This is a genomic window from Streptomyces sp. NPDC004752, from assembly GCF_053601275.1.
Map to the genome: position 1 here is coordinate 1 of NZ_JBSGBN010000059.1, position 56610 is coordinate 56610.

The window sequence follows — 56610 nt, forward strand, 5'->3', positions numbered from 1 at the left end:
GTGAAGGGCGAGGTCATCAAGACCGTTCCGGAGTCGAAGATCGTCGAGACCCTCATCGAGGAGGCCATGAAGCTCGCCGAGCAGATGGAGGCCGACGGCGGCGCAACCGGCGCCCCGACCGTCACGGGGACACCGGCAGTGACAGTGAGTTGAGCAAGCGCGAACCGAGAGGGGGCCGAGCGTGACGATTCTGGAGAGCGTCCGGGGACCACGCGACCTGAAGGGGCTGTCCGAGCCGGAACTTCGTGAACTGTCCGAGGAAATACGCGAGTTCCTGGTGACCGCGGTGGCCAGGACCGGCGGTCACCTGGGGCCCAACCTGGGCGTGGTGGAACTCACCGTCGCGCTGCACCGGGTCTTCGAGTCACCGGTCGACCGCATCCTGTGGGACACCGGCCACCAGAGTTATGTGCACAAACTATTGACGGGGCGTCAGGACTTCTCGAAGCTGCGCGGCAAGGGCGGCCTGTCCGGCTATCCCTCCCGAGAGGAGTCCGAGCACGACGTCATCGAGAACAGCCACGCCTCCACCGTGCTCGGCTGGGCCGACGGATTCGCCAAGGCCCGTCAGGTGCAGGGCGAGAAGGGCCATGTGGTCGCGGTCATCGGCGACGGCGCCCTCACCGGCGGCATGGCCTGGGAGGCGCTGAACAACATCGCCGCCGCGAAGGACCGCCCGCTGATCATCGTGGTCAACGACAACGAGCGGTCGTACGCCCCGACCATCGGCGGCCTCGCCAACCACCTGGCCACCCTGCGCACGACCGACTCCTACGAGAAGGTCCTCGCCTGGGGCAAGGACGTCCTGCTGCGTACCCCGGTGGTCGGCAGCACCCTCTACGAGTCGCTGCACGGCGCGAAGAAGGGTTTCAAGGACGCCTTCGCCCCGCAGGGCATGTTCGAGGACCTGGGCCTGAAGTACGTCGGCCCGATCGACGGCCACGACCTCAAGGCCGTCGAGTCCGCGCTGCGCCGGGCGAAACGCTTCCACGGGCCGGTCCTCGTGCACTGCCTCACCGAGAAGGGACGCGGCTACGAGCCCGCCCTGGCACACGAGGAGGACCACTTCCACACCGTCGGCGTGATGGACCCGCTCACCTGCGAGCCGCTCGCGCCCTCGGGCGGGCCGTCCTGGACGTCGGTGTTCGGCGACGAGATCGTCCGCATCGGTCAGGAGCGGGACGACGTCGTGGCGATCACGGCGGCCATGCTGCACCCGGTGGGCCTCGGCAAGTTCGCCGAGCGCTTCCCCGACCGGGTCTGGGACGTCGGCATCGCCGAGCAGCACGCGGCAGTGTCGGCGGCGGGCCTCGCGACCGGCGGGCTGCACCCGGTCGTCGCCGTCTACGCCACCTTCCTCAACCGTGCCTTCGACCAGCTCCTGATGGACGTCGCGCTGCACCGCTGCGGTGTGACCTTCGTCCTCGACCGGGCCGGCGTCACCGGCGTCGACGGGCCCTCCCACAACGGCATGTGGGACCTGTCGGTCCTCCAGGTCGTGCCCGGCCTCAGAATCGCCGCGCCGCGCGACGCCGACCAGTTGCGCGCCCAGTTGCGGGAGGCCGTCGCCGTCGACGACGCGCCCACCCTGGTCCGCTTCCCGAAGGAGGCGGTCGGGCCGCGGATCCCGGCACTCGACCGCGTCGGCGGCATGGACGTGCTGCACCGGGCCGAGCGGCCCGACGTCCTGCTGGTGGCCGTCGGCGTCATGGCCCCGGTGTGTCTGCAGGCAGCCGAGCTGCTCCAGGCCCGCGGCATCGGCTGCACGGTGGTCGACCCCCGCTGGGTCAAACCCGTCGACCCGGATCTGCCCGGGCTCGCCGCCGGCCACCGCCTGGTGGCCGTCGTGGAGGACAACAGCCGGGCCGCCGGGGTGGGCTCCGCCGTGGCGCTGGCCCTCGGCGACGCGGACGTCGACGTGCCGGTGCGCCGGTTCGGCATCCCGGAGCAGTTCCTCGCGCACGCCAAGCGCGGTGAGGTGCTGGCCGACATCGGTCTCACCCCCGTCGAGATCGCCGGACGGATCGGCGCGAGCCTCGCCGTCAGGGAGCACAACGACGGCACAGTCAAGGAGAATGCTGAATGACCAAGGAGTTCGACCTCGGCGCCCTCCTGGCCGAGCGCGGAGCCGAGCGCTACGAGCTGCACACCAAGCACCTGAACCACCAGCTCCCGCGCATGCTGCACACCATCGGCTTCGACAAGGTCTACGAGCGGGCCGAGGGCGCCTACTTCTGGGACGCGGACGGCAACGACTACCTGGACATGCTGGCCGGGTTCGGGGTGATGGGCCTGGGGCGCCACCACCCGGTCGTCCGCAAGGCGCTGCACGACGTCCTCGACGCCCAGCTCGCCGACCTGACCCGGTTCGACTGCCAGCCGCTGCCCGGACTGCTGGCCGAGAAGCTCCTCGCACACAGCCCGCACCTGGACCGGGTGTTCTTCGGCAACAGCGGCACCGAGGCGGTGGAGACCGCGCTGAAGTTCGCCCGGTTCGCCACCGGCAGGCCACGGATCCTCTACTGCGACCACGCCTTCCACGGCCTGACCACCGGCTCCCTGTCGGTCAACGGCGAAAAGGGCTTCCGGGACGGCTTCGCCCCACTGCTGCCCGATACGGCCGTACCCCTCGGCGATCTCGACGCGCTGGCCCGGGAGTTGGCGAAGGGCGACGTCGCCGCGCTGGTCGTCGAGCCGATCCAGGGCAAGGGCGTGCACGAGGCCCCGCCCGGCTATCTGCGCGCGGCGCAGGATCTGCTGCACCGGCACAAGGCCCTGCTCATCGCCGACGAGGTGCAGACGGGACTCGGCCGGACCGGGGACTTCTACGCGTACCAGCACGAGGACGGCGTGCAGCCGGACCTGGTGTGCGTGGCCAAGGCGCTGTCCGGCGGCTATGTGCCGGTCGGCGCCACCCTCGGCCGGGACTGGATCTTCAAGAAGGTCTACTCGTCCATGGACCGCGTGCTGGTCCACTCGGCCAGCTTCGGCTCCAACGCGCAGGCGATGGCCGCCGGGCTGGCCGTGCTGTCGGTGATGGAGAACGAGCGGATCGTCGCGGGCGCCCGGGCGACGGGCGAGCAGTTGCGGTCCCGGCTGGCCGCGCTCGTCGACAAGTACGAGCTGCTCGCCGACGTCCGCGGCCGGGGTCTGATGATCGGCATCGAGTTCGGCAGGCCCGACTCGCTGAAGCTGCGCAGTCGCTGGACCATGCTGCAGGCCGCGCGCAAGGGCCTGTTCGCGCAGATGGTGGTGGTGCCGCTGCTCCAGCGGCACCGGATCCTGACCCAGGTCTCCGGCGACCACCTGGAGGTGATCAAACTGATCCCGCCGCTGGTCATCGGCGAGGCCGAGGTGGACCGGTTCATGGACGCCTTCACCGCCGTGATGGACGACGCGCACAGCGGTGGCGGTCTGATGTGGGACTTCGGGAAGACGCTGATCAAGCAGGCGGTCGCCAACCGGTGACCGCCCTGGTCGGGAGTTTTTGCCTTTGAGGCAAGAAATTTGCCGCAGGGGCAAAGCTGCGGCTCAATGGAGCTATGAGCTCCTCCCAAGCCGAGCTGCCCGCCGTAGCGCCCCGGCTCCGCTCGCTGCGCCGCCGCGCCGGCCTCACGCTGGAGGCGGCGGCGCACTCCGCCGGGCTGTCACCCGCCCATCTCTCCCGGCTGGAGACCGGGCAGCGCCAGCCCTCCCTGCCGATGCTGCTCGCGCTGGCCCGCATCTACGATACGACCGTCTCGGAGCTGCTCGGTGAGACCGTCGCCGACCGGGACGCGATCGTGGGCGCCGCCACCATGGAGCCGACCCGCGCGGGCGGCTGGACCTACTGGCAGGCGGGGGCGTCCGGCCGCGGCATGCAGGCGCTGCGGGTCCGCGTGCCGTACGGCTCGCAGGGCGACATCGTGCGCGTGCACCCCGGCGAGGAGTGGCTGTACGTCCTCAAGGGGCGGCTCGGACTGCGCCTCGGGGACACCGCCCATGTCCTCGCGCCCGGCGACAGCGCGCACTTCGACTCGCTGACCCCGCACCGCCTCGCCGCCGAGGACCACGACGGGGTGGAGCTCCTGTTCGTCCACACCCTGCTGCAGAGTCCCACGGCCGCGCTGTGCCTGGGCCCCATCACTGGAGAGCTGCCATGACCGACATGGAGGAGAAGTTCCCCCGCGCCCTGTGGATCCGGCTGATCATCTACATCGCCGTCGGCCATATCGTGGCCGGTTTCATCTATCTGCTGTTCGAGGTGGGCGCCAAGGGGTGAGCGACGGCGGGGTGAGCGGTCTCGGGTGAGCGGCCGTCAGTCGAGCAGCCGCTCGCGCAGCCGCTCCCGGGTCCCCGGTGCCAGCCCCAACCCCTGTTCCAGATAGGCGTCGACACCGCCCCAGGTCTGCTCGATGGTCTCCTCGGCCGCCGTCAGATACTCGGCGCGCGCGTCGAAGAGCGGGCTGAGCAGTTCCATGACCTCGGGCGTGTACGCGGTGTCCGCGCTGCCGCTGCGGCGCACCCGGTAGCGGCGGTGCTTGGCGTTCGACTCCAGATAGTCGGTCAGGATCGCCTCGCGTTCCACGCCCAGGGCGAGCAGCGTCACGGCAATGGACAGGCCCGCGCGGTCCTTGCCCGCCGCGCAGTGCATCAGGGCTGGGACGCTGTCCTCGGCCAGCGCGTGCAGCACCCGGGAGTGCTCGGCGGTGCGCTCCGCGATGATCGAGCGGTACGAGACGACCATCCGGTTCGCGGCCTTGCCGTCGCCGAGGAGCTGCCGCAGTTGGCCGATGTCGCCGTCGCGGACCATCGTCCAGAACTCGGCGCCGTCCGCCGGGTCGGTCAGCGGCAGATTGACGTTGCGCACGCCGGGCAGTTCGACGTCCGGACCCTCCAGCTTCTGGTCGGCCGCGTTGCGGAAGTCGAAGATCGTGTGCAGGCCCAGGGAGGAGAGGAACGCGGCGTCGGTCTCGGTCGCGTGCGCCAGGTGGCCGCTGCGGAACAGCACCCCGCGGCGCACCCGCCGACCGTCCGCGGTCGGCAGTCCGCCCACGTCACGGAAGTTGCGCACACCGGCCAGTTCGGGTTCGGTCGACGGGACCTGCTGCGTCACGGAGGCTCCTCGCGGTCGGACCCCGCGACGCGGTTCGCCGGCGGGCATGTCGTCGACCCTACGACATGGTTTTCCCATGGCGACGAGTTGTCCACAGGCGTTGCCACCAAGGCCCGCCGCCCTTGACGATGCGGAGACGTGAGCGAGTCTGTGGGCAGTTGTGAGGAGCGCGGTGCAGTACCCGCGCGGGGACGAGGCCGTGGTTGCGTACCGGGCTCCGCGGTGGCCTGGATGTGACGGTTCTTCTACTGTGTCGCGTCCAGCCCTTCTGTCGGAGTTGCCCGCTTATGTGGTGAGGGGCGTGAGGAGCGTCATACCTGTGACGGTGCGTTGTCCGTCATGTTCACGTAATACGCCTTCTCCTCGCGGGAATTGAGCAGGCACACCACATCCAAATGCACGGACGGTGACCGGGAATTCCGGCAACGGATCAAGTAAAAAGCGCACCAAGTGAAGCGGCTCCTTGTCCGTTTGCATCCTGCTCCCTTACGTTCGCCACCCATCCGGACGGACCGCCGAATCCTGCCGCCGCCCGGATCCCGGACACCCACCCACCCGTGCCCGGCAGGAGCGGGGGACCCACCAGGCGCGACTGCCTGTCCCGGTCTCCGGGACGGCTAGGGGTGAAGCCGCGCTGCGCGCGGCCGGGCAACTCCAGCCCGAACCCGACAGCTCACCTCGTAGGCGCCGGAGAGGAATTCGCCATGCCCGCGAAGGGTAAGCACCGTCGTCCCAAGTCCCAGCGACTCACCCGCCGCATCGCCGCCGTCGGAACGGGTGGTGCCGCGCTGGCCCTGCCGTTCATCGGCGCCGCCGGGGCGCACGCCGCCACCCCCGAGACGGCGCCCGGCGCCGCCGCGCAGCAGCCCGTGCGGTCCGTGGCCGGCGTCGCCGAGAAGAAGACGGCCGCCGAGGACTCCGGCACCCGGACATACTCGGTGCGGCCGGGCGACTGGCTCGCCAAGATCGCCGAGGAGCAGCACATCGGCGGCGGTTGGCAGCGGATCTACCAGGACAACCGCGAGGCCATCGGCGGCAACCCGTCGCTGATCCACCCGGGCCTGAAGCTCACGCTCGGCGAGCGGGCCGTGGCGGGGAGCGGCTCCTCGTCCGTCGAGCCCTCGTCCGCGAAGTCGTCGTTCGCCGAGTCCCTACAGTCGCCATCGGTGCCGTCGCCGTCGCCGTCGTCGGACATGTCGACCGAGAGCGCTCCGGTCGCCCAGCACACCGACGCCGCCAACGCCGCCGACACGGCCGCCTCCACCGGCTACGGCCTGCCGGTCGACGGCGCCCGCATCGGGACCCCCTACCGCGCGGCAGGCAGCATGTGGTCCAGCGGCTACCACACCGGTGTCGACTTCGTCGTCCCGACCGGCACCGCGCTCAAGGCGGTCGGCGCGGGCACGGTCGTCTCCGCGGGCTGGGGCGGCGCCTACGGCAACCAGGTGGTCGTCAAGCTCGACGACGGCCACTACGCGCAGTACGCCCATCTGTCGCAGCTGTCCGTCTCGGCCGGCCAGACCGTGACCCCGGGCCAGCAGGTCGGCCTGTCCGGCGCGACCGGCAATGTGACGGGCCCGCACCTGCACTTCGAGATCCGCACCACGCCGAACTACGGCTCGGACGTGGACCCGCTCGCCTATCTCCGCTCGCACGGCGTCACCGTCTGACGACCACGGCGCCCCCCTGCACACCCGAAGGCCGGACCCCGATCCCCGGGCCCGGCCTTCGGCATACCCGCGGCGTATGCGTCCGGCGGGTCCGCCAGGGGGCTCGTCGGCGGGTCCGTCGGCGGGTCCGGTAACTCACCGGCCAACACCCGTGCTCTGTGGCCTATTCCCACATCGGGAAACTCTTCGAGAGTGTCCTATCTCACCGTTCGTCAATCCCTTCCTACGATCGCGTAGGTCACATCGGAAGGGGAATCATGGCCCGACGTGGCAGACGATTCGAAGAGTGACAACACAGCTGTGATCGGGTCGTACGTGGCGGTGGGGGACAGCTTCACCGAGGGCGTCGGCGACCCCGGCCCCGACGGGGCGTTCGTCGGCTGGGCCGACCGGTTCGCGGTCCTGCTCGCGGACCGCCGGCCCGAGGACGACTTCCGGTACACCAATCTCGCCGTGCGCGGGAGGCTGCTCGACCAGATCGTGGCCGAGCAGATCCCGCGGGCGGTCGAACTGGCGCCGGATCTCGTCTCCTTCTGCGCGGGCGGCAATGACATCCTCCGTCCCGGCACCGACCCGGACGAGGTGGCGGAGCGCTTCGAGCGGGCCGTGGCCAAGCTCACCTCGGCGGTCGGCACCGTGCTGGTGACGACCGGCTTCGACACCCGTGGTGTGCCCGTGCTCAAGCATCTGCGCGGCAGGATCGCCACCTACAACGGGCATGTCCGGGCCATCGCCGACCAGTACGGCTGCCCTGTGCTCGACCTGTGGTCCCTGAAGGCCGTGCAGGACCGCCGGGCCTGGGACGACGACCGGATCCACCTCTCGCCCGAGGGGCACACGCGCGTAGCGCTGCGGGCCGGTCAGGCCCTCGGCGTCGGGGTTCCGGCCGACCCGGAACAGCCCTGGCCGCCGCTCCCGTCCCGCGGCACCCTCGAAGTGCGCCGCGACGACGTCCACTGGGCCCGTGAGTACCTGGTCCCGTGGATCGGCCGCCGACTGCGCGGCGAGTCCTCGGGCGACCATGTGACGGCCAAGGGCGCGCTCTCCCCGGACGACATCAGGACGCGCATCGCATCCGTGGCCTGAACCGTCGGGGCGGGCCCACACCGAATCCCGCCCCGGCGCGCCGACCGCTCAGCGCAGCCGTGCCGTCAACGTCCCCCGGTCCAGGACCAGTTCGCGGGTGAGTGCCTCGTCAACGCCGGTGGTCCGGCGGCTGTCGACGTACGGCCGCACGGCCCGCGGCCGGCACACGAGGAAGCCGCCTCTCGAGGGCGCAGCGCAGGGCGTGTACTGGGGGAGGGGGCACCGGGGCCTTCTCGCGACGGTCACCGCATCATCACCTGCTGAGCCGTCGGTCAGCGTCAGTCAGTGCGAGTCGGTGTCGGCCGGTGTCGGCCCCGGACTGTCGGAGGGGCCGACCATAATGGAGGACTCCACCGACTCCACCAGGAGGTATCGTGTCCGGTTCGCGTTCCTTGAGCTCCGGGCTCCGCGCGTTGCAGCCCGCGGCCTTCGGCGCCGACCCGGGAGGTGACCGCCTGGCGCGCATCCGTAACTCGCCCCACTTCAAGGACGGCGTCTTCCAGAACCCCGGGGGCCCCGCCCGGACCCGGCCCTCCGGTTCGACGCTGGACTTCGCGAAGGCATTCTTCGACCGGGACCAGCGGCCCCGCCGTGCCCCGCGGGGCACGGTCCCGGTGCACGCCACGACCCTCGCCGACCTGTCCCGGCCGCCCGCCACCGGGCTCCGGCTGACCTGGATGGGCCACTCCAGCGTGCTCGCGGAGATCGACGGGCACCGGGTGCTCTTCGATCCGGTCTGGGGCGAGCGCTGCTCCCCGTTCGCGTTCGCCGGGCCGAAGCGGCTGCACCCCGTGCCGCTGCCGCTCGCCGCGCTCGGCCCCGTCGACGTCGTGGTCATCTCGCACGACCACTACGACCACCTGGACCTGCCCACGATCAAGGCGCTGGCCGGTACGGACACCCTGTTCGCGGTGCCCCTCGGCGTCGGCGCCCACCTTGAGCACTGGGGCGTGTCGGCCGACCGGCTGCGGGAGCTGGACTGGCACGAGTCGACGCGGGTCGGCGGACTCACCCTCACCGCCACCCCCGCCCGGCACTTCTGCGGTCGCGGCCTGCGCAACACCCAGCACACCCTCTGGGCGTCCTGGGCCGTCGCGGGCGACCGGCACCGGATCTACCACAGCGGCGACACGGGCTACTTCGAGGGCTTCAAGGACATAGGAGCCGAGCACGGCCCGTTCGACGCCACGATGATCCAGATCGGCGCCTACAGCGAGTTCTGGCCCGACATCCACATGACCCCCGAGGAGGGCGTGCGCGCTCACCTCGATCTCCAGGGCGGCCGGGCGCACGGAGCGCTGCTGCCCATCCACTGGGGCACCTTCAACCTGGCGACGCACGCCTGGGCCGAACCGGGGGAGTGGACGAAGGCCGCAGCCGATGCAGTCGGACAGCCAGTCGCCGTCCCGGTTCCGGGCCAGCCCTTCGAGCCCGCCGGGGACCTCCCCGCGCGTCCATGGTGGCGGGATGTGTCCCTGCCGTTGAACCGCAAGTGGCCCGTTCCGGAGATCACCCAGGAGGCGTCTCGTGACGACCTCGACCTCGTGGGCGAGAGCTGACCGTGGATGAGCTGTGGCGCGTGACGGAAGTCCTTGCAGCCATGTGGGAGGCCGAGCGCGAGCAGAGCCTACGAGCTGTCGACGGGCCGCCGCGTCGGCTGAGTCAGGAACGAGCGTCGGAGTTCCGCCCGTTGCCCTCCGCCGGCCGTAGGGGCGCGAGTGTGCGAGTGACCGTGAAAGGCGCGTAGCGCCGCGGCGGAGAGAATCGTGCCGCGTCAGGTCGGCCACTCTCCTGACGAAAGAGAACCACCAGTAGGTTCCTGGTCTGCTGGTGGTACAGCGCAAGCAGCTCGCTGACCTGCGAATATGGCAGCCGCGGGGACCTGCCGGGACTGCTGGCCCGGGAATGGTCCGGATCTTGACTGATGCAGACCTTGGGACTGCGGTTCTGTTGGATTGGCCGTAGCCGCCCGCTCCGAGCTGACGGCCCCACCTGGCACAGGTTGTAGAAGGTGTCCAGGCGGGGCCGAACCAGTCCGTAGCAGGCACACAGCTACGACCGTGCCTCGCCGCCTTCCCCGACCTTGGTGACCAGCTGATCGGCTCGCTCGGCGGGGGCAAGGACCGGCGCGGGCACGTCGTCGCCCTGATCATGCTCCAGCCCCTGTCCCACTGGGACGCCCCCGATGGTCTGCTGGGCAGCTACGGCCTGGTCATCGTGGACGAGTGCCACGCCGTGGGGGCGCCGGGCGCCGAAGCCGCGATTCGCAGCGCGAAAGCCGGACGCTGGATCGGCCTGTCCGCGCCCCCCTACCGGGTGGACCAGATGGACGCGGTGATCACGATGCAGTGCGGACCGGTCCGCCACGAGATCGAGGACGCCGGCATTTTCGCCAAGCACTTCGTCGTGCACCCCACCACTTCACCACCGACGAGCCGGGCAGGGACCCGGCCGCCGCAGTGATGAGCAGCTTACGGAACATTGTTTCCCCCGCTTGTTCTCGAATTGACGCCAGGAAACGGCGTCGAGCTGAAGCGTCAGTACCTCTTCCCGTCAGGGGAATTCACGCGCGCGGCGGTGTATCAGCGGCCGTTCATATGCATGACGCTTTCTGGATAGCGCGTCCCGGCGACTGCCGTTGCCGGCAGCGCCTCGTCCAGGCGCCGCATCGTCTGGGCGTCGAGTTCCAGCTGAGCAGCAGCCAGATTCTCGGTCAGCGTGACGCGCCGTTTCGTGCCGGGGATCGGCACGATGTCCTCGCCCTTGTGCAGCAGCCAGGCGAGGGAGACTTGGGCGGGCGTGGCCGACAGTTCGCGGGCGATCTCGCGTACCACGTCGGCGGCGGCCGTGTTGGTGTCGAAGTTGGTCCCCTGAAAGCGCGGGTCGTACTTACGGTAGTCGCTGTCCGGGTAGTCCTCCGCACGCATCGCTGATCCGGTCAGGAAACCCCGGCCCAGCGGGGAGTAGGCAACGAGCCCGATGCCGAGTTCACGGATCGTGGGAAGAATCTCCTGCTCCAAGTGGCGTTCCCACAGGGAGTATTCGGTTTGCAGCACGGCCACAGGGCAGACCTTGTGGGCTCGTGCGATGGTCCCGGCGCCGGCCTCGGAGAGCCCGAAGTGGGCCACCTTCCCCGCCGCGATGAGGTCACCGACGGTACCCGCGACCTCCTCGATGGGTACTTCCGGATCGACCCGGTGCTGGTAGAGCACATCGATGCGGTCCGTGCCGAGGCGAGACAGTGAGGCGTCCACGACGCGGCGGATGTGCTCGGGCCGGCTGTTCAATGCGCCGCGCCGGGTGCCTTCGTATTCCCAGCCGAACTTCGTCGCGATCACCGCTTCGTCCCGGCGTCCGCGCAGCGCCCGGCCGAGGAGTTCCTCATTCACGAACGGGCCGTATGACTCCGCGGTGTCGAAGAAATTGCAGCCCATCTCGAGGGCGCGATGAATCGTCGCGATGGACTCCTCGTCGTTGGGAGTCCCGTAGGTCTGACTCATCCCCATGCACCCCAGGCCGAGGGCGGAGACCTCAAGGGCCGTTCGGCCCGGACGACGGCGCGGAATCGGTAAGGCGCTCAACTCGGTGGTCCCTTCGTCGGATTCCTATGGATTTCTCTCTACGGACCGGACCCGGTCCGTGTTGTGCACTCTAGAATCCGACCGCAGGATCGGGAGAGACGATACGGAACGGTCTCCCTGGTTGTCGATGTTCCATCAGGGGGCATTGCATGGCAAATGCGGATGAAACCTCGAAACGGTGTACCGGCACTTCTCCAGCAAAGAGGTGCAAGTTGCTTTTCCAGGTCCAGCAGGCGGGTGTCATTCGCGACGACATCAGCGTGGCCGACCTCATGGCGCTGATCACCGGCCTCATCCTCGCCCGGCACCGCAACGACGGTGGCAGGGTCGAGCGCCAGCGGGTGCTCGGTGTTGTCTGGGATGGCCTGCGCGCCGGTTGTACCGGTGCGGTCACATGATCCCGGCGCTCTCCGCGAGCTGATGCAGATCGCGCCGAACCGTGACGCTGTCCTGAGAGATCGCCTGTCGGAGCAGATGCCGGGCGTAGACGTTGCACCGCATCTCCTCCCCGCAGTCGCGGTCCGCCTGCATCAGAGCGAGCACGGCACCCGACTGGTCATGCGCCTGCAAGTGTGTGCGGGCCAGGGTGAGGTAGAACCGCACCCTCCCCTCCCGGTGCAACGCGTCGACCTCCTCGACCTGTTCGGCCAGGCGCAGCGCGCGCGTCGTACGGCCGAGCACGGTCTCGACCCGGACCCGGTGAGCGGCGACGTCCACCGGTGTCACGGGCGTCGCGAGCCGTATGCCACTGCCGCGGATGCCCGCCGCCGGTTCCTCCGCCGTGTCCATGAGGCGCTCTGCCTCGTGATGGTCCTGCTGAAATGCGGCGGCCTCGGCGGCAGTGAGATAGAGCCAGGTACGCTCCGCATCCGCCTCGGCCGTGGTGACCTTTCCGTGCCTGCGCCAGACCGTCGGCCTCCGCCACGCACAGCTCACGAGCCTGGCCGGATGAGTGCAGCCGCAGCAGCACATCACCAAAGCCGCGCAAACAGGCCGCGGCGAGCAGTGCGTCCCCTGCTTGCCGGGCCTCGGCGAGTGCCCGGTCCGCGGCCAACAAGGCATGCGACAACTCCCCGGTGCTGTGCAGGAAAGCCGACGTCAATCGGTGCACCTGAGCACTCAAGGGCAGGGCCTGCCGTGCGGAATGCCAGGCAAGGCAGCCGTAGACCTGGGCCGGCAGTCCGGGCAGCCGTGCCCGTACCAGGGAGTAGCGCTGCGTGGAGTGGTGTCAAGAGGTCCAGGCACCGTTCACGTCGCCGCGCAGCCGACTGAGGTCACCGGGCCGAATCGCCGCGCCCGCGGCGGCCGCGGCCGCGGTCCGTTGGCCGAGCAGGGTCGGCAGGAGGCTCAAGCGGGCGGCGTGACCGGGGGCCACGCGCCGCCTCGGCGAACCCCTGCTCAGCAGGTTCGCCCGGCGGCTGGGTCCGGCGCGACGGGCTCGACTTCGCGGGCGATCGCTGACACCGGGCGTGGACGGCCCCGGCAGGACCGTACGGTGCGGACCTGCCGAGGCCGCGCGCGTCGCGCTCTCAGCGCCGTGTCGTCAGTACCGTGCTCAGGGCGACCGGCAGGACCGCCAGTGTTTCCAGGGCCGTGACCGGCTCCCCCAGCAGGGCGGCGCTCAGCGCGATGCTGAACAGCGGGGGCATGAACTGGGCGATGCTGGCCCGGCTCGGGCCGACCCGGCGGATCAGCAGCAGCCACAGTGTCATCCCGAGGATGGAGGCGCCGAGCGCCAGATAGAGCAGCAGGCCGATGAGCCGGCCGCTCAGATCGGCCGGCACCAACTGACCGGTGAACGCGGTGACCAGCAGCAGCGGGACGGCGCCGGTCAGGGACTGCCAGCCGGTCGCGAGGAGCAGGTCCGTGCCCGGCCGCACCAGATACGGCGTCAGGAACGTGCCCACGGCCAGGCAGCAGACCGCGCAGCCGCCGAGGACGATGCCGCCGACGCTGACCACACCCATGTTCAGCCGGTCCACGGCCGACATCACGATGCCGAGGACGCCCAGCACCAGTCCCGCCGCGTGGACCGGGCGCAGCCGGTCCCGGCCGCTCGCCACGCTCAGCGTCACGACCAGCAGGGGCGTGCCGGAGGACAGCACCGCCGCCATCCCGGCCGACAGATGGGGCAGGGCGAACCCCATGACGCCGAGGTAGCCGGTGGTGGTGAGCAGCCCGGCGAGGGTGAGGCGGCCGAGTTCGCCGCGGGCGGCCGGTAAATGACGTAGGCGCAGCGTGACCAGGATGGCACCGGCCAGGAGGCAGCGCATACCGACCACCCAGCCCGGCGCGGCGTCCCGCAGGGCCAGCTTGGTGGTGATGAAGGCGAGGGCCCAGAACAGGGCCCACAGCACGGCCAGGCCGACGGTCGTGAGGGAGCCGCCGACGGCCGGTGTCGGGGCGGCGAGGGCCGGTTCGCAGGGCGGGCGCGCTGAAGCCGCGGCCGAGGTGCCGGAGCCGGGGCGGTGGTGGGGGACATCGTTCCGGTCGTCCATCGTCATCGGTCAAGGGTATGACGGACCGGTGTGGCGCACCATGCGGGAAGCAGACGAGACTGGAGGCGTGGACTTCGATTTCGTCAGCGATCACCTCGCCCTCGACTTCGCCGGCACGCTGTCCTGGCGCACCACCGACCGGGTGGACCTCCTGACGGCACCGGCCGACCTGGAACGGTGGGTGCGCCACTCGGGCCTGTCGGACGCACCGCCGAAGGTCACCGCCGGGATGTTCCGCGCCGCGGTCGAACTGCGCGAGGCCGTCTACCGGGCCGCGGTGAGCGTGCCGGACGGGACCCGCGCCGACCCCGCCGACCTCGCCCTGATCCGGCGCACCGCGCAACAGCCCGGCGTGGTACCGCAGTTGTGGGCGATCGGCGAGGTCCGCCGCAGCGGTGACATGACGCAGGTCCTGGCGAGCCTGGCCGTCGCCGCGAGCGATCTGCTGGGCTCCGCCGAACGCCACCACATCCGGGTGTGCGCCCGCCCGACCTGCACCCGGCTCTTCCTCGACCGCTCCCGGGCCGCCAGCCGCCGCTGGTGCGACAAGCTCCGCTGCGGCAGCTCCGCCAACTCCGCCGCCTACCGACGCCGCCGGCAGGCCCGTCAGCCCTGAGCAGCCGGGCCCTCGGCGACAGCGGGCCCGGACACCCGCGCACCCCCGCCGGCCGGGCCGTGCACGGGCGGGATCAGGAGGGCGTGGTGGGCACGCCGGTAGAGCACGGCGGGGTCGGACGTGCCCGTCCGGGTCCAGGTCGCCACGCCCACCAGCACGGTGTGGTCGAAGAGTTCCACGCTCTCCCGCACCTCGCACACCACACCCGCCGTGCACCGGTCCAGCACCGGCGCTCCGTTGATCTGCCGGACGTCGACCCCGGCGAAGCGGGCGTCGGCGGGGGCGGTGGCGAACTGATGGGCCAGGGCACGGTCCGGCCAGGCCAGGACGTTGACGGCGAAGCAGCGCGCCGCCAGCACAGCGGTCAGCGTCCGGCTCCGAGAGCCGAGCGACACCAGCAGACTGGGCGGATCTAGGGACAGCGACAGCACCGCGGTCACCGTGCAGCCGACCGGGCCGTCCGGGCCACGGGCGGTGATCACCGTGAGCCCGGTGGGCAGATGGGAGATGGCGGCGCGATAGGTGGCGGCCGACACGGCCGGGTGACGGGGGCGGGGGGCCCTGGGCGAGGAGACCGGTGCATTCATGAGGCAGATCCAATGCTGGTGGAGACGATGGTCAGGACCGCGGATCCGCGACGATCTCCGCGACGGCCGTGCGGTCCAGCTTTCCGTTGGCGTTGAGCGGCAGCCGGTCCAGGACGGTGACGCTGCGCGGCACCATGTACCCGGGCAGACGGGTGCGCAGGTCGTTCAGCAGCGCGTCGGCGTCGGGGACGGCGCCGACGGCCGAGCAGGCCGCCCGCAGCACGGTGTCCCCGCCGGGCCGGGACAGGGCCACGACGACGGCGTCGGTGACCCCGGGCCGGGCGCGCAACGCCGCCTCGACCTCGCCGAGTTCGACCCGGTAGCCGTTGACCTTCACCTGCTGGTCGAGACGTCCGAGGTGGACCAGCCGCCCGTCCTCGTGGGTGACCCGGTCACCGGTGCGATACCAGTGCCCCTCGGTCGGGCCCGGGCCACCGGCCCCGTCCGTCGGCTCCGGGCCACCGGCTCCGCCGACGACACCGGCCGCCGGGTCCGGCGCCACGAACCGGCCGGTGTTCTCGGCCCGGTCCAGATAGCCCGCGAACCGCTGAGCCCCCCTGACCACCAGCTCGCCGGTCGCGGCCGCCCGCCCCAGCTCGTCCAGCACCAGATGCTCAAGGCCGGGGTGCAGCTCGCCGATGGGCACTGTGTCGTTGCTGGTCAGGGGCCACTGCTCGGGCCGCGCGGGCAGCACGTACGCGGCACAGCTGATGGTCAGTTCGGTGGGCCCGTACAGGTTGGCCAAGGTGCTCGCCGGAGCGGCCCCGGCCCACCACTTCGCCTGCTGCCGGGTCAGCGGCTCCCCGCAGAACAGGCTCCAGCGCAGCGTCGGCAGCCGACCCGGCCGCAGCTCCCGCATCCGATGCGCGAGGGAGACCACCGACGGCACCGAGAACCAGTGGGTCAGCTCCCGTTCGGCCGCCCAGCGCACCGGCGTCAGCAGGTCACGCCCGGACGGCACCACCAGCGCCGCCCCACTGCCCCAGGCGGTGAACATGTCGAACACCGACAGGTCGAAGGTGAGGTCGAAGGTCCCGGACAGCCGACTGCCCGGGCCGGTGTCGAACGCGCCGGTCACATGGCCGAGGTAGGCCGACACATTCCGATGCGAGACCGGCACCCCCTTGGGCACTCCGGTCGAACCGGACGTGAACAGGATGTACGCGGGATCGTCCGGCCCGCCGACCGGCTCCTTCGGCAGTGCGGCCACCGGACCGCCGCCCGGCGCCGGCACATACCGCGGCACCCCCGCGACACCGGCCCACCCGGGCGGCCCGACCACGACATCCAGCCCGGCCGATTCGGCGATCCGCCGGTTGCGCTCGGACGGCGCGGCCGGCGACAGCGGGACGACCGTGCTGCCGAGCCGTTGCAGCGCCAGATAGGAGGCGTAGGTGAGGACGTCCCGGCCGGTCGCGAGACCGGCCCGGCGCGGCACCTCCTTGAGGTCGACGAGGAGCCCGGCGGCGATGCCCTCGCACAGCCCGCGCAGGTCCTCGTATGTGAGGTGCTCCGCGCCCGCTTCGAGCGCGCGACGGTCGCCGAAGCGTGCCACGGAGTCGGCGAACCAGCTGTACAGGTGCTGACTGCTCGTCATCCTCGGTTCTCCCGCATGCTGTCCATGGCGCTCAGGCCGTCGGTCGGATCGTGGAAGGCGCAGCTCAACGGGACGGCAGACCAGTCCCGCAGGGAGACCCAGCGCAGGCTCCGCCACCGTCCGCCCCTGGCGTGCGGTGGCACCTCGATGGTCCAGGGCCGGCCGCGCAGGCCCGTCCCCGCCGCCTTCACGCACGCCTCCTGGGCCGTCCACACCCAGGCCAGTTCCCTGCGCCGCTCGTCCCGCGGCCAGCGTGCCGCCTCGGCGGCCCAGGGCCCCAGACAGCGGCGGAGCAGCCGGTCGTGGTCGCGGTCCGGCACCTGCTGGACGTCCACCCCGACCGGTCCGTCCAGCGCGACGGCCGCCGCGACCGCGTCCCCGTCGTGGGAGACGCTGACGGCCACACCGGGCGCGCCCGACAGCCGGGGCGGACGGCCGGGAGCGGCGACGACATCCGCGTCGGCGAGCGCGGGACGGACCCGCGCCAGCAGCTCGCGCAGCGCCGCCCGGCCCGCCAGCCGCTGGGCCGCCCGCCATGGAGGCAGCCCCGCGGCGGCGGCCAGATCACGGGGATCCGGCGCGGACCGCGACCATCGTCGGCGCGGCCCGCTGATCACCCAGACCCGCTCGGCCGGCTGTCCCCACATCACGGGTGTGTGCCCAGCCGGTCGAGGAATGTCTCGGCGCGGTCCGCGACCTGGGCGAGCATGAGGTCGGTGGCGCCGCCGCCGAGCCCGAGGACCGCCGCCTCGGCCCGGATCCGATGGGCACCGCCCTCCGCCATGCCGTCCGCGCCCTGAAGCTCGGCGCACCGGGAGAGGACCGCGTCCGCCTCCAGCCCGACGGCCGCCTTCAGCAACCCCGCCCAGGCGAGATCCCGGTCGGATGCGACCCGCACCGTCACGGTGTCCAGCAGCGCCCTCAGCTGTGTCACCCGGACCAGACAGGCCGCGAAGTCCCGGCGGATCACCGGGTTCTGCCACAGCGGCCGGCCGTCCGACTCGCGGTGGGCCAGCCGGTCCCGGGTGGCGCGCAGCACGCGCGAGGTCAGCGCGACCGCCCAGTACGCCCCGGCGATCCGCTCCGTCGCCATGTGCCGGGCGAAGTCGGCCAGGGCCCTGCCGGGGCGGCCGACCAGGTGATCCGCGGCCAGCCGTACCCCGTCGAACCGGAGGTGACCGGTGCCGGACCGGGCGAGCAGCGGGGTGTCGGCCGGGGTGACCGTCACCCCCGGGGTGTCGGCGGGCACCAGTACCCAGCTGAAGCCGGTGAAGTGCCGGCCGGGCCGCTGCCGGGCCAGCACCAGCAGATACCCGGCGCCGAGGGCGTTGGTGATCCAGCGTTTGCCGCCGTCCAGGGCGAGCCGGTCGCCGCGGACCGCCACCCGGGTGGTCAGTGCGGCGAGGTCGGAGCCGGGTGCACCCTCGTCCGTCGCCGCCAGCGCCACCCGGGCATCGCCCGCCAGCACGCGTTCGCGGGCGGTGGCGCACCGCTCGCCCGGCGCGTTCGCCAGCAGCGGCAGCGCGCTGGCCGCTTGGACGAGCACGCTGAGGGTGACGCCGTTGTCGCCGCGGGCGTCCAGCGCGGACATCAGGGCGCCGAGCCGGTCCAGATCCACCTGCGGACCGTTCGGGGGACCGTCCGGGGGGCTGGATGCGTACAGTGCGGCGATGATGCCGCCACGGCCGAGGGCCCGCCACACGTCGGCCGCGTCGGCATCGTCGGGCAGCGGTTCCAGGGCCCGCCGCAGCCGCCCGGCGAAGCCGGTTCCGGGGGCGTCCGGCCAGCCGGGTACGGGCGGGGTGTCCGCGTTCTTCGGGGTGTTGGGGTGGGCCGGGGTGTCGGGTACGGGCGGGGCGACCGCGTTCTTCGGGGTGCTGGAGTGGGCCGGCGCGTCGAGCGCGGGCGGCGGCGGGGCGTACCGGCCGTCAGACAAAGCGCACCTCGGGATCGAGCAGGGCCAGTTTCCCGTCGACCAGGTGCAACCGGTCGTTGCTGTAGTTCAGCGAGGCCGAGCGCAGGTCGCGCAGGGCCCGCTCCAGCCCGGTCGGCGAGCCCTTGAGATAGCCGTGGCGCATCCCGACGGCGTCGATCAGTTCGTCGACGGCGCGATGGCACTCCTCGGCGGCGGTGATCTTCAGCGCGTTGATCTGCAACTGGAGCGGCGGACGGCTGAGGTCGTCGGCCGTGGTGACCGTCGCCAGGGTGCGGGCCAGCAGCGCGTGCACCACGTCCAGACGCTGCCGGGCCCGGGACAGCCGGGTCAGCAGCAGTTCCGAGGAGGTCCGCTCCCGTTCCGCCGGGGCGCGCAGCATCGCCAGCACCCGGGAGAGCGCTCCGGCGGCCGTGCCCAGCCAGGCCGCGGACCAGCCCAGGTGCGCGGCCGGCCCGAAGGTACGGGTGACGATGGAACGAAAGTCGCCGTCCCGGCCGATGATCTGGGCGCGCGGGATCCGACCGCTCAGCCGAAGCGGTGGGCTGTGACTGGCACGCATCCCCATGGGCTGCCAGTCGCCGGCCGCCTCCACGGTCAGCTGGTCGCGGTCGGCGAACAGCAGGCTGACCGCGGTCGGCGACTCCGTGTCGGCCGCGCGGACGGTCATCAGGAAACCGTCGGCGTGCAGCCCGCCCGTGACGACCGGCGCGAAGCGCTCCACCATCAGCTGGTCGCCGTCCCCGCGCACCTCGGTCTCCGAGGTCAGCAGGTGTCCGCCGGTCGACGTCTCGGTGGTGACGGACGCCAGATAGCGGCCCTCGGCGACCCAGGGGAGCAGCCGCTCGCGCAGCTCCGGGTCGGCGTGCCGGGCGATCGCCCACACCTGCTGGCAGTGCATCGCGAAGATCATCGCCAGTGACATGTCGGTGCGCCCGAGCCGCAGCGTGACCCGCACCATGTCCTCAAGGCCGCCGTCCAGCCCGCCGTGACGTCCCTCGACGAGCAGCGCGAGCAGCCCGGTACGGCGCAGTTCCGCCAGCGCCTCGGTGGGGAAGACCGCCGTCTCGTCCGCATGGTCCGCATGGCGGGCGGCGACCGTGCACACCTGCTCCGCCAGCGACTCCACGGTCCGCGTCGGCTCCGTCGTGACCGGCGCGCTCACGCGGCACCCGTTCCCGGGGCGGCGGAGCCGGGCTGCCCGGTCAGGGCCGCGCTGACTTCCTTCCACAGATTGCCCGCGGTCGCGAACGTCGTGTCGTTCATCGCCTCGTCCGGCAGGGAAATGCCGTAGGCGTCCTCGATCGCGAACAGCAGATCGATCGCCTGCATCGAGTCGAGACCGAGGCCGCGCAGATCGGACTCCGCATCGAGGGCACCTTCGGTGTGGAACTTCAGGAACGGCAGCAGTACGGCGGTGAAGCGTTCGTCCATCGGAGAGGTCCTGCCTTTCGCTACATGGGAGTTGGCAACGGGGGACGGCACGGGTACGGGTCAGCGGTCGGCTACGGGTACCGGTACGGGTCAGTGGCCGGGTTCGGGGACCCGGGCGAGCGTCAGCCGGGAGACATCCACGGCGCGCCGGGGATCGTCGCTGTCGAACACGATCTCGGCGGGCAGCGGATGCCCCAGGAACGCGACGAGACTCGCGTACAGGCCGTAGGCGCCGGTGTTGGGCACCGCCACCAGGTCGCCCGGCCGTACGGCGGGCAGGGCGGCGCGCTGGGCCCAGGTGTCCAGAGGCGTGCACAGCGGTCCGGTGACCATGGCCTCGGTCATGGCGGGCGAACCGGGCCGGTCCGGGGACAGCAGGTGCGGGACGAGCGGGGGCAGCCGGCGCAGCCCCGACATGCCGCCGAGGTGATGGATGCCGGACTGGAGGACCACGACGTCCCTGCCGTGGGACCGCTTTGTGTCCAGTACCCGCGTGACGAGCGTGCCGGCGGTCCCGACCAGGAACCGCCCGGACTCGAAGCACACGTCGGGCGAGCCGGTACGCCACCCGGGTGTCGCCGAGTCCAGCAACTCCTCCAACGGGCCCCGCAGCCCGGTCAGGTCGGCCCGCCCGCCTGCCGCGGCGAACGGTGCGGGAAAGCCACCGCCCAGGTCCCAGACGTCGATGCGCACTCCGTGCCCGGCCAGCGCCTCGGACACCCGTCGGGCGGTGGCCAGCGAACGCGCGAACTGCGCCAGCAGGTCCTGGACGCTGCCCAGGTTGGTCCCCATGTACAGGTGCAGTCCGGTGATCCGGGCGTACGAGCGGTCCCCGAACTCCGCCGGCCGCGCCAGGACCGCGCCGGTGTCGACGCCGAAGGGGGAGGCCACTCCGGTCATCGCCAGTCCCTGGCCGGGCGCGGGCCGGTCGTCGTTGATCCGCAGCAGACACCGCACGGCCGTCCCGGTCCGGCCCGCGACCCGGTCCAACTGTGCCAGCGCGTACGCCGAGTCGACGGAGAAGTGTCGTACCCCGTGCTCCAGCGCGTGCCGCAGCTCCTCGTCGGACTTTCCGGGGCCGCTGTAGAGGAGGTCTCCGGCCGGCCAGCCCGCGGCGACGGCGGCGAGCAGTTCGCCGGTCGAGCACACCTCGGCCCGGGCACCGCACGCCCGCAGCTCACGCAGCAGCGCCGGATGCGGGTTGGCCTTGAGGGAGTAGTAGAGCCCGGTCCGCTCGGGCAGCGCCGCGGTCAGCGCCCCGTGCGCGGCCCGCACCTCCGCCAGGTCGTACACATAGGCGGGCACCGGCAGCCCCGTCAGGTTCGGAAGGCGCGGTCCGGCGTGGACCGACCGGTCAGTGACGGGCATCGTGTGCCTCCGTGGCCAGGGCGCCGAGCGCCTTGCGGTCGACCTTTCCGTTGCCGGTCAACGGCAGCTCCGCCGACACCAGACAGCGCGAAGGGATCTTGAACTCCTCGATCTGCTCCCGCATGCCCTCCAGGACCTGGCGTCCGTCGACGTCCCCGGTGACGAACAGGACGGCGGGGCGTTCCTCGTGCGGCGGCAGGACGGCCGCCGACCGCACGCCGGGCACCCGCCGGGCGGCGGCCTCCACCTCGGCGGCGCCCACCCGGAACCCGCCCGCCTTGTACAGGTCGTCGCGGCGTCCGCTGACATGGAGGTAGCCCTCCTCGTCCAGCCACCCGTAGTCCCCGGTGCGCAACTGCGGGAACAGCCCCTCTTCGCGGACGTACCGCTCGGCCGTCAGCGCGGGCCGCCGCCAGTACCCGGCCATCACATGCGGGCCGCGCACGGTGATTTCCCCGACGGCACCGTGCGGCAGCCGCCGGCCCTCGTCGTCGACGACGAACACCTCGGTTCCGGGCAGGGGCAGCCCGCTGGAGCCGGGCCGCAGCAGATCGCCGTCGACCGGCATGATGGTGGCCCGCTTGCACTCCGTCAGCCCGTACATCAGCTGCACCTGCAACCGGGGACAGCCGGCGCGCAGCACGTCCAGGGTCTCCTTCGGCATCGCCGCGCCGGTGTTGGTGAGCAGCCGCAGGCGCGGCAGTGCGGTGCCGGAGCGTTGCAGCAGCCGGGCGAGGGCGTCGGCCACCGAGGGCACGGCGGGCAGCACCGTCGCCCCGGAGTCCCGCAGCCGGGCCAGCAGTCCGGGCCCGGTTTCGGACGGCCGTCCCAGCCGCACCAGGGCTCCGCTCAGACTGCCCAGGAACAACTGGTAGAGGCCGTAGTCGAACGAGAGCGGGAGCGGGCTGTGGACGACGTCCTCGGCGCGGTAGCGCAGCACCTGCTGAATGGCCCGCGCGGCGAACAGGACCTGTCCGTGGGTGCTCACGACCGCCTTCGGCAGGGCCGTGGTGCCCGAGGTGTAGATCAGGCAGACCGGGTCGACGGAGAGCCGGGGCGGACCCTCGGGGGGACCGGCCGGCAGCGGATCGCCGTCGTCGAAGGCGTGGGCGGCGATGTCGTCGCACCCGGCGACCCGCACCCCCCGGCTCTCGGCGGCGGCCCGCTGCCGGGGGTGGTCGCTGATCACCAGCACGGGCTCGCAGTCGTCCAGGATGTGCTCGAACTGCGGGCCGCCCACCTGTTCGTGCAGCAGTGAGAAGACGGCGCCGGCCTGGGAGGAGGCGTAGACCAAAGCCGCGAGCAGGACGGAGGAGGGCGCGCTGATCACGATCCGCTCGCCGGGGCGGACGCCGAGCCGGGCGAGCAGCGCCGCCGCGCGTCGGCTCGCGGCGGCCAACTCGGCGTGGCGGAGCGTCTGTCCGTCGGCGCTGACCGCGGGGCGGTCGGGCAGCCGTTCGGCCGTCGCGTGCAGCACGTCGTGCAGCAGGGAGGGCTCGGAGCACATCACGCCTCCTCCCGGGCCGCCGCGTCGGCCGCCGCGACCAGCCGCGCGGGCCTTTGGGCGATACGGCAGACGGCGTCCACGTCCTCGAAGTTCTCCGGGGTGAGGTCGTCGCCGTCGAACTCGATGCCCAGCTCGTCCTCGAGCCGGTCGATCAGCTCGGCCAGGCGGAAGGACGAGAATGCCGGCACGTCGGGCAGCCGGGTGCCGGACAACAGGACGGAGGGATCGGTGCCGAGGACGTCCGCGACCGTCGCGGCGACCGCTCGGCGGTCGGCCTCCAGGCCGTGCCCGGTGACCGGCGCGGCCGGCTCCGGTCCGGCGGACGGGCCGCCGAACACCTCGGTGTCGGCGCGCAGCAGCCGGGCCAACCGGTCGGTGAGGCCGGCCGGTTCGGGCCGCCCGCGGGCGATGCGCCGGGAGGCGAGGAACGTGTGCTCGGCCAACGCACGCCAGGCGTCCACATGGTCCGCCACCCGGGGCTCGGCCCGCCCGTGCCGGGCCCGGTACGCGGCGTGCAGCGCCCGCGAACGCGCCAACAGCCAGGTTTCCAGGGTCAGTTGGCGCAGCGCGGCCGCCCGGTCCGGATGCTCGGCGTAGGCATGTGCGTACGTCAGCGCCGCTGCGGCGGTTTCCAGGCGCGGGCCCGGGTCCTTGGGCAGTGTGCCGGGTGACAGCTCCACCGCCAGGGTGCAGTCGGGCAGGTGGGGCAGCAGGTCGCGGCTCAGTCGCCAGGTGCCGGGACGGGCGCTGCCCCACGGCGTCTCGTTGTCGTAGTGGTCCTCGACGGTGAACGTCTCGGCGTCCCCCGCCACCAGCACAAAGCTGTGCTCGATGTGCTGTCGGCCGTGGTAGGGCACCCAGGGCAGGTGGTAGGCGTCGGCCAGCACGAAGCAGCCCTCGCCCGGCGTCAGGTCCTCGATGCGGACGTGACGGGACGGCCGCACGACCAACCCCAGGGCCCGCTCGGCGAGTTCGAACTGCACGGACGGACCGCTCTCCACGGTGGGCAGGCCGTCGGGACCGGAAGACGGGGCGAAACGCAGCAGGGCGCCGAGCCGTAAACCGGTTCCCGGGCCGTGCCACCGCTCCGCCACGGCGGCCAGATTGACCTGGACGCAGTCGAAGAGGTGTGTGTCGAAAGCGGGTTGAGCGGTCACAGAATGACTCCCGAAGGTCGTGGGGGACGATGCCGGCGGAGTGCCGCACCGGGTGGGAGACGGGGTGCGGGTACCGCTACGGGTGCGCCGGGACGTGCGCGGTGAGGAAGTCGTCGATGTGCCGCAGCAGCAGCGGCGACTGGGCCGCGTCGAACACCTCGAAGTGCGAACAGGGCAGGGCCCGTACGTCGAGGGAGGGATCCCTGCGCGACCAGCCGTCCGTCTGGGTGGCCCGCTCCTCGCTCGCGCAGGCCAGCAGCAGGGCCGGGCCCGGACGGCCGATGGTGGCGTGGTGTGCGGCGGATGCCGTCAGATGGGCGTCGGCGGTGCGTGCCGCGCAGGCCCGTTCCCCGGCATCGGTGGTGGCGGGCAGCCCGCCGAGGATGCGCTCGCGCAGCTGTCCGCGAGCGGTGTGGCAGGCGGACCAGGGCTCCGCGAAGCTGTCCACCATCACGACGGCGGGACGTGGCCCGTCGGCCGGCAGCCGGTGCGCCACCTCCCAGGCCAGCAGGCCACCCAGCGACCAGCCCGCCAACAGGCCCGGCGGCTCGGGGAGTTCGCTCAGCAGCCCGGCGTACAGGTCGGCCATCTCGTGCACGTCGTCGTGCGGGGGCTCGCCCGGGCGCAGGCCGCGCCCGCGCACTCCGTGTACGCGGCCGCGCCGGGACAGATGTCCGACCAGCCCCAGATACTGTCCGAGCCGGCCGCCCGACGGATGAAACAGGACCGTGGAAAGGGAGCGGGCCGGAGCAGGGTTTCTACGGCGTCTGCCGAATGGAATGAGCAGCGATTGCGTATTTGTTGGTGCGGACCGGTCAGCAGTGAACATCCCATGCTCCGCATTCTTGGTGAGCCGGATGGCGGGAAATCCTGAAAAGGGGAAGGCGCGGGCGCGTCTCGGCATACGGCCCAGTCGGAAGCCGACTTAACACCTCATCGCCGTCGCATTACCGAAATGCCGCGGCGTGACCCGTACGAGACTCACATCGCGGGTCTCACGGTGTCAACCAGATCCTGGTAAACGCGCCGTTGCATACGCACTTGGCTCATTTCGAAGGGCCGGGGCGGCCTGACGGAAAAACCTCTGGCGCTCGGCGGGTATTCATCCGCCGACGGATGGTCCACACGCCGATCCGGCCACATTCCGGGTGTGCCGTCGTCACCGGGAGAATGTGACATGTGCAGCGGTGTCATGCGATCGATGTCCGGCCGGTGCCCCTGCGCTCCTGGCCGTACGTGTTCGCGAGGGTGTCCGGGGCGCGCACCGGATTTTCAGCCGTGCCGGACGCCGTGAACGACGGGGGACGAGGCGGGAGTCGGCGGGTGTGTCCGTGAAGGAGCCGTCGGCGCGGCGGACACGCCGGGTGACGATCCGGGGCGGCGCCCGCCGTGCACGGGATGCGGGAGAAGGCACCCGCCCGAACGGCCGGACCCGGACGATGGGAGGAAGCGGCCCTCCGGTGGGGGCCGGAAGGCGAGTGGCTCCCCGATCCTCACTGACCCCTCATGACCGCTTCCGACCAGGTCAGATCGGTCTCTTACGGTTCGCTATCGCATCCCCCGCGGGGTTATCGGTCTGTCGTACGAGACCTCATCCCAGAGCGGGACCCTCGGCGGGAGACTTTGCCAACTACCCACCGCACGTGACGCGCAGACGACTACTGTCAGTGTCCGTCGGCCGGGCAGGACCGGATGCCCCACGTCATCGGCCCCCTCGACCGGCACCGCGATGGCGCATGCCCACATCGCGCATCCCGCGCGAGGAAACAGGCCCGACGGACCAGTACAAGGACACCGATGTCTCACCTCCGTGCACCGGCCCCCCGCGCCGACCGCCGAGAGGGCGGCCGGCACGGGCGACCGGTGACCCGCCCCGTTCCCGCACGGCCCGAGGCGCATCTACGGCCCCGGCTCCTGCGCCTCGCCGTGCTGCCACCCCTCGTGGTCGCCCTCAGCGCGGGCGCGGCCGTCGTGTTCACCGTCCGAGCCACCGGGGTACGACCCGGCCTCACCCTGTGGGGCGTGCTCGCCGGAGCGGTCTCGGTGACCGTGGCCGGCATCGCGATCGCCGCCGTGGCCGCGGACCGCACCGCCCGCGCGGTCAGCGACCACATCGGCGCCCTGCGCCGTAGTACCGCGCGCGGCGAGGCCGAACTGCGCGCCCTGGTGGCGGCGCTGCGGCGCGGCGACGGAGCGCCGCAGCGCAAGTCGCGCGGCAAACCGCCCGCGGACGCCGACGACTTCGCACTGCTCGCCGCCGAGATGGCCCGCGCCCACGACGGCGCCGTCCACGCCGTCGTCCAGGCCGCCCAACTCTCCAGCCACGCCGGCAGCGAGCAGAAGCTGGAAGTCTTCGTCAACCTCGCCCGGCGGCTGCAGTCCCTCGTGCACCGGGAGATCTCCATCCTCGACGAGCTGGAGAACGAGATCGAGGACCCCGACCTGCTCAAGGGCCTCTTCCACGTCGACCACCTCGCCACCCGCGTCCGGCGCCACGCCGAGAACCTCGCCGTGCTCGGCGGCGCCGTCTCCCGCCGGCAGTGGAGCAACCCGGTGTCCATGACAGAGGTGCTGCGCTCGGCCATCGCCGAGGTCGAGCAGTACTCCCGGGTCAAGCTGGTACCGCCGATCGACGGCGAACTGCGCGGCCACGCCGTCGCCGACGTCATCCACCTGCTCGCCGAACTCGTCGAGAACGCCACCGTGTTCTCCGCCCCGCAGACCCAGGTGCTGCTCCGGGCCGACCTCGTCACCGCCGGGCTCGCCGTCGAGGTGGAGGACCGCGGCCTCGGGCTTCCGCTCGCCGAGCAGCGGAAGATGAACGCCCTGCTCGCCGACCCCGACCAGGTCAACGTCGCCAGCCTGCTCGCGGACGGCCGGATCGGACTCTTCGTGGTCTCCCAGCTCGCCCGGCGGCACGGCATCAACGTCCGCCTGCAGACCAATATCTACGGCGGTGTCCAGGCCGTACTCGTCGTCCCGAAGGCACTGCTGGGGACGGCACCGGGCGCGTCGGCAGGCACCCGGGGGACGGCGCCCGCCGCGGTCCGGTCCGGGACGTCGGCGGGAGACCAGGGCCAGTCCCCGGAAGGCAACGACGGGGCAGGGCCGGACGGGGCCTGGAACGCGCCCGGCGATGCCGCCGTTTCGGGCAGTGTGCCGGGCGAGTCATGGGCGCCGCCGGGGGAGAGGGAGACCCCGACCGCCGGACCGGCGGGCAGGCCGAACGGGCCACCGGACGCTCCCACCGAGCCGTCGACCGGCCGACGGCGGCACGCCCAACGCGACTCGACGGGAACCACCGAAGCCACCGGAGCCACGGGAGCAGGGGGATTCGAGGGAGCGGCGGGAACGGCGGGATCCGCGGGAGCCACGGGGGCGGCGGGAGCGGCGGGATCCGCGGGAGTCGCCGGGGCCACGAGATCCACGGCAGGCGACGGCCGCGCGCCCGCGCCGCTGCCGGTGCGCGGGGCTCATGAGGAGCGGCCCAACCCGGCAGAGGCCGTGCCCGGCATCCGGTCCGGCGAACGGTGGGCCGTCGAGCGGCAGATGGGCCCGATCCCCACCGCGCGCGTCGGCACCGTGCACGGCACCATGGACCGGCCCCGGCTGCCGCGCCGCCGCGCCCAGGAACACATCGCGCCCCAACTGCGGGGCGGCCCCGCCCCACGCCCGGAGCCGGAGACCCCCGCCGGACACGACCCCGGCCTGATGGCAGCCTTCCAGCGGGGCATCGGACTCGCCGAGGCACAGCAGCACATGGAGTCGACACAGACACACACGCAGCGGTCACACATGGAGCCGCCATACATGGGCCCGCCACACACGGGCGAGGCTCACATGGACGGGGCCCACATGGACAGGGCCCACGTGGATGCGGCCGACCCCGAGGGGGCGTCCGTATCGGGGAGTCACATGATGGGGGCCCACATGGAGGGGACGTTCGTGGAGGCCACCCACACGGACATGCCACACATGGACGTGCCGCACATGGAGATGTCGCACATGGACGTGCCGCCCGGGGACGTATCGCACATGGACGCGGCTCGGCACGCCTCGGCCCACACTCAAGCGCCCCACACCCACACCCTCCCTTGGGACCCGGCACATGGGGAGAAGGTCCGCAGAGAGCGAGGGCACAGGGCCGCGGTCCACATGGAGGCGGCGCACACGGAGGCGACGCATGTAGAGGCGGCTCACATGGAGGGCGCCCACATGGGCGCGGCGCACACCGACGCCGCATCCACCGACGAGCCGCACGCCCACGCGCTCGTCTCCGATCCGAGCGTCCGGCCCGACGGGAACACACCCACGGGATGACCACACCCACCACGACGCCCGCCCCCACCCCAGCGTCACCTCCCGCCCCCGCACCCGTCTCCACCCACACCCCCACACCCAGCGCGACCCCAAGGAGTGGATCCACCATGGCGAGCGATGCGCCGACGGCCCAGGAATCCGACCTCGACTGGCTGATGAGCGGCCTGGTGCAGCGCGTACCGCACACCAGCAGCGCGGTGCTCCTGTCCTGCGACGGTCTGGTGAAGTCCGTCCACGGCCTCGACCCCGACAGCGCCGACCACATGGCGGCCCTGGCCTCCGGCCTGTACTCCCTCGGCCGCAGCGCGGGCGTCCGGTTCGGTGACGGCGGGGACGTCCGCCAAGTGGTCGTCGAACTCGACTCGACCCTGCTGTTTGTCACCACGGCCGGCGTCGGCACCTGCCTCGCCGTGCTGGCCGGCCGAGACGCCGATGCCGCGGTGCTCGGCTACGAGATGGCGATGCTGATCAAGAGCGTCCGCCCCTACCTGGTGACCGCACCCCGGCAGCCCGCCGTCGAACCCCCGGCGATGAAGCATTGAGCGTGACGGCGGCCGGTGACGGGCCGTGGCTCGATGAGGCGGCCGGACGGCTCGTACGCCCCTTCACGGTCAGCAACGGCCGTACCCGGCCCACCATCGCGCTCGATCTGCTGTCACAGGTGAGGGCCACCGGAGCCGGCCCCCTCGGCTATCTCGGCCCCGAGCACGCCCAGGCGCTCGACCTGTGCCGCGCACCCGTCTCGGTCGCCGAGATCGCTGCGCATCTGCGGCTGCCGGCCGCCGTCACCAAGGTACTGCTCGCGGACCTCGTCGACTGCGGGGCGCTGACCGCCAAGCCCCCCGCCTTCCACCACAACCCCACTGACCGGTCTCTGCTGGAGGCAGTGCTCGATGGACTACGACGACAGCTCTGACCCGTTCCCCACCGCGCTCAAGATCCTGGTGGCGGGCGGGTTCGGAGCGGGCAAGACGACCTTCGTGGGGGCGGTGAGCGAGATCGCGCCGCTCAGCACGGAGGAACTGCTCACCACGGTCAGCGCCGCGACCGACGACCTCCACGGCATCGAGAACAAGGTCGAGACGACCGTGGCGATGGACTTCGGCCGCATCACGCTCGGCCCGGAGCATGTGCTGTACCTGTTCGGCACGCCCGGGCAGGAACGGTTCTGGTTCATGTGGAACGAGCTGTCCGAGGGCGCGCTCGGCGCGGTGATCCTCGCCGACACCCGCCGCCTGGCGGACTGCTTCGCCGCCGTCGACTTCTTCGAGGAACGCGGCCTCGGCTTCGTCATCGCCGTCAACGAGTTCGACGGCGCCCACCGCTACGAGCCCGAGGAGGTCCGCGCCGCCATCGGCCTCGATCCGGCGATCCCCGTCGTCCGCTGCGACGCGCGCATCTCCAGCTCCGGCATCCAGACGCTGCTCACCCTCGTACGCCACCTGATCGCACACACCCCGGCCCCCACGCCGCCGAGCCACGGCGCCCGTACGTGAAACCCACACACCGCTCACGGAGCCCGCACATGTGGTACACCAACTGAGCGAACTGACCGGGCACGGCGGGTTCGACAAACGGTCTGCCGCGGTGAGCCGGACGCGTCGCGCAGCGCGTGAAGGAAAGCTGTGGCGGCGGTTAAGAAAACCTCGATGGACCGGGCCTCGCGCATACGGCAGATTGCAACGGGAATCCCCCCGTCCCCGCTGCGGGCTCCTTCGGCCTGCCCGCGGCCGGGATCTCACCCACAGGAGCCGTAGCGTTGAAGGCGCTGGTCAAGCAGAAGGCGGAGCCGGGACTGTGGCTCGCGGACGTCCTGGAGCCCGCCGTCGGACCGGGTGATGTGCCGATCGAGGTCCAGCGGACCGGAATCTGCGGCACCGACCTGCACATACGGTCCTGGGACGGCTGGGCGCGGCAGGCGATCCGTACGCCGCTCGTCCTCGGGCACGAGTTCGTCGGCCAGGTCGTGGCGACCGGCCGGGACGTCACCGACATCCGCATAGGGGACCGGGTCACCGTCGAGGGCCACCTGGTGTGCGGCCGGTGCCGCCCCCTGGCCGGGCGCCGCCAGTTGTGCCGGGCCACGGTCGGCCTGGGCGTCGGCCGCGACGGGGCGTTCGCCGAGTCTGTGGCCCTGCCCGCCGCCAATGTCTGGGCGCACCGGTTCCCCGTCGATCTCGACGTCGCCGCGATCTTCGATCCGTTCGGCAACGCGGTGCACACCGCGCTGTCCTTCCCGTTGGTCGGCGAGGACGTGCTGATCACCGGCGCCGGGTCGATCGGTCCGATGGCCGCCGTGGTGGCCAACCTCCATCGGTCAGGAGAAGCTGGACCGACTCCAGGGTCAGCTGGGACAAGTGGATCTATCTCATCCGCAACAGCCCGTCGCAGCTCTACACAGCTCTCCGCAGGCAGATCGAGGCATACGCAAACGAACTCGCGGCACGCGTCGACACCGGGACCGACTACTGACGGACAGCATCCGTGCACGCGCCGAAACCATCTGTCGCGGTCGGCGGTCCCATACGCTCAGCTGACCAAAGTGCCCTGGTGAAAGTACATCCGCCAGCCCGTCTCTGTCAGCCGCCACACAGAGCTTCGCCATGCCCGGTGGCCTTGGTTGTCGGCGAAGTACGTCAGATGAACGACGCCCGGAGCAAGGACGACCCCGTACATTTCGCTGACCTTGACCGGAGACTCCGGGGACACCGATCCATCACTCGTCACCGTGAGGATCGACTCCACATCCCACCGGCGTCCAGAAGCTCCGATCTCGGTGAATTTCGGATCCAGAAGCTCCAGCACACGGGCCGGGGAAGCCCGCACATCAGGATCGAGAAGCTGCAACTCCCCATCAATGGCTGCTTGCACGGCCTGCTCACTCTCATCCGCCATGCAGGAACCCTACGGACGCCCTCTCCCGAGGAACATCGATTTGTTCACCCGACGTCGCGACGACCTGGCGAGCTTGAGGCCAACGGATGGCAACCATCGCGACCAAGTGTCAGCTAGCAGGAACAGCCGCAGCCCAGCGGGTGGGCACCGCGTGAGAGGGGCATTGTCGGTGGCAGCGGCTACCGTGCCTGTCATGCCGGACGCCGAAGACGTACGCCGTATCGCCCTGTCCCTGCCCGAGACGACTGAGAAGACCGCCTGGAACATGCCCACGTTCCGGGTCGCCGGGAAGATGTTCGCCACGCTGCCCGAGGACGAGACCTCCATCGCCGTGCGCTGCCCCAAGGAGGAGCGCGACGAGCTGGTGCTGGCCGAGCCGGAGAAGTTCTGGATCGCCGGACACGAGGCCCAGTTCGCCTGGGTCCGGGTCCGGCTCGCCGCGCTGGACGGCGACGGCGAACTGCGGGACATCCTCGCCGACTCCTGGCGCCAGGCGGCCCCGCCCCGGCTGCTGGAGGCCCACCCGGGGGTGGGAGTACCGGGCGCCGCGTAAACCGCTGCGCCGCCGCCGATGGGCCGTGGCATGATCCCACGGCGACAGCGGCGACAGCGGCGACAGCGGCGACAGCGGCGACAGCGGCGAACTGCGGGGGAGCGGGCACGGGACGACCGGGGCGTCGGCACGGCGGGACAGCGCTTCCCGGGCCGGGCCCGGCGGCGCGGGCGACAAGCCAGAGCAGACCGTCTGATGGTCACGGCACTTCGCCCTGTTCTTCGTGGCCCGCCCCTCTCACGCGCCTGGGCGACGCCATGCTGTCGGTGGCCCTCGCCGCCCGAACTGCCGCTCGCCCTGCCCGCCGCCATGGCCGGACTGCGCATGGGCCTGCCGCGGCACGGGCTACGGCGCGGGCGCGGTCGGCCGCACGGACGACGACCGTACGCCGCTCATCCCCGGGTCGGCCCGGCGGCGAACGCCTCGATCCGCCCCCGCAGGCCCGCCGCGTCGAGCCCGTGCGCGGCGGTGTGCTCCTCGGCGGTCCCGTACCGCCGCAGCTCGCTTCGCCCCACCCCGAGGCCGAGCACCCGGTGCGGCAGGTCGGACAGTGCCTCGCTCACCGCCGCCGTCGAAGTGCCGGCCAGATACGGCTCGACGAGGACCACATCCGTGCCCGCCGTCTCCGTGGCGCGGCGCAGCGCCGCCGTGTCGAAGGGCCGTACGGTCGTCGCGTACAGGACGGTGACGTCGAGCCCCTCGGTGGCGGCGAGCACGGCGTCCAGCGTCGGACCGACGGCGACGACCACCGCGGCACGCCCCTCCCGGAGGGTGCGGAAACCCCGCCCGTCGACCTTGTACGCCCGCCGGTTGGCGAGCATGGACAGCCGGACATACACCTTGTCGTCGCCCGCCGCGACCGCGTGCCGCAGCAGGGTCTCGGCCTCTTCCGGGTGCCCCGGCACATGCACGGTCCAGCCGTCCAGGGTGTCGAGCAGCGCCACATCGCCGGGCGCCATATGGGTGTAGCCGGCGGGGGGCCAGTCGAACGAGGCAGCGGCGCTGACCAGCACCGCCCCGGTGTTCTGGTGCCCGAGGTCCAGTTTGACCTGCTCGAAGGGGCGCTCCACGAGAAAGCTGGCGAAGGTGTGCACCACCGGCCGCATCCCGGTCAGCGCCAGCCCGGCCCCGGCCCCGACGAGCAACTGCTCGCGAATCCCGACGTTGATCACTCGGTGCGGATGTCGGCGCTGCGCATCGGCGAAGGCATCCTTGCCGACCTCCGCGAGGACGACGGCGACCCGCGGGTCCTCGTCGAGCAGCTGGGAGACGACGGGGGCGAATCGGTCACGCATGGTCTCCATGGGGGATGACCCTTCTTACGGAAGTACGGTGATTTCAGGCGGACTTGGGTTCGACGCGGGCCACCACCACATGCGGGCGGCCCGGGTGCGCGGCGGTGAAGGCGGCGTACAGCGCCTCGTGGTCACGGCCGTCGACGGTGCGGGCCGACCAGCCGGCCGCCTCGAAGCGGGCCGCGATCCCGCCGGGACGGGCGTGGCTGGCGGAGGCGTTGTCGACGACGACGGTGTGCAGCCGCTCCAGCCCGGCCGGGCTGGCGAAGGCGATCGCCTCGTGGTTGCTGCCCTCGTCCAGTTCGGCGTCCCCGGTCAGCACCCACACCCGTGGCTCGGTCCGTCCCTGGGCCCGCAGCCCCAGCGCGGTGCCCACGGCGATGGGCAGCCCATGGCCGAGCGACCCGCTGCTGATCTCGACGCCCGGCACCAGCACCCGGTCCGGGTGGTGCCCGAGCGGCGACTCGTACGACCCGAAGGCGGGCAGCCACTCCACCGGAATGAAGCCCTTCGCGGCCAGCACCGCGTAGTAGGCCATCGGCCCGTGCCCCTTGCTCAGCAGGAACCGGTCCCGGTCCGGATCGTCCGCCCGGTCGGGTTCGACCCGCAGCACCCGGTCGTAGAGCACCCACAGCACGTCCAGCGTGGAAGTGGCAGCCGGTCCGTGTTTCTCGTCGCCGGTCATCAGCCCCATCAGCCGGGGCAGGTCGGCATAGGCGTACACACTGCTGCGTTCGTCGGTGATCGTCATACCGTCCAGGCTGCAACCTCAAGCGAGGTTCAGGTCAAGCGAAGCCACCCTGCGTCGCCCCGGTAAACGGATGCGTGATCACCGGCCCGAGTGCGGTATGGTTTCCCTGCGCGTTTGGCTGAGGGAAACCCCAGGTCAAACAGCATCGGGACGTGGCGCAGCTTGGTAGCGCACTTGACTGGGGGTCAAGGGGTCGCAGGTTCAAATCCTGTCGTCCCGACTGGAGACAGTCGCAGGTCAGGGGCGGTTTCGGAGGCATCCGAAACCGCCCCTTGATCATACTTGGGGAGCATGTGGGGACCGGCGCGCTTGCCCGAGGTCAGCGTGAGGTGCGCGGAGAGCGCCGCCCCGGCGGCCGTGATCTTGTGTACGTCCGGGTGCAGGTAGCGCTGGGTAGTGGTCAGTGATCCGTGGCCGGCGATCCTGCGCAGGACGTGCACTTGGACTCCGGCGTCGGCGAACCAGGTCAGTCCGGTGTGCCGGAGGTCATGGCGGCGCAGGTTCGTAGCCGAGCCTGGTGACCACGTCGTCCCAGTGCGTGGCATCGCGCAGGACGGCGGTGGAGATGCGTCCGCCGCGTGGGCCGGTGAACAGACCTATACGGTCACAGCACTGGCAACAGTCCCCGGACAGCGGGCCAACCTCATGGTCCACCGCGAGTCCTCAGAGGGAACCTTGACCCGACTTCCGCGCCTGGAGGTCGTAGACGGGTTCCCCTTCGACGAACGTCATCTTGACTTTGGTGGCGTGGACTTGAGTGATCGGTACCTCGAAGGGGTTCTGGTCGACAACGATGACATCGGCGAGCATGCCGGGTTCGATGCGTCCTATGCGATGGGCCATGCCCTGGACACCGTCGGGGCCCGGGCCCCTTTCCTCAGTCGCTCCGACGCTCACTCAGCATCAGGAGGACCGGCCATGAAGGTCGTCGTCGACATGAACAAGCGCCAGGACCACGGCCAGTGCGTCTTCGCCGCCCCGGACGTCTTCCGGTTCGACGACGCCGGGCACCTCGCCTACGTGTCTGACCCCGACGAAGCGCTGCGCGACGAGGTCGAGGAGGCTGCCGATGTCTGCCCGCTCCAGGCCATCCGGATCGAGGACTGAGTGATCAACCTGTGGAAGTTCCTCGGCGAGGGCCTGCCTGACAAACGGTGGGTCACCATCGGCGTCTGTCAGACCGGCGACATGGAGGACCATCTGCGGCTGGGTCGGGCGCTGGCCGACGGTATCGCCGCCACCCCGGGCCGCCGGGTGCTGCTCATCGCCTCCGGTGCCCTCTCGCACACCTTCTGGCCACTGCGCGAGCTGCGCGACCACGAGTCCGGCGACCCGAGGCACATCTTCACGCCGGAAGCACGCCCCTGCTGGACGCCGCCGTCCGCGTGGTGGCCCGCGGCGGACTGCGCAAGCTCACCTACCGGGCCGTGGCGGAGGAGGCCGGCGTCACCCACGGGCTGGTCGTCCACCACTTCGATTCGCGGGAGGCGCTGATCGAGGAGGCCGTCACCCATGCCATCCGCACGTCCGTGAGCAGCAGCGCGCTGCAAGGCAGCCGACTTCGTCAGCGGGCTCACGGACATGGTCGAGTCGAGTCCTGAACTGCAGGCGTTCCAGTACGAGTTGCTGCTGGAGGCACGGCGTAAGCCGGAGTTGCTGCCTCACCTGCGGAGTCTGTACGAGGAGTACTTCGAGGCCAGCCGACGGGAGCTGTCCCGGATGAGTCCCCGGCCGGTGAGCCGCGGACTGTCCCGGCTGGTCTTCGCCGCGCTGGAGGGACTGGTGCTGCACCAGCTGGTCTTCGGCGAGCGCGATGTCACCGAAGAGGCCCTGTCAGAACTCAGGGCCTGGCTCGATGGTCTGGCCGAGGGGTCCGTCGGAGACTGACCCAGCTCTCTCACGATCGCCTTCGCTTTTCCGCGACCACCCCCTTGCCAAATGGATAGTTGCCCACCACGATGAGGCAGTTCGTTTGACCTGAAACGACATTCTCGTTCTCTGGCAGGTGATTCGTGTGGGCAGTCAGATGGTTCCCGCCGAGCGGACCACGCGGAGGGAGGCCCGCTCTTCAGCCACGCTCAAACCCAACGCCCTGGGCGTCCTGGGCATCCTCTTCTTCGTTCTGTCCGGTCAGGCGCCTCTCACGGGCATCGCCGGCGCAGCCCCCATCTCGGTCGCGACCGGCAATGGTTCCGGCACACCGGCCGCCTACGTGCTGGCCGGCATCGTGGTCCTCCTTTTCTCCATCGGGTTCGTCGCGATGGGACGGCATGTCGTGGACGCCGGAGCCTTCTACACCTACATCGGCACGGGCCTTGGCCGGACCGCCGGAGCGGCAAGCGCGAGCGTCGCCCTGTTCTCCTACTGCGTCATCCAGGCCGCCATATACGGACTGTACGGCTCCATCGTCAGCTCGATCGTCGCCCAGCACACTGCACTTGACCTGCCGTGGTGGGCGTACACGCTGGTCACCATGGCCGTCGTGCAGGCGCTCGGGGCCGCCGGAATCGAGACGGGGGCCCGCGTCCTGGCGGTGCTGGTGCTCGCCGAGTTCAGCATCCTGCTGGTCTTCGGCCTCGTCACCCTGTTCAAGGGCGGCGGGCCGGAGGGGCTGGGGGTGACGGAGAGCTTCTCCGCCTCGGCGGCTCTGCAAGGCGCACCCGGTGTCGCCGTCATGTTCGCCATGGCGTCGATGTTCGGTTTCGAGGCCACCGCGATCTACGGCGAGGAAGCCAAGGAGCCCGCCAAGACAGTACCCCGGGCCACCTACCTGTCGGTCATCGTCGTCACCATCTTCTTCGCCCTGGTCTCCTGGATGCTCATCTCCGCCTACGGCGCGTCCAAGGCGCCTGGGGCGGCGGGCAAGGCCCTGGCCTCCGGTGACTCGGCCGGCTTCGTGTTCGCGCCCATCGCTGCCCAGTTCGGCGGCTGGGCCGGCGACGTCCTGCCCGTCCTCCTCGCCACCTCACTGTTCGCAGGCATCCTCACGTTCCACAACTCCGCCAACCGCTATCTGTTCTCCCTCGGCCGGGACAGACAGTTCCCCCGCTCCCTGGCTCGCCTCAACAGACGGCAGGCGCCGTCGATCGCAGGTTGTGTGCAGACTGCCATCGCCCTGGCTCTGGTCGTCCCGTTCGTGCTGACCGCCAAGGACCCCGTTGTCACTCTCTTCTCCTGGTTCAGCGGGCTGGCCGTCCTGGCAATGATGCTCCTCTACCTGCTGACCTCCGTGTCCGTCGTGGTCTTCTTCCGCCGTCGACGCGCGGACCAGCACCTCTGGAACACCCTGATCGCTCCTGTGCTGGGAACGCTCGGCATCGCGGGCGCCAGCTGGCTCATTCTGGCCAACTTCACCACCCTCATCGGCGGCGAGGTCGGCACGGCCGTGTGGCTCGGGCTCACGGTGCCCGTCGTGATGGCCCTCGGGGCAGCCAACGCACGCATCCGAGGCCGCCGCATCGGGCCCCACGACGGCCGATGAATGGCTCAGTAAAGCCAAGACGCTGGAACTGCCCGGATCGCACTCCATCAACGGCGTCGATGAAGCAGGTGCCGGCTGCACCTTCGCGGGCCGAGATCGACGCCGCCGTCACCGCGGCACGCCGCGCGTTCGACACCGGCCCATGGCCACGCCTGGCCCCAAGGAACGCGGGCAGGTGCTGGTGCGCCTCGCCGATCTCCTCGAAGAACACCGCTCCGAGTCGGCGCTCACACCAGGACATGGGCGGCCCCGGAATCGAGCATCGCCACCTCCGGCACCCGGTTTCCATCACCTCGAACTCTGCCCTGGCCTGCACCATCGGCGCCGACAAGGCGGAGGCGTCCTGCTATCACCATCAGCACGTGGACCGACTGGGGCAGGGGCTGACCGTGACCGCACGCGCCGCCGACGGGACGGCAGAGGCCGTCGAACTCGCCGCCGACGACGCCTGGTTCCTGGGGGTGCAGTGGCATCCCGAGGGCACCGCACACGAGGACCCGGCACAGCAGCGTCTCTTCGAAGGGCTGGTGGAAGCCGCAGACGATCGCGGCTGATGAACCGAACTATACGGCGGTGCAGAACCTCATGCGGAACACGATCGCGCCGCAGTTCATCAACAAGACCTGCGGCGTGGTTGAGTGATCCGCTGCGTGATCGGTGCAGGTGTTCCTACTGCACCGATCACGGAGCACGGTCGCCTATGGACCGGGCCGCCGTTGACGCTGATGGTCTGGCCGGTGAGGCCGTCGGACTCGGCGCGGTGTTGCAGTGAGCGCTCTCCGACCTCACGCTGATGCGTGATGAAAAGACCTTCGACGCCTACTCCTGGGGGTCAAGGGGTCGCAGGTTCACATCCTGTCGTCCTGACCGGCTTCGTCGCAGGTCGAAGGCCGTTTCCGCGGGTAGCGGAGGCGGCCTTGGCCATGTCCGGGCCGGTTTTCGCAGTCAGCCCGAATGCGGGGCATCCGTCTTGATCAGCGACTTCTGGACTTCTCACTGCCGGGCCGCGAGAGATTTGAACAGCTCACAGTACTGGTCCCGGATCGGGGCTCCCTAGGCTGCCGGACAAGTGAGCACCCTCACGGCCAGGACAGCCCCGCCGGGGGAGCAGGGCATCGCGGACCCACCGAGGAGACTTCAGATGACAGTAGTCGGGCAGCCGCCGGGCAAGGCAGCGATGGATGTGCTGATCATCGGGGCGGGTCCCTCCGGAGCGACGTCGGCCCGGATTCTGGCGGAGAGCGGCTACCGGGTCACCGTCCTGGAACAGGGCGGCTGGGTGAACCGTAACGACTACCCGAGCGACAAGCTGGAGCGGGACGTCCTGCTCGCGAGTTCATGGTCGGCGGATCCCAACGTGCGGCGCGGTGCCTGGGACTACCCCTGCGATGTGTCCGAGGCCGATGTGCATCCCTTGAACTTCAACGGTGTCGGCGGCAGCAGCATCTTCTTCGGCGCCGAATGGCCCCGCTTCATCCCCTCCGACTTCCGGGTGCGCAGCCTGTACGGATTCGCCGACGACTGGCCGCTGACGTACGAGGACCTGGAGCCCTACTACACCCTGCTCGACGAGATGGTCGGCGTCTCCGGGCGCCCGGGTGACCCGGCGTACCCGCCGACCGTCGAGCCGCCGATGCCCGGTGTGCCGATCGGCCGCATCGGTGTGAGGGCCGCCGAGGGCATGAACAGGCTCGGCTGGCACTGGTGGCCCGGCACTCAGGCCATCATGACGAAGACCCACGGCGACCGGGGCGCGTGTGCGCGCTGGGCCACGTGCATGGCGGGGTGTCCCGAGGGCGCGAAGGGATCGTTCGACGTGGCGATGTGGCCTGCGGCGCTCGCCGCGGGCGCAACCCTGATCACCGAGGCCCGGGTGCGTGAGGTGACCGTCGATGGGGCCGGCCTCGCCAACGGTGCGGCCTGGATCGACGCCGCGGGCCAGGAGCACCACACCTCCGCCGCGGTCGTCATCGTATGCGCGAACGGCGTCGGCACCCCACGCCTGCTCCAACTGTCCACCTCCAACCGCTTCCCCGACGGTCTCGCGAACTCCTCGGGCCTGGTCGGCAAGCGGCTGATGATGCACCCCTTCGTCGGCGTCATGGGCATCTACCCCGACCAACTCGAAAGCTGGCTCGGCCCGTTCGGCGCAAACCTGTACTCCCTGCAGTTCGCCGAGACCGATCTGAGCCGGGGCTTCGCCCGCGGCGCCAAGTGGTCGGCGATGGCGATCCCGGGCCCGATGGAGATCCTGTCCAGGTACGCCGAACTGCCCCTCGCCGAACGGACCGGTGCAGCCGGCCAGGCTCTCGTCGAACGCGCCCTCGGCCGGGCCTTCGAGTGGGCGGCCTCCATCGAGGACCTGCCGGACGAGACCAACACCGTGACGCTCAGCCCCGACACGGTGGACGGTTCCGGAATCCCGGCACCGAAGATCACCTACCGGCTCTCCGAGGACAGCGTGCGCAACCTGGAATGGAACGTGGCGCGCATGCACGAGGCGCACCAGGCCGCCGGGGCGATCGAGACAAAGGTCGTGCCGTGGATGCCGGGTGTCGGCTGGCACATGCTCGGGACGGCCCGGTGCGGTGACGACCCGGCCACCTCGGTCGTCGACCAGTACGGCCGTGCCCACGACGTACCCAACCTCTTCGTCCTGGACGGCAGCGTGTTCGTGACGTCGTCCTCGGTCAATCCGACGTCGACGGTGGTGGCCTTCGCCGCCCGCGCGGTCGAGCACCTGATGGACACGGCGAGCGATCAGAAGGTTCCGGTGTGACCATGGACATTCAGCAGACTCAGCGGACTCAGCAGCCTCAGCGGACTCAGCGGAAGAACGCGATCGACGACCGGACCCGCGGCGGTCTCGCCTCGATCCTCGACGTGCTGCTTCCGGGCACCGAGAAGCTTCCGTCCGGACGCGCGGTGGGCGCACACCTGGAGCTGCTCGACCAGGCACTGGAGGCCGACCCACGACTGGAACCGGCCGTCACCAGGGCCGGAGAACGGGCAGTCGCCTCGCGGACGTGCACGTTCGCGGACATCGAGCGCTGGATAGGGGAGGACCTCGAACAGGTGGTGTTCGCCCTGCACTCCGCCTACTACATGTCGAGCGAGGTGCGTTCCGCGCTCGGCTACCCCGGCCAGGCCCGCCGCCCGATCGCGCTCGCCACGCCGGAAGAGGTGTGCTCCGACGAGCTTGTCGCTCCCGTACTGGCACGCGGCGCGGTCTATGTGCCCGCGCCCGAGTAGCGTGCCGTCGCCGGCCTGCGGCCCAAGCCACCACTGACCCCACCCACGCCGTCCGCCAACCGGACCGTACTGAACGACTGGAGGACGTGCTCATGCCACTTCAGATGCCTGCGGGCAAGCGACTCGCGATCTCGCTCGGCCCGGACTTCGACGCGCACAGCGTCTGGATGGGCACCTTCCGCTCCACCTCCCAGACACTGCTGTCACGCGGCGAGTTCGGTGCCGAGGTCGGCGTCCCCCGTCTGCTCGACACCTTCGAGCGGTACGGCATCACCACCACCTGGTTCGTGCCCACGCACACGATGCAGACCTTCCGCGCCGCCGTCGACGCGATCGTCTCCGCGGGCCACGAGATCGCCGCCCACGGGGTCTACCACGAGTACGTCCCCAAGCTCGATCCGGACGAAGAGCGGCGCCTGATCGAGCTACAGGTGGCACAGCACGAGCGTCTCCTCGGCACCCGGCCCGGCGGATACCGCTCACCGGCCCTGGACGTCACCGGCATCACGCTCGACCTGCTCGCCGAGTACGGCTTCGACTGGGACTCCTCGCTGATGGGCCGCGACTTCACGCCGTACCACCCGCGCATGGTCACGCACCTGGACCTCGAACGGGGCAACACGTTCGGGCCGGAGAGCCAGGTGCTGGAGTTTCCCGTGCACTGGTGCCTCGACGACTTCCCCGAGCTCGAGTCGTTCAAGGGCAGCCCGCTCATGCAGTCGAACCAGACAGTCCTCGAACGCTGGAAGGACAGCTTCGACTTCGCCTACCAGCGCTGCTCCGGCGGCATCATGACCTTCGCCCTTCACCCGCAGACCATCGGCCGGGCGAACAACATGATCATGCTTGAGCGCTTCCTGGACCACGTCGTCAGCCACGACGGCATCTGGTTTCCCACCCTGTCGCAGGCGTACGACGCCTGGTCGGATGCCGCGCCGGCCCGACCGGACAGCGACCCGCACTCCACCCACCCGCACTCCACCCACCCGCACTCCACCCACCCGCACTCCACCCACCCGGAGAACACCCGGCCGGCCTGACCAGCCCGACATCCTCGGCCTCGGCGCGCAGCAGCGACCGCCTCGCCGAGTTCACGAGAGCGTCGGTCAACCTTGCGATGTCCGCTCCGAGTTCGCGCTGTCGGCCCCCGTTCCGGTCACAAGTGACCGGGCCGGGTCTTGTGCGGATCACAGTTCCCGGCCCGGTGCCGCAGGACAAGACTGACCAGCCAAGAGGCCGTACCCGTCTCCCGTACCCGTCTCGGTTCAGCCCGCTCTCGCGGCCCGCGCCTCACCGTTGTCCAGGAGGTCGACGTCCCCATGCACACCGCCCCGCTCGCCGGTCCGTTCTTCGACCACTGGCGCGCAGCCCCCGAGGACGGCAACGTCTCCGTCGCCCACAACCCTGCGACCGGTGAGCCCCTCGCCGCCTTCCGGAACGCGACATCCGAAGAAGTCGCCGCCGCGGTGGAGAAGGCGACCACGGCCTTCCGCACATGGGGCCGCACCACACCGGCCGAGCGGGCCACGCTGCTGCTTGCCCTCGCGGACCGGCTGGAAGCCGCCCGCGAGGACCTCGCGACGGCGGAGAGCCTCAACGTCGGAAAGCCGCTGGGCCCGGCCCGCGAAGAGATCGCATACGACGCGGACGTGCTGCGGTTCATGGCGGGCGCCGCACGGATCTCCCAGGCCGGCGCGGCGGGCGAGTACGTGGACGCAAGCACCTCCATGACCCGGCGCGAACCCCTCGGCGTGGTCGGGCTGATCACTCCCTGGAACTATCCGCTCATGGAGGCGGTGTGGAAGCTCGCCCCGGCGCTGGCGGCGGGCAACACCGTCGTGCTCAAGCCCTCCGAGCTGACGCCCCTGTCGACGCTCCTGTTCGCCCAGCTGGCGCGGGAGGTGCTCCCCGACGGTGTCCTGAACCTCGTCCTCGGTGACGGCGGCACAGGCGCGGCCCTCGTGGAGCACCCCGCCGTGCGCATGGTGTCCCTGACCGGAGACGTCTCCACCGGCAAGAAGGTCGCCGCCGCGGCCTCCGCCACGCTCAAGCGCGTCCACCTGGAACTCGGCGGCAAGGCGCCGGCCCTGGTCTTCGCCGACGCGCCCCTGGAGGCCGTCGCCGGCGAGCTGGCCGCGACCGGCTACCTCAATGCCGGCCAGGACTGCACCGCGCCCTGCCGGATCATCGTCGAGGACGCCGCCTACGACTCCTTCACCCATGCCTACTGCAAGGCCGTGGCCGACCTGCGGTGCGGTGACCCCGAGGACGAGCTGTCCCACTTCGGCCCGGTCATCTCACAGCGGCAGCTGGAACGCGTCGAGGGCTTCGTCGAGCGGGCCCGCTCGGCGGGTGCTTCCGTTCTGGTCGGCGGCAACCGGATCGATCGCCCGGGTTGGTTCCACGAGGCCACCGTGATCACCGACGTGCGGCAGGACGACGAGATCGTCCAGCGTGAGGTGTTCGGCCCGGTGGTCACCATCCAGCGCGCGGGCTCGGACGACGAGATGCTCGCGATGGCGAACGGGGTCGACTACGGTCTGGCCGCCAGCGTCTGGACGACCGATGTCGCCCGGAGCCTGCGCTTCACGCGGGAACTCGCCTTCGGCACCGTGTGGCTCAACCAGCATCTCGTCCTGGCCAACGAGATGCCCTTCGGCGGCTTCGGCCAGTCCGGCTACGGCAAGGAGCTCTCGGCCCATGCCGTCGACGAATACTCCCAGGTCAAACACGTCATGCTGAAGGCCACGGGCTGATGCGCCGCCCCGATGGGCAGCCGCGCGCGGTCACACACCGTCCGACAGCCGCTCACCGCTTGACACACAGCGCATCCGAAGACACACAGCGCATCCGAGGAGAACCACATGCCGATCCCGCCGAAGGCGACGGTCCTTCCCTACGACGAGAGCAGGGCCAGGCCATTCGGCCCAGCGGTCATCGAGCATCGCACCGCGCAAGCCGGGTTCGGCCAACTCGGCAGCTACTTCATGACGTTCCCCGACGGCGGTTACGCGGACCCGTGGCGCCTGGAGTACGAGGAGTCGATCTACGTCATCAGCGGCGAGGCATCTCTGCTCGTCATCGGCGACGAGGGCGAGACCGACCTGCGGGCCGGCGCGGGCGAGCTGATCGCACTCCCCGACGGGACCACCGTCCGCTACGGCGGCGAGCCGGGCACCCGCCTGCTGTTGTCGATCGCGCCGGTCGACCGGGCGACGGCCGACTCCGCAGCAAAGACGGCCGACCCCGCAACAAGGACGGCCGACCCCGCAACAAGGACGGCCGACCCCGCAGCAAAGGAGACCGGCGCCGCGCCGCGTGTCCTGTTCCTGACCCCGTTCCACTTCGAGAAGTCGGAGCACGACGACGAGTTCGACGCCGTCCTCACCTCGCTGCTGACGGGACAGGGGAAACAGATCGTCTCCGCCCAGCACGTAGCACGCTTCGAATCCGCGGACGTCGACTACGACACCGCCCAGACGCAGGCCATTGTCAAGGCGGTGGAGCAGGCCGACGCCGAGCAGTACGACGCGGTCGTCATCGCCTGTCACTACGACCCCGCGCTGCGCGAGGCCCGCGCCGTGTCCCGGATCCCCGTCGTCGGACCGCTGCAGTTCACCACCGCCGTTGCCACGCAGTTCGGCCCGAAGTTCGCCGTGATCACCGACATCGCCGAGGCCGCGCCGGTCATTCGGGGGCTCGTGGACGACTACGGACACCGAACCGCCTGCGTCGGCGTGTCCGCCATCGGCTGGGAGGGCGACGCCATCCTGGAGAACCCCCGCGGCGCGGCGGAGGCGGTGGACCGCATCGTGGCCGACCTGGCCGCGGCGGGCGAGGCACAGTCCGTCGTCATCGGCTGCACCATCGTCTCCGCCGCCTACGAACAGCACCGGCGCCGCTTCCCGGACCGCGGAGTCGTCGTACTCAACAGCAATCTCGTCACCCTGAAGGGTGCGGCGGCCCTGGCTGCCAACTGACCGAAGGATCTCTCCACTCATGAACATTGTCGTCCTGGTGAAGTATGTGCCCGACGCCACCGCAGACCGCCGCTTCGAGCCGGACAGCACGGTCGACCGAGACGGCGTCGACGGCCTGCTGTCCGAGCTCGACGAGTACGCGATCGAGCAGGCACTCCGGATCAAGGAGGAGCGCGCCGACGAGGAGATCACCGTCACGGCCCTCACCGTGGGCCCCGACGACGCCGAGGACGCCCTCCGCAAGGCTCTGCAGATGGGCGCGGACGGCGCCGTGCACGTCTGCGACGAGGCCATCGCCGGTTCCGACGCGATCGCCACCTCGCTGGTCCTCGCCGAGGCTGTGAAGAAGGCGGGCGACGGCACCGTACCGGACCTGATCATGACCGGTATGGCCTCGACCGACGGCGGCATGGGCGTCGTTGCGGCCATGCTGGCCGAGCACCTGGGCATCCCGCAGGTCACCCTCGCGTCGCGGGTGGAGACCCGAGGCGACCGGGTGCACATCCGGCGCGACGGGGACGCCGCCACGGAATCGATCAGCGCCACCATGCCGCTCGTGCTGTCGGTCACGGACCAGTCCGGGGAGGTCCGCTACCCGTCCTTCAAGGGCATCATGGCGGCCAAGAAGAAGCCCCTGGAGACCTGGGACCTGGCCGACCTCGGCATCGACGCGTCCCTGGTCGGCCTGGACGCGTCCCGGACCACCGTCGAGACCACCGCCGCCCGCCCCCCGCGCACCACCGGCGAGATCGTCAAGGACGAGGAAGGCTCGGGCGCCGCTGCGCTCGCCGACTTCCTCACCGGCAAGAAGTTCATCTGAGAAGGAATACGACATGTCTGAGGTTCTGGTCCTCGTCGACCATGTGGCGGGCACGGTCAAGAAGCCGACGTACGAGCTGCTCGCGATCGCCAGGCAGCTCGGCGAGCCGTCGGCCGTCTTCATCGGCAGCGCCGATGCCGGCCAATCCGTCGCCGACGCGGTCAAGGCGCATGGCGCCGAAAGGGTCTATGTCATCGACGACACCGACATCAGGGACTACCTCGTGGCCCCCAAGGCGGAGGCGCTGCACCAGCTCGCGGCCGACCGGGACCTGGCCGCGATCCTGCTGTCCTCCTCGGCCGAGTGCAAAGAGATCGCCGGTCGTCTGGCCATCAAACTCGGCTCGGGCCTGATCACCGACGCCGTAGGCGTCGAGGCCGACGGCACCACCACACAGTCGGTCTTCGCCGGCGGTCAGACCGTCACCGGCAAGGTCACCACCGGGACCCCGATCATCACGGTCAAACCCAACTCGGCCGCCCCCGAAGAGTCGCCCGGCGCAGGTACCGTCACGCCGTTCGCCGTGACGATCTCCCAGGCCGCACAGACCGCCCGGATCGACGACACCCAGCCGCGCGCGGCCACCGGCCGTCCCGAACTGACCGAGGCGGCGATCGTCGTCTCCGGCGGTCGTGGCACCCGCGGCGACTTCGGACCGGTCGAGGCCCTTGCCGACACCCTCGGCGCGGCCGTCGGAGCCTCCCGCGCCGCCGTCGACTCGGGCTGGATACCGCACACCCACCAGGTGGGCCAGACCGGCAGGACCGTCGCCCCGCAGCTCTACGTCGCGGCCGGTATCTCCGGCGCCATCCAACACCGTGCCGGCATGCGGACATCGAAGACCATCGTGGCCGTCAACGAAGACGAGGAAGCACCCATCTTCGAACTCGTCGACTTCGGCGTCGTCGGCGACCTCCATACGGTCCTCCCCGCGCTCACCGCGGAAATCGACCGGCACAGAGCCTGAAGCGCGCGCACACCCAGGCTTGACGCATGAACGACGCTCCCGGTATGACCGCCGGGAGCGTCGTCGTTCCGCCCTACCACACCGGACGCGGTCCTCGTCGTGGAGATGGCAGGGCTTGCCGCCGAGTTTCGGACTTCTTCCCATGGAGGTGTCCGAAAGGAATACCTACCGTTCTGGCATCTCCAATGGCACGTGGTGCACGCCACACCAAGGCCCCATGGGCGGGCGGCGACGCATCCGTGAAATCAAGTGAGGGAGGATGCCATATGAGCACAGCGAGTGAAGCCGCTGCTGGTGCCGAAGTGGCTTCGAGCGGTGTGCACACCGCGAGCCTGCGCGGCAACATGGGTGTGCTCGAACTGATCTTCACGGTCGTCGCCTTCAACGGCCCGGTCGTGGTGTTCCTCGGGTTCATCCCGGTCGCGGTCCTGCTCGGCAACGGAATCGGAACACCAGTGGTGTTCCTCGTCTGCGGAGTGATCGTCACGATGCTGGCGGTGGGCCTGGTCACCATGTCCGCACGGCTGAAGAAGCCCGGTGGCTTCTACGCCCTCATCACCGCCGGCCTGGGCAGGGGCGTCGGCCTGAGTTCCGGCTTCACGGCTCTCACCTGCTACTTCGTGGCCCTGCTCAGCGCCTACGCGCTCGGCGGGATCGCCCTCAACACCGCCATCGTCGAGGTCTTCCACGGTCCCGAGGCCCCGTGGTGGGTGTGGGCCTGCCTGATGCTCATCGTGACGAGTGTGCTCGGCCACTTCAACATCAGCTTCTCGAGCCGCGTTCTCACACTGTTCCTGGCGTGCGAGCTGCTTCTGATGGTCGCCTACAACATCTCGGTTCTCGCAAAGGGTGGCGCGCACGGCATCGGCTTCGACTCCTTCACACCGCACCAGGTCTTCTCGGGCTCCATCCCGATCGCGTTCCTCTTCGGCATGGGCCTCTTCGGCGGCTTCGAGGCGACCGTGATCTTCCGCGACGAAGTACGCAAGCCGGAGCGCACCATCCCGATCGCGACCTACGGAGTGGTGGCGCTGCTCGCCGTTCTCTACGCCGTCACCGCATGGTGTTTCATCAACTCCTACGGTGCCGCCGCCGTCATGGACGTGGTCAACAAGAAGATGGTGACCGCGTCGACCGACAGCATCAAGCAGTACACCGGTCAGTTCGCGTACGACGCCGCGACGATCATGCTCTTCACCAGCTCGTTCGCTCTCGCTCTCGCGGCCCACAACATCAGCGCGCGATACATGTTCAACCTCGGCGCCGACGGCATCCTCCCCCGACGCTTCGGTCGGGCTCACGAACGGCACGTATCCCCGCACAGGTCCTCGCTCGCCCTCAGCGTGACCGCGCTGCTCGTGCTCGCCGTCTTCGCGATCACGAACGCACCCGAGGACGAACTCTACGCACGGCTGGCCGGCCTCTACAGCTATGTCTTCGTCATCATGCTGGTCCTCGTCACGCTCGCGATCGGTGTCTTCCTGCTGCGCGACCGCATACATGGAAAGGCGGTCGGACCGGCGGTGGCTTCGCTCATCGCCTTCGCCGTGCTGTGTGTAACGCTGGTCCTGGCGACCCAGCACTTCGACCTGCTCACCGGAGCGACGGGAACCCTGAAGAACATCCTGATCACCTTCATCTGGGGCGTCACCCTGGCCGGCGGCGGCCTGGCGTTCTACCTGAAGCGGAACCGCTCCGACGTCTACAACAGCATCGGTCGCCAGTAGGGAGCCGCCCGAACTGTTCCGGTCTTTCGGTGGCCACCGGACCTGTCCGGTGGCCACCGAAGCGCTTTCGGACTTGACGGCACCTGGGGAAAGTACGCCGCCGCGTCCTATAGAGGCGATGAGTTAGCGTTCCGGACCGATCGCCGCGCCGAACCGCGAGGTGAGCCCTTGCTGTGCGTCATCGAGTACGGCTCCGCCGGCATGCGCGACACGCGAATCTCCGATGGCCGTGGGCCGAGCACTTGGCGTGATGGAGCGGTTGAGGTCCGATTCGGCCCGGGCCATGGAGTACGCGGTCAAGGCGAGGAACAGTGACGACACCGCTGCCGGGTCCCGCAGGCTCACGTCGAGTGCCGCCTCGATCTTGGACAGGCGATAGCGCAGCGAATTGTGATGGACCGCCAAGACCTCCGCGGCCTCCATGATGTTCTGCTGGTACTCGAAGTACGTGGCCAGGGTCTGCATCATGAGCTTGTTGTCCTCGATGGGACGCAGCAGCTCGTCCGCCCAGGCCGTCATCTTTTCCAGGCCCACATCCGAGAACAGACGAGTGGCGAAGTCGAAGTCCTCGTAGACCATGCTGAGTTGGGACGCTTCGACACGGCGCAGCAGGACCAGGACGGCCAGCTGCGCATCATGATACGAGTCGGCTATGTCTCCCACTCCGTTTGTCTGCCGGCCGACTCCGAGCAGGAAGTCGCGTGGACTTCCATTGACCTTGACGAAGGTTCTGTGTGCCCCCCGGGCAGTGGCCTGGAGAAGGCCGACCACGGCATTTTCGCGCAGCACCAGCAGGTGAGGTATGTCCTCGGCCGTGAGTTCACGGTGCAGTGTGTGATACATGCTGTCCAGGGCGGCCGCATCGCGGACCGACGACGACTCCTGCGCGAGTTCGACCACGATGCACCGTGTCTCCTGGCCGAAGGCGAACCCCAGCGAGGCGAACTTCTCTGCCAGCTCGGCATCATGACGTTCGGCGCGCAGGGCCAGCGCCTGTTCGAGAATGGCACTCCGTACCGCCCGCTCCTGGCGCTGGGCGGCCAGTTCGATCTGCATGCTCGTCTCGGCCAGAGAGGCGGCGATGTACACCGCCGCCATCGAGTACTGGTCCGGGAACGAGGCGCGTCGGCTCGCCACCAGCAGCCAGCCGCCCTTGGCATGGTCGGACGCACCGTCAAAGACCCTCACCGCCATCCCTTGCCAGCCCTCGATCCCGAAGATCTGCGACTCGCTGCGGGTGCGCCTGATCTCGGGAAGCAGGAGCGACAGGGGAAGCGGCCCGGTGGGGTGTTCGGCCGCCCCGCTGCTGCTGATGATCGTGGCCACCGCGCTGCACACCTTGGCCACCCTTGAGGTCAGCGACTGAAGAGGGCGGGGAGCTGCCAGGGCCTGGGCAAGGGACCGCTGGAGCGTGGTGAGTCTGCGGGTGAGTGTCTCCTCGATCCGCGCGGTGGCACGGGCCACCTCGCTGATCAGCTCCGTAGGATCGGCGTCGCCCGGGAGGCCGAGGATGACGTGCTGACCCGCACAGTCATCCAGCGTGACAGCTGTGCCCGTCGTCGATATCGCAGAGACCGTACCGCGTGGCGCGTGCCCCGCCTGCACGCGCATCGCGATGATGAGCGACCCCGGGAGACTTTGCAGCTCTTGCAGATGCTCGCGCATCGAGGTGTCCTCACCCGGATCACGAAGCGAGATCAAGATGTGGTCTTCTCGTAGTTGAGTGTGCTCACCCGGGAGCAGGAGTCGGGCACCGCGCACCAGCCGCCCGCGTGCTGCGGGCCTGTCCACGAGCAGGGTCCATCCCAGCCGGTCGTTGCCCAGCAGATCACCGAGCGTGCAGCCAGCCGTGATCTCCGTCATGGAACATTTCCTCAACCAAGCGGCGAGTGTCTTCCATCTGCCGACCGCAGTCCGGATTCCGCCAGCTTAATGCGACCCCTGCCAGGCACGACTGTGGATGCCACGATGAATCGACCCCGTCTTCAGTACCTTCCCGAAGGAGGCGGGCTGAGTGCGCCTATAGGTTTGTGTCCTTGAAAAGAGCGAGCGCCCCGAGGCCGGCCTCTGCGGTTTTGTGGTGGCTCGGCGACCCGCGCGCCCTGTTCGACGGTCGCGTGTGTCGCATCCGCGGCTCAATGAAGGCGAGAAGGCGGTATGAGGGAGAGAGGTGCAGCTTCCCTTGCCGGAGCTGGAAGCGGCACGGCGCGAGGACTGGACTCTGCGGACATCGTGGTGGTCGGGGGCGGCATCGTCGGTCTCTGCACGGCTTACGAGCTGCGCAAGCGGGGCTTCGACGTCGTCATCGTGGAGCAGCGGTTCTTCGCGTTCGGCGCCACAGGCCGCAACCCGGGTTCACTGTGGTTGCAGGTGCGCCGCACAGGCACGGAGCTGGAGCTCGCCCGAAGAGGGCGCGAGGCATACGCCGCGCTCGAACGGGAGCTGGGCCCGACCTTCGAGTTCCGTCGCAACGGTGGGCTCTTCTTCTACGAGACCGACACCCAGGTCGCACACCTGGAGCGCTACGTCGAGGACCGCAAGAAAGCGGGGCTCCAGGTATCCATGGTCACCCGTCGCGAAGCGCAGAAGCTCTCGCCGATTCTCCCTGACACCGCCCTCGGCGGGGTGTACTGCCCGGACGACGCCCAGGTTGATGCACAGGCTTTCGCCCGCGGCATGGGGAGTGCGTGCCTGCGCAAGGGCGTGCGCGTGTATGAGAACACCGCCGTGCTGGGGACCATGCGACGGGGCGACACGGTGGTGGGCGTGCGTACGGTCCGTGGAGAAGTCCACGCCAATGCCGTTGTGTGGGCCACGGGAGCCTGGTCTGTGAACCTTCGCTCCGAGGGCATCGACCTGCCCCTTCAGACGACGCGGGTCGGTCAGCTGGTCACACAGCCGGTAGCGGCCGCACCCGGCCCTATCCTGCACGGTCCGCGGGGTGTGGCCGACTGTGGCGCCCTCACCGATCTCCCCGGGCATGATCCCGCCGCCTTCCCGCAGCCGCAGCCGTTGAACATGTCCGCCGACGATTTCGGATACGCCGACACACTCGCGCAGAGCACCGAAGGGTCGCTTCTCGTCGGCAACAGTGTGGACGGCCGCGGCTCGCTCAACCCCCACATCAGCTTGTCGGCCACTCAAACCATGATCGACACAGCGCTCGACCGCACTGGCAAGCTCGGCGAGCTCGGAGTCACCGGCCTGTGGGCGGGACTCGTGGGTACCACACCCGACCAGCTGCCGATCGTCGACAAGATCGACGGCCTCTACCTGAACACGGGGCACTCCTTCGGGATCGCCACCGGCCCCACATCCGCAGAGGTACTCGCCCAGATCATCGTCGACGAGCCGTGCGACTTGCGAGAGCAACTCGCCGCGGACCGGCCGGGCCTGCATGCCCGGGCCGTGACGACGACACCCCAGCCCTGAGTACGTTGTGGCCAACGGACCGGTCCCGCGGCTCAGGTCGCACGGGCAGCCGTAGAGTTGCGCGTCAACAGGCAGCGCTCCCGATTCGGCGCACGACGTGAGTTCCCTTCATCGGAGGTCCGGTGGCCATCGCCGAAACACCCTCATCGCAAACGCCCCAGGGCGCTCACAAGGCCGACGTCGAGGTGCAACGGAGGGTCGAGTGGCACGACACCGATGCCGCCGGCCATCACCATGGCACCGCCATCATCCGCTGGGTCGAGTCCGCCGAGGCCGAGCTGTTCCGCAGCCGCGGGCTGGGGCACCTCTACGGCCACATGCCGCGGGTACGGCATGAGGTCGACTACCTGGACCGTCTGTTCTTCGACCAGTGCATCACCATCCGCCTGTTCCTTGAGCGGCTGGGAAACACCTCGTTGGCGTACCGGTTCGAGATCCACGGTCCGGATGGGCCGGCGGCTCAGGGCAGAGTCGTCGCCGTCCACTGCGATGCCGAAACGGGCTCGGCCTCGCCCTTGCCGGACGAGGTGCGCACCGCTTTGACCAGCACCGTCGAAGAGGCGGCCGACAGCCGGACACCCCGGCGCTCATGACATGAGGCCACAAAGCAGGGTACGTAACGCGCTGGGCGTGGGCCGCTGGAAAAGTCACAACGCATGCTGACGATTACCGGAAACCGGCCAGTTGTTGGCCTCTTGGCCACTGACTAGCGTCCCGAGCAGCAATCCGACGGCCGACTCCCCACAGGAAGTGTGGCACCGCGATGAGTTCGATCAACGCTTCTCGGACGTTTCTCGATTCGAGTCCGAGAAAATCGGCGCCGAGAACATCAGCGCCGAAAACATCCGCGTAGTCCGCCAAGGCAAACCTGCCGTGCACGCACAATTCGTGACCTACGAAGGGAAACCACGGTGACGACTACGGCCCGAGTCGCCTCAGCCGATGACTCGCCCAGGGACCTGGTCGAGGAGGTCGAACAGCAAGCTCGGCAACGACCTGACGCCATCGCGTTGATCGATGGTCTCTCGACGCTGACCTATCAGCAGATGTGGGCCGGAATCGAGGCACGCGCGCGCAGCCTCCGGCGGGCAGGTGTCGCCCCGGGAGACCGGATCGCGCTGGTCGCAGAGAACTCCGCCGACTTCCTCGTCTTCACCCTCGCGATCTGGCACGCCGGAGGCGTACTCGTCACCATCTACCCATCGACAACCGTGCCCGACCTTGCATACTGCCTGACCAACAGTGATCCCGTACTGGTCCTTACGGACGCGCGCACTCGACAGAAAGTCGAGGAGGCCGCCCCTGAGCTGCCCCTCGCCTCCATCTCGGACTACGAGCCGGACATTCCTCCGACTCGGCAGGACACGCTGCCGAACCCGGACACAGACCGTGGGCGGCTCGGTCTGATCTGCTTCACCTCCGGCACCACGAGTCGGCCCAAGGCCGTCATGGTCTCTCACGAAGCACTCCACAACGGAGCCATGACCTATTCAGCGATGTGGCATCTCGGCCCGTCCGACCGCACCGTGGTCGCCCTGCCGATGGCCTGGCTCTACGGTCTGGATACGACAGCCATGGCGACCCTGGTGCGTGGCGGGTCGGTGATCGCGCTACGCCGAGCGCGGCCGGACGTGCTGGTCGAGGCCATATCGACGCATGGTGCGACCTTCCTGCCCGGGGTCACCACGATGTTTGTGAAGTTGGTCAACTACCTGGACGAGGCCACAGACACACCCGACCTCACCTCACTTCGCTTCTGCCTGTCCGCCGGTGAGCCGCGTAACGAACGTGCCTTCCTACGATGGGCAACACACACCGGACTGCCGGTATTCGACAACTATTCCGCCTCCGAATGTTTTCCGTTGGTGACGTACGACCCGATCAAGAACCCGAAGCCGAGACCCGGAGCAGCCGGGGTTGTCGCTCCGAACTCTGAGCTCAAGGTGGTCGACAGCAACGGAAAAGAGGTGGCAGCCGGCGAGATCGGCGAGGCTTGGGGACGCGGCCCCGGGGTCATGCTCGGTTATTGGCGTAATGAAGAACAGACCCGTGCGGTGCTCACCGATGACAACTGGTACCGAACCAGCGACCTGGTCCGCGTCGACGAGGCCGGCTACGTCCACGTGGTCGGCCGACTGTCCGACATGATCATTCGGGGAGGCAGCAATGTTTCGCCGGCCGAAGTCGAACGGACCCTGCGCCTGCACCCCGACATCGCTGACGCCTGCGTGGTCGCTCTGCCTGACGACATCTACGGACAAGAAGTCGTCGCGGCTATCGTCATTTCAGGCAACGCCCCGCTCGGTCTCGCGGACGCTCTTCAGTTCTGCCGGGACAACCTGCCCGCCTATAAGGTGCCGAGCCGAGCGATGATCCTCGATGAGCTACCACTGAGCGCCACAACCGGAAAAGTCGACCGCCGCCGAGTCAGTGACCTGCTACGGCACGGCTCGATTGCCGCCGGCTGACTTCTTTGCGGAGCGCCCCGGCTCACCCACCGCCGAAACGGATCGGACCCATGTCGATCGCAACCGAACGTGTGCGAAAAACCCTCGTCATCAGGCTTGATCGCCCGGCGAAACGCAATGCCATCGACCGGGACATGTCCCTGGCCCTGGACGCCGCGCTGAACACGCTCGAAGATGACCCCGGCCTGCGCGCGGGAGTGATCGCGGGCCACGACTCGGTCTTCTCCGCCGGCAGCGATCTGCGTAATGCCCCCGGGGACACCTGGACCGACCGAGGCGGGGAGTACGGTCTCATTCGCCGTCGGCGGGCCAAGCCGCTCATCGCAGCAGTGGAAGGGCTTGCCTATGGCGGAGGTTTTGAGATTGCCCTTGCCTGCGACATGATCGTCGCCTCGACAACCGCGACGTTCGCCTTCCCCGAGGTGCTTCGAGGCGTGCTGGCCGCCTCGGGCGGGCTCTTTCGCGCACCGCGAGCCCTCCCGCTGCATGTCGCGAAGGAGATGCTGCTCACCGGCCGGCCCTTGACCGCCGAGCGCGCTCACACGCTCGGACTGGTCAACCGTCTCAGTGAGCCCGGACAAGCCCTTGCGCAGGCACTACTGATCGCTGACGACGTGGCCGCCGCTTCCCCGGTGTCCGTCGAGGCGACGATGCGTGCTGTCGCCGATGTGGTGGAACGCGAGGACGAGCAGGCATGGCAGGCGACGGCCGAGGCATTCGCCGTGGTCCGGCAAGGTCCTGACGAGCGAGAAGGCATCAGTGCGTTCTTCGAGAAACGCTCGCCGAAATGGATGGGCGATCAGGTGTCCGACCGCTAGCGCCGAACCGCCGAGCGGCCACGACGCCGCTGCGGTCACATGGCCCCGCCCAGCGGGCGCCGGGAAGTACCTCACGCCGCCGAAATTCCCCCGTTGACGCTGATGGCTTGTCCGGTCAGGCGGGCGGCCGCCGGGCCGCCGAGAAATACGATCGTGTCGGCCTGATCGTCGGCGGACGGCAAGCCGAGATGTGCCTGTGCCGCCGCGCGCTCGAAGAGTTTCTTGCTGAAGCCTTCGGCCAATGCGCGTTCCGTCGTGGGCGTTCCGGAGATCAGTGACGGGGTCAGGGCGTTGACGCGGATTCCGTTGCGCTTGACCTCCAATGCGGCAGCCCGAGTGAACATCACGATGGCCGCCATGGCCGCGCCGAGCACTGTTTCGCCCGGAGTGGCGATCTTGGCGGCATCGGATGCGACATTGACGATGCTGCCCCCGCCCTGCTCGGTCATGACAGGCAATACCGAGCGCGTCAACAGCATGGGAGGTGTCGCTTGCGCTGCCAGAATATGTGGAATATCGGCCAAGGGAATGTGGTGAAGCAACTCCGGTCGAAAAGCCGGAGCCGAGATCGAGTTCACCAGGACGTCGATGCGTCCCAGTGCGGCGTGCGCCTGGGCGATCGCTGACTGAACCGACACCGGATCCATCGCGTCGAAGGGCACATGAACGATCTGGGCCGCTTTGCCGTGCTGTGCGAGCAAGGCCGACCGCGCCGCTGAGCCACGCGCCGGATCGAATGACAGCAACGCGACTCGTCGCACGCCGACGCTGATGAAGCGTGACGCCGAGGAGTACCCGATGCCCGAAGAACCGCCGGCGACAACAACACGAGCGTCCGGATAGTCCGGAGCCCAAAGATCCTCGGTGGTCACAGCAAATCTCCTCGATGATGGTGATCAGGGGCGACAACGGGGCAGTACCGACGGGTAACGTCTTTCCTGGAAACGTCGGCCCGCGCTCCATCGTTTCGATTGCTGCGGTCCCTGGCGATCAGTAGCTCCACGAAGTATGCGGGGTTGCGTCGTAGCCAAACCAATGCCCTGCCCCACCTTGATCTTGCACGTCCCGGGGCGACGACGGTCCCGTGCAGGGCAACCAGCCCCAGGAGTTCTCTTGTTCCGTTGTGAATCCAGGACCCGTAGTTGCAGGACCTGTGGTTCCAGGACCTGTGGTTCAGGGGAAATCTGAACGTCGGCCGTGCTCTTTGGAAAGACGCCAATGGGGTGGGGACGTCCCGTTGGTTACTGTGAAATCCGCAGACCAGATGGATTCCGAAGACCCGGGCGGAGTACGAATGACAGCGCAGCATCCGCATGAAAACGAACCCTACTGGCGGTCCAGCATCAGCCGGGTCGAGCCGGAGAAGGTCTTCATCCGTGGATACGACCTCGAAGACCTGATCGGAGGCATGTCCTTCACGTCGGCCTCTTTCCTGCTGATCAGGGGGCGCCTGCCCAGCCCTCGCGAGACTCGGGTGCTGGACGCCGTGCTCACCGCCGTCCTCGACTACGCACTGGAGAAGCCCGGGACCGCTGCGGCCCGGTATGTCGTGTCCGCCAATCCCAGCATGGTGGCCGGTCTCGCCGCCGCGACGTTGGCCGTCGGCAAATACACCTTGGCGACGGAGGACACCGCGCGGTTCATTGCCACGGCGCACGCCGACTTCCTGGAGTCGGGTGAGGACCTGGAGACGTTCGCGGCGGACTTGGTCGAGTCCATGGC

Annotated in this window: 52 protein-coding genes, 1 tRNA gene, 5 pseudogenes and 1 riboswitch (1 of these 59 only partly in view); of the genes and pseudogenes, 36 read left to right on the top strand and 22 right to left on the bottom strand. The window is 69.9% G+C overall.

The features are described 5' to 3' along the window. The 5 genes and pseudogenes from ACWEKM_RS23970 to ACWEKM_RS23990 form a co-directional block, all read left to right on the top strand. Positions 1-153 (top strand): annotated as a pseudogene (locus ACWEKM_RS23970) (flavodoxin-dependent (E)-4-hydroxy-3-methylbut-2-enyl-diphosphate synthase); the annotation flags it as partial. A gap of 28 nt (positions 154-181) precedes the next feature. Beyond that, positions 182-2086, top strand: a complete 1905-nt coding sequence (dxs, locus tag ACWEKM_RS23975; RefSeq protein ID WP_451623249.1) for a 1-deoxy-D-xylulose-5-phosphate synthase — start codon at positions 182-184, stop codon at positions 2084-2086. Next, the gene (locus ACWEKM_RS23980; RefSeq protein WP_451623250.1) at positions 2083-3468 is read left to right on the top strand and encodes an aspartate aminotransferase family protein; all 1386 of its coding nucleotides are present in this window, start codon (positions 2083-2085) and stop codon (positions 3466-3468) included. The genes dxs and ACWEKM_RS23980 overlap by 4 nt, the downstream gene beginning before the upstream one ends. Before the next feature lie 74 nt (positions 3469-3542). Then, positions 3543-4142: a helix-turn-helix domain-containing protein gene (locus tag ACWEKM_RS23985; protein WP_451623251.1), complete on the top strand. Its 600-nt coding sequence runs from the start codon at positions 3543-3545 to the stop codon at positions 4140-4142. Further along, positions 4139-4261: a DUF6126 family protein gene (locus tag ACWEKM_RS23990; RefSeq protein ID WP_451623252.1), complete on the top strand. Its 123-nt coding sequence runs from the start codon at positions 4139-4141 to the stop codon at positions 4259-4261. The genes ACWEKM_RS23985 and ACWEKM_RS23990 overlap by 4 nt, the downstream gene beginning before the upstream one ends. Positions 4262-4297: 36 nt before the next feature. Here the strand turns inward: ACWEKM_RS23990 and ACWEKM_RS23995 are convergent, their stop codons facing one another. Next, positions 4298-5095 (bottom strand): tyrosine-protein phosphatase, encoded by a 798-nt coding sequence (locus ACWEKM_RS23995; protein ID WP_451623253.1) that lies wholly within the window; start codon positions 5093-5095, stop codon positions 4298-4300. A 542-nt stretch (positions 5096-5637) separates the two neighbouring features. Beyond that, positions 5638-5795, top strand: a riboswitch (cyclic di-AMP (ydaO/yuaA leader). A gap of 4 nt (positions 5796-5799) precedes the next feature. Between ACWEKM_RS23995 and ACWEKM_RS24000 the strand changes: the two genes are divergently transcribed. The 4 genes from ACWEKM_RS24000 to ACWEKM_RS24015 all read left to right on the top strand — a co-directional run bounded on the left by ACWEKM_RS24000 (position 5800) and on the right by ACWEKM_RS24015 (position 10314). Next, positions 5800-6765 (top strand): M23 family metallopeptidase, encoded by a 966-nt coding sequence (locus tag ACWEKM_RS24000; RefSeq protein WP_451623254.1) that lies wholly within the window; start codon positions 5800-5802, stop codon positions 6763-6765. Positions 6766-7065: 300 nt separating this feature from the next. Then, positions 7066-7851 carry an SGNH/GDSL hydrolase family protein gene (locus ACWEKM_RS24005; protein ID WP_451623299.1) on the top strand — a complete coding sequence of 262 codons (786 nt, stop codon included), beginning with the start codon at positions 7066-7068 and terminating at the stop codon, positions 7849-7851. 374 nt (positions 7852-8225) lie between these two features. Next, complete coding sequence (locus tag ACWEKM_RS24010; protein ID WP_451623255.1) at positions 8226-9410, top strand: MBL fold metallo-hydrolase; 1185 nt, start codon at positions 8226-8228, stop codon at positions 9408-9410. Between the two features lie 592 nt (positions 9411-10002). Next, positions 10003-10314, top strand: a complete 312-nt coding sequence (locus ACWEKM_RS24015; protein WP_451623256.1) for a hypothetical protein — start codon at positions 10003-10005, stop codon at positions 10312-10314. A gap of 119 nt (positions 10315-10433) precedes the next feature. Here the strand turns inward: ACWEKM_RS24015 and ACWEKM_RS24020 are convergent, their stop codons facing one another. Next, positions 10434-11432 carry an aldo/keto reductase gene (locus ACWEKM_RS24020; protein WP_451623257.1) on the bottom strand — a complete coding sequence of 333 codons (999 nt, stop codon included), beginning with the start codon at positions 11430-11432 and terminating at the stop codon, positions 10434-10436. A gap of 149 nt (positions 11433-11581) precedes the next feature. On the opposite strand from ACWEKM_RS24020, the gene ACWEKM_RS24025 reads away from it, so the two are divergent. Continuing rightward, on the top strand, positions 11582-11830 hold the full coding sequence (locus ACWEKM_RS24025; protein ID WP_451623258.1) for an SbtR family transcriptional regulator: 249 nt from the start codon (positions 11582-11584) through the stop codon (positions 11828-11830). Here ACWEKM_RS24025 and ACWEKM_RS24030 read toward each other — a convergent pair. The 3 genes from ACWEKM_RS24030 to ACWEKM_RS24040 all read right to left on the bottom strand — a co-directional run bounded on the left by ACWEKM_RS24030 (position 11823) and on the right by ACWEKM_RS24040 (position 13936). Beyond that, on the bottom strand, positions 11823-12368 hold the full coding sequence (locus tag ACWEKM_RS24030) for a hypothetical protein (protein WP_451623259.1): 546 nt from the start codon (positions 12366-12368) through the stop codon (positions 11823-11825). The two genes, ACWEKM_RS24025 and ACWEKM_RS24030, sit on opposite strands and share 8 nt — an antisense overlap. A 292-nt stretch (positions 12369-12660) precedes the next feature. Next, positions 12661-12783 carry a hypothetical protein gene (locus ACWEKM_RS24035; protein ID WP_451623260.1) on the bottom strand — a complete coding sequence of 41 codons (123 nt, stop codon included), beginning with the start codon at positions 12781-12783 and terminating at the stop codon, positions 12661-12663. Between the two features lie 178 nt (positions 12784-12961). Beyond that, the gene (locus tag ACWEKM_RS24040) at positions 12962-13936 is read right to left on the bottom strand and encodes a DMT family transporter (protein WP_451623261.1); all 975 of its coding nucleotides are present in this window, start codon (positions 13934-13936) and stop codon (positions 12962-12964) included. 61 nt (positions 13937-13997) lie between these two features. Here ACWEKM_RS24040 and ACWEKM_RS24045 point away from each other — a divergent pair, with 61 nt between their 5' ends. Further along, complete coding sequence (locus tag ACWEKM_RS24045) at positions 13998-14546, top strand: CGNR zinc finger domain-containing protein (RefSeq protein WP_451623262.1); 549 nt, start codon at positions 13998-14000, stop codon at positions 14544-14546. On the opposite strand, the gene ACWEKM_RS24050 is transcribed toward ACWEKM_RS24045, so the two are convergent. The 10 genes from ACWEKM_RS24050 to ACWEKM_RS24095 form a co-directional block, all read right to left on the bottom strand. Beyond that, positions 14537-15133 (bottom strand): flavin reductase family protein, encoded by a 597-nt coding sequence (locus ACWEKM_RS24050; RefSeq protein ID WP_451623263.1) that lies wholly within the window; start codon positions 15131-15133, stop codon positions 14537-14539. The two genes, ACWEKM_RS24045 and ACWEKM_RS24050, sit on opposite strands and share 10 nt — an antisense overlap. Before the next feature lie 31 nt (positions 15134-15164). Then, positions 15165-16730 (bottom strand): AMP-binding protein, encoded by a 1566-nt coding sequence (locus tag ACWEKM_RS24055; protein ID WP_451623264.1) that lies wholly within the window; start codon positions 16728-16730, stop codon positions 15165-15167. Then, on the bottom strand, positions 16727-17377 hold the full coding sequence (locus ACWEKM_RS24060; protein WP_451623265.1) for a 4'-phosphopantetheinyl transferase family protein: 651 nt from the start codon (positions 17375-17377) through the stop codon (positions 16727-16729). Before ACWEKM_RS24060 ends, ACWEKM_RS24055 begins: the two co-directional genes overlap by 4 nt. Beyond that, positions 17377-18666 (bottom strand): acyl-CoA dehydrogenase family protein, encoded by a 1290-nt coding sequence (locus tag ACWEKM_RS24065; RefSeq protein WP_451623266.1) that lies wholly within the window; start codon positions 18664-18666, stop codon positions 17377-17379. Before ACWEKM_RS24065 ends, ACWEKM_RS24060 begins: the two co-directional genes overlap by 1 nt. Beyond that, the gene (locus tag ACWEKM_RS24070) at positions 18659-19828 is read right to left on the bottom strand and encodes an acyl-CoA dehydrogenase family protein (RefSeq protein ID WP_451623267.1); all 1170 of its coding nucleotides are present in this window, start codon (positions 19826-19828) and stop codon (positions 18659-18661) included. Before ACWEKM_RS24070 ends, ACWEKM_RS24065 begins: the two co-directional genes overlap by 8 nt. After that, complete coding sequence (locus tag ACWEKM_RS24075; RefSeq protein ID WP_451623268.1) at positions 19825-20097, bottom strand: acyl carrier protein; 273 nt, start codon at positions 20095-20097, stop codon at positions 19825-19827. Before ACWEKM_RS24075 ends, ACWEKM_RS24070 begins: the two co-directional genes overlap by 4 nt. A 90-nt stretch (positions 20098-20187) precedes the next feature. Continuing rightward, on the bottom strand, positions 20188-21465 hold the full coding sequence (locus ACWEKM_RS24080) for a type III PLP-dependent enzyme (protein WP_451623269.1): 1278 nt from the start codon (positions 21463-21465) through the stop codon (positions 20188-20190). After that, on the bottom strand, positions 21452-22972 hold the full coding sequence (locus ACWEKM_RS24085) for a class I adenylate-forming enzyme family protein (RefSeq protein WP_451623270.1): 1521 nt from the start codon (positions 22970-22972) through the stop codon (positions 21452-21454). The genes ACWEKM_RS24080 and ACWEKM_RS24085 overlap by 14 nt, the downstream gene beginning before the upstream one ends. After that, positions 22972-24129, bottom strand: a complete 1158-nt coding sequence (locus tag ACWEKM_RS24090) for an acyl carrier protein (protein WP_451623271.1) — start codon at positions 24127-24129, stop codon at positions 22972-22974. The genes ACWEKM_RS24085 and ACWEKM_RS24090 overlap by 1 nt, the downstream gene beginning before the upstream one ends. A 76-nt stretch (positions 24130-24205) precedes the next feature. Continuing rightward, positions 24206-25033 carry a thioesterase domain-containing protein gene (locus ACWEKM_RS24095; protein ID WP_451623272.1) on the bottom strand — a complete coding sequence of 276 codons (828 nt, stop codon included), beginning with the start codon at positions 25031-25033 and terminating at the stop codon, positions 24206-24208. Between the two features lie 893 nt (positions 25034-25926). Here ACWEKM_RS24095 and ACWEKM_RS24100 point away from each other — a divergent pair. The 5 genes and pseudogenes from ACWEKM_RS24100 to ACWEKM_RS24120 all read left to right on the top strand — a co-directional run. Further along, the gene (locus ACWEKM_RS24100) at positions 25927-28449 is read left to right on the top strand and encodes an ATP-binding protein (protein WP_451623273.1); all 2523 of its coding nucleotides are present in this window, start codon (positions 25927-25929) and stop codon (positions 28447-28449) included. 107 nt (positions 28450-28556) lie between these two features. After that, positions 28557-28991 (top strand): roadblock/LC7 domain-containing protein, encoded by a 435-nt coding sequence (locus ACWEKM_RS24105; RefSeq protein WP_451623274.1) that lies wholly within the window; start codon positions 28557-28559, stop codon positions 28989-28991. A gap of 2 nt (positions 28992-28993) precedes the next feature. Beyond that, the gene (locus tag ACWEKM_RS24110; RefSeq protein ID WP_451623275.1) at positions 28994-29365 is read left to right on the top strand and encodes a DUF742 domain-containing protein; all 372 of its coding nucleotides are present in this window, start codon (positions 28994-28996) and stop codon (positions 29363-29365) included. Next, a complete protein-coding gene (locus ACWEKM_RS24115) occupies positions 29343-29945 on the top strand; it encodes a GTP-binding protein (protein ID WP_451623276.1) in 603 nt (200 codons plus the stop codon). The genes ACWEKM_RS24110 and ACWEKM_RS24115 overlap by 23 nt, the downstream gene beginning before the upstream one ends. Before the next feature lie 263 nt (positions 29946-30208). Further along, positions 30209-30754 (top strand): annotated as a pseudogene (locus ACWEKM_RS24120) (alcohol dehydrogenase catalytic domain-containing protein); the annotation flags it as partial. Between the two features lie 224 nt (positions 30755-30978). Here ACWEKM_RS24120 and ACWEKM_RS24125 read toward each other — a convergent pair. Further along, positions 30979-31344, bottom strand: coding sequence for a nuclear transport factor 2 family protein (locus ACWEKM_RS24125; protein ID WP_451623277.1), 366 nt, complete (start codon positions 31342-31344; stop codon positions 30979-30981). A 193-nt stretch (positions 31345-31537) separates the two neighbouring features. On the opposite strand from ACWEKM_RS24125, the gene ACWEKM_RS24130 reads away from it, so the two are divergent. Then, entirely contained in the window at positions 31538-31897 is a 360-nt protein-coding gene (locus ACWEKM_RS24130; protein ID WP_451623278.1) for an MmcQ/YjbR family DNA-binding protein, read from the top strand. A 392-nt stretch (positions 31898-32289) separates the two neighbouring features. Here the strand turns inward: ACWEKM_RS24130 and ACWEKM_RS24135 are convergent, their stop codons facing one another. Both ACWEKM_RS24135 and ACWEKM_RS24140 read right to left on the bottom strand, forming a co-directional pair. Continuing rightward, positions 32290-33201, bottom strand: coding sequence for a transketolase family protein (locus ACWEKM_RS24135; RefSeq protein ID WP_451623279.1), 912 nt, complete (start codon positions 33199-33201; stop codon positions 32290-32292). Positions 33202-33235: 34 nt separating this feature from the next. Next, positions 33236-33943: a transketolase gene (locus ACWEKM_RS24140; protein ID WP_451623280.1), complete on the bottom strand. Its 708-nt coding sequence runs from the start codon at positions 33941-33943 to the stop codon at positions 33236-33238. 146 nt (positions 33944-34089) lie between these two features. On the opposite strand from ACWEKM_RS24140, the gene ACWEKM_RS24145 reads away from it, so the two are divergent. Continuing rightward, positions 34090-34163 (top strand) — tRNA-Pro (locus tag ACWEKM_RS24145). Between the two features lie 76 nt (positions 34164-34239). Here ACWEKM_RS24145 and ACWEKM_RS24150 read toward each other — a convergent pair. Beyond that, a pseudogene (locus tag ACWEKM_RS24150) lies at positions 34240-34537 on the bottom strand (tyrosine-type recombinase/integrase); the annotation flags it as partial. A gap of 69 nt (positions 34538-34606) precedes the next feature. Continuing rightward, complete coding sequence (locus ACWEKM_RS24155) at positions 34607-34840, bottom strand: amidohydrolase family protein (RefSeq protein ID WP_451623281.1); 234 nt, start codon at positions 34838-34840, stop codon at positions 34607-34609. A gap of 21 nt (positions 34841-34861) precedes the next feature. Between ACWEKM_RS24155 and ACWEKM_RS24160 the strand changes: the two genes are divergently transcribed. From ACWEKM_RS24160 to ACWEKM_RS24220, 13 genes and pseudogenes are all read left to right on the top strand, one after another. Further along, positions 34862-35050, top strand: a complete 189-nt coding sequence (locus ACWEKM_RS24160; RefSeq protein ID WP_451623282.1) for a ferredoxin — start codon at positions 34862-34864, stop codon at positions 35048-35050. A 3-nt stretch (positions 35051-35053) separates the two neighbouring features. Continuing rightward, positions 35054-35335 (top strand): annotated as a pseudogene (locus ACWEKM_RS24165) (catechol 1,2-dioxygenase); the annotation flags it as partial. Then, a pseudogene (locus ACWEKM_RS24170) lies at positions 35236-35830 on the top strand (TetR/AcrR family transcriptional regulator). The pseudogenes ACWEKM_RS24165 and ACWEKM_RS24170, both read left to right, overlap by 100 nt. A gap of 139 nt (positions 35831-35969) precedes the next feature. Further along, on the top strand, positions 35970-37424 hold the full coding sequence (locus ACWEKM_RS24175; protein ID WP_451623300.1) for an APC family permease: 1455 nt from the start codon (positions 35970-35972) through the stop codon (positions 37422-37424). Between the two features lie 68 nt (positions 37425-37492). After that, positions 37493-37978 (top strand): gamma-glutamyl-gamma-aminobutyrate hydrolase family protein, encoded by a 486-nt coding sequence (locus tag ACWEKM_RS24180; protein WP_451623283.1) that lies wholly within the window; start codon positions 37493-37495, stop codon positions 37976-37978. A 587-nt stretch (positions 37979-38565) separates the two neighbouring features. Continuing rightward, positions 38566-40203, top strand: coding sequence for a GMC family oxidoreductase (locus ACWEKM_RS24185; protein WP_451623284.1), 1638 nt, complete (start codon positions 38566-38568; stop codon positions 40201-40203). A 2-nt stretch (positions 40204-40205) separates the two neighbouring features. Next, positions 40206-40676, top strand: a complete 471-nt coding sequence (locus ACWEKM_RS24190; RefSeq protein WP_451623285.1) for a hypothetical protein — start codon at positions 40206-40208, stop codon at positions 40674-40676. Positions 40677-40768: 92 nt separating this feature from the next. Then, positions 40769-41716 carry a polysaccharide deacetylase family protein gene (locus tag ACWEKM_RS24195; protein WP_451623286.1) on the top strand — a complete coding sequence of 316 codons (948 nt, stop codon included), beginning with the start codon at positions 40769-40771 and terminating at the stop codon, positions 41714-41716. Between the two features lie 279 nt (positions 41717-41995). Then, positions 41996-43432 (top strand): aminobutyraldehyde dehydrogenase, encoded by a 1437-nt coding sequence (locus tag ACWEKM_RS24200; protein ID WP_451623287.1) that lies wholly within the window; start codon positions 41996-41998, stop codon positions 43430-43432. Positions 43433-43540: 108 nt separating this feature from the next. Then, on the top strand, positions 43541-44656 hold the full coding sequence (locus ACWEKM_RS24205) for an aspartate/glutamate racemase family protein (protein WP_451623288.1): 1116 nt from the start codon (positions 43541-43543) through the stop codon (positions 44654-44656). Between the two features lie 19 nt (positions 44657-44675). Further along, entirely contained in the window at positions 44676-45476 is an 801-nt protein-coding gene (locus tag ACWEKM_RS24210; protein ID WP_451623289.1) for an electron transfer flavoprotein subunit beta/FixA family protein, read from the top strand. A gap of 13 nt (positions 45477-45489) precedes the next feature. Next, a complete protein-coding gene (locus ACWEKM_RS24215; protein ID WP_451623290.1) occupies positions 45490-46443 on the top strand; it encodes an electron transfer flavoprotein subunit alpha/FixB family protein in 954 nt (317 codons plus the stop codon). A 266-nt stretch (positions 46444-46709) separates the two neighbouring features. Then, entirely contained in the window at positions 46710-48170 is a 1461-nt protein-coding gene (locus tag ACWEKM_RS24220) for an APC family permease (RefSeq protein ID WP_451623291.1), read from the top strand. Between the two features lie 123 nt (positions 48171-48293). Here ACWEKM_RS24220 and ACWEKM_RS24225 read toward each other — a convergent pair whose 3' ends face one another. Beyond that, on the bottom strand, positions 48294-50033 hold the full coding sequence (locus tag ACWEKM_RS24225) for a PucR family transcriptional regulator (RefSeq protein WP_451623292.1): 1740 nt from the start codon (positions 50031-50033) through the stop codon (positions 48294-48296). Positions 50034-50402: 369 nt separating this feature from the next. Here ACWEKM_RS24225 and ACWEKM_RS24230 point away from each other — a divergent pair, with 369 nt between their 5' ends. From ACWEKM_RS24230 to ACWEKM_RS24245, 4 genes are all read left to right on the top strand, one after another. After that, on the top strand, positions 50403-51602 hold the full coding sequence (locus ACWEKM_RS24230) for an NAD(P)/FAD-dependent oxidoreductase (RefSeq protein ID WP_451623293.1): 1200 nt from the start codon (positions 50403-50405) through the stop codon (positions 51600-51602). A 122-nt stretch (positions 51603-51724) separates the two neighbouring features. Further along, the gene (locus tag ACWEKM_RS24235) at positions 51725-52195 is read left to right on the top strand and encodes an acyl-CoA thioesterase (RefSeq protein ID WP_451623294.1); all 471 of its coding nucleotides are present in this window, start codon (positions 51725-51727) and stop codon (positions 52193-52195) included. Positions 52196-52513: 318 nt separating this feature from the next. After that, complete coding sequence (locus ACWEKM_RS24240) at positions 52514-54070, top strand: class I adenylate-forming enzyme family protein (RefSeq protein ID WP_451623295.1); 1557 nt, start codon at positions 52514-52516, stop codon at positions 54068-54070. Positions 54071-54120: 50 nt separating this feature from the next. Continuing rightward, on the top strand, positions 54121-54888 hold the full coding sequence (locus ACWEKM_RS24245; protein ID WP_451623296.1) for an enoyl-CoA hydratase-related protein: 768 nt from the start codon (positions 54121-54123) through the stop codon (positions 54886-54888). Between the two features lie 71 nt (positions 54889-54959). Here the strand turns inward: ACWEKM_RS24245 and ACWEKM_RS24250 are convergent, their stop codons facing one another. Further along, positions 54960-55760: an SDR family NAD(P)-dependent oxidoreductase gene (locus ACWEKM_RS24250; protein ID WP_451623297.1), complete on the bottom strand. Its 801-nt coding sequence runs from the start codon at positions 55758-55760 to the stop codon at positions 54960-54962. Between the two features lie 422 nt (positions 55761-56182). Between ACWEKM_RS24250 and ACWEKM_RS24255 the strand changes: the two genes are divergently transcribed. Continuing rightward, positions 56183-56610 carry the 5' portion of a citryl-CoA lyase gene (locus tag ACWEKM_RS24255; protein ID WP_451623298.1) on the top strand. Its footprint extends 427 nt past the window's final position, so 428 of the gene's 855 nt are visible here — the first part of the coding sequence; it begins with the start codon at positions 56183-56185; the stop codon falls past the right edge of the window.

Coding starts and splice junctions, on each gene's coding strand:
- ACWEKM_RS23980 (WP_451623250.1), top strand. CDS start 2,083: ATGACCAAGGAGTTCGACCTCGGCGCCCTCCTGGCCGAGCGCGGAGCC.
- ACWEKM_RS23985 (WP_451623251.1), top strand. CDS start 3,543: ATGAGCTCCTCCCAAGCCGAGCTGCCCGCCGTAGCGCCCCGGCTCCGC.
- ACWEKM_RS23990 (WP_451623252.1), top strand. CDS start 4,139: ATGACCGACATGGAGGAGAAGTTCCCCCGCGCCCTGTGGATCCGGCTG.
- ACWEKM_RS24000 (WP_451623254.1), top strand. CDS start 5,800: ATGCCCGCGAAGGGTAAGCACCGTCGTCCCAAGTCCCAGCGACTCACC.
- ACWEKM_RS24015 (WP_451623256.1), top strand. CDS start 10,003: ATGCTCCAGCCCCTGTCCCACTGGGACGCCCCCGATGGTCTGCTGGGC.
- ACWEKM_RS24025 (WP_451623258.1), top strand. CDS start 11,582: ATGGCAAATGCGGATGAAACCTCGAAACGGTGTACCGGCACTTCTCCA.
- ACWEKM_RS24040 (WP_451623261.1), bottom strand. CDS start 13,936: ATGACGATGGACGACCGGAACGATGTCCCCCACCACCGCCCCGGCTCC.
- ACWEKM_RS24050 (WP_451623263.1), bottom strand. CDS start 15,133: ATGAATGCACCGGTCTCCTCGCCCAGGGCCCCCCGCCCCCGTCACCCG.
- ACWEKM_RS24055 (WP_451623264.1), bottom strand. CDS start 16,730: ATGACGAGCAGTCAGCACCTGTACAGCTGGTTCGCCGACTCCGTGGCA.
- ACWEKM_RS24060 (WP_451623265.1), bottom strand. CDS start 17,377: ATGTGGGGACAGCCGGCCGAGCGGGTCTGGGTGATCAGCGGGCCGCGC.
- ACWEKM_RS24075 (WP_451623268.1), bottom strand. CDS start 20,097: ATGGACGAACGCTTCACCGCCGTACTGCTGCCGTTCCTGAAGTTCCAC.
- ACWEKM_RS24080 (WP_451623269.1), bottom strand. CDS start 21,465: ATGCCCGTCACTGACCGGTCGGTCCACGCCGGACCGCGCCTTCCGAAC.
- ACWEKM_RS24085 (WP_451623270.1), bottom strand. CDS start 22,972: ATGTGCTCCGAGCCCTCCCTGCTGCACGACGTGCTGCACGCGACGGCC.
- ACWEKM_RS24095 (WP_451623272.1), bottom strand. CDS start 25,033: ATGCCGAGACGCGCCCGCGCCTTCCCCTTTTCAGGATTTCCCGCCATC.
- ACWEKM_RS24100 (WP_451623273.1), top strand. CDS start 25,927: ATGTCTCACCTCCGTGCACCGGCCCCCCGCGCCGACCGCCGAGAGGGC.
- ACWEKM_RS24105 (WP_451623274.1), top strand. CDS start 28,557: ATGGCGAGCGATGCGCCGACGGCCCAGGAATCCGACCTCGACTGGCTG.
- ACWEKM_RS24115 (WP_451623276.1), top strand. CDS start 29,343: ATGGACTACGACGACAGCTCTGACCCGTTCCCCACCGCGCTCAAGATC.
- ACWEKM_RS24125 (WP_451623277.1), bottom strand. CDS start 31,344: ATGGCGGATGAGAGTGAGCAGGCCGTGCAAGCAGCCATTGATGGGGAG.
- ACWEKM_RS24130 (WP_451623278.1), top strand. CDS start 31,538: ATGCCGGACGCCGAAGACGTACGCCGTATCGCCCTGTCCCTGCCCGAG.
- ACWEKM_RS24135 (WP_451623279.1), bottom strand. CDS start 33,201: ATGGAGACCATGCGTGACCGATTCGCCCCCGTCGTCTCCCAGCTGCTC.
- ACWEKM_RS24140 (WP_451623280.1), bottom strand. CDS start 33,943: ATGACGATCACCGACGAACGCAGCAGTGTGTACGCCTATGCCGACCTG.
- ACWEKM_RS24160 (WP_451623282.1), top strand. CDS start 34,862: ATGAAGGTCGTCGTCGACATGAACAAGCGCCAGGACCACGGCCAGTGC.
- ACWEKM_RS24175 (WP_451623300.1), top strand. CDS start 35,970: ATGGTTCCCGCCGAGCGGACCACGCGGAGGGAGGCCCGCTCTTCAGCC.
- ACWEKM_RS24185 (WP_451623284.1), top strand. CDS start 38,566: ATGACAGTAGTCGGGCAGCCGCCGGGCAAGGCAGCGATGGATGTGCTG.
- ACWEKM_RS24190 (WP_451623285.1), top strand. CDS start 40,206: ATGGACATTCAGCAGACTCAGCGGACTCAGCAGCCTCAGCGGACTCAG.
- ACWEKM_RS24195 (WP_451623286.1), top strand. CDS start 40,769: ATGCCACTTCAGATGCCTGCGGGCAAGCGACTCGCGATCTCGCTCGGC.
- ACWEKM_RS24200 (WP_451623287.1), top strand. CDS start 41,996: ATGCACACCGCCCCGCTCGCCGGTCCGTTCTTCGACCACTGGCGCGCA.
- ACWEKM_RS24205 (WP_451623288.1), top strand. CDS start 43,541: ATGCCGATCCCGCCGAAGGCGACGGTCCTTCCCTACGACGAGAGCAGG.
- ACWEKM_RS24210 (WP_451623289.1), top strand. CDS start 44,676: ATGAACATTGTCGTCCTGGTGAAGTATGTGCCCGACGCCACCGCAGAC.
- ACWEKM_RS24215 (WP_451623290.1), top strand. CDS start 45,490: ATGTCTGAGGTTCTGGTCCTCGTCGACCATGTGGCGGGCACGGTCAAG.
- ACWEKM_RS24220 (WP_451623291.1), top strand. CDS start 46,710: ATGAGCACAGCGAGTGAAGCCGCTGCTGGTGCCGAAGTGGCTTCGAGC.
- ACWEKM_RS24225 (WP_451623292.1), bottom strand. CDS start 50,033: ATGACGGAGATCACGGCTGGCTGCACGCTCGGTGATCTGCTGGGCAAC.
- ACWEKM_RS24245 (WP_451623296.1), top strand. CDS start 54,121: ATGTCGATCGCAACCGAACGTGTGCGAAAAACCCTCGTCATCAGGCTT.